Source organism: Microlunatus sp. GCM10028923 (assembly GCF_042666975.1).
Lineage (GTDB): Bacteria > Actinomycetota > Actinomycetes > Propionibacteriales > Propionibacteriaceae > Microlunatus.
This window is the reverse complement of the sequence record NZ_JBHTFF010000011.1, coordinates 1-55,876: the sequence shown is the minus strand read 5'-3', so window position 1 is coordinate 55,876 and position 55,876 is coordinate 1. Positions and strand designations below refer to the sequence as shown.

The 55,876-nt window shown below is 69.8% G+C and carries 50 protein-coding genes and 1 pseudogene (1 of these 51 cut by a window edge); 27 read left to right on the top strand and 24 right to left on the bottom strand.

The window, feature by feature from the left end:
- Positions 1-100 carry the 5' portion of a hypothetical protein gene (locus ACFQU4_RS24660; protein ID WP_377497062.1) on the bottom strand. It extends 305 nt beyond the left edge of the window, so the window shows 100 of its 405 coding nt (coding positions 1-100); it begins with the start codon at positions 98-100; its stop codon lies off the left edge, out of view.
- Positions 101-247: 147 nt separating this feature from the next.
- Here ACFQU4_RS24660 and ACFQU4_RS24655 point away from each other — a divergent pair, with 147 nt between their 5' ends.
- Positions 248-733 carry an HNH endonuclease gene (locus ACFQU4_RS24655; RefSeq protein ID WP_377497060.1) on the top strand — a complete coding sequence of 162 codons (486 nt, stop codon included), beginning with the start codon at positions 248-250 and terminating at the stop codon, positions 731-733.
- 3 nt (positions 734-736) lie between these two features.
- Here ACFQU4_RS24655 and murQ read toward each other — a convergent pair whose 3' ends face one another.
- Complete coding sequence (gene murQ / locus ACFQU4_RS24650; protein WP_377497058.1) at positions 737-1,678, bottom strand: N-acetylmuramic acid 6-phosphate etherase; 942 nt, start codon at positions 1,676-1,678, stop codon at positions 737-739.
- Between the two features lie 115 nt (positions 1,679-1,793).
- Between murQ and ACFQU4_RS24645 the strand changes: the two genes are divergently transcribed.
- Positions 1,794-3,032, top strand: coding sequence for an exo-beta-N-acetylmuramidase NamZ domain-containing protein (locus tag ACFQU4_RS24645; protein WP_377497056.1), 1,239 nt, complete (start codon positions 1,794-1,796; stop codon positions 3,030-3,032).
- A gap of 225 nt (positions 3,033-3,257) precedes the next feature.
- On the opposite strand, the gene ACFQU4_RS24640 is transcribed toward ACFQU4_RS24645, so the two are convergent.
- Complete coding sequence (locus ACFQU4_RS24640) at positions 3,258-6,998, bottom strand: glycoside hydrolase family 2 TIM barrel-domain containing protein (RefSeq protein WP_377497054.1); 3,741 nt, start codon at positions 6,996-6,998, stop codon at positions 3,258-3,260.
- Between the two features lie 134 nt (positions 6,999-7,132).
- Positions 7,133-7,939: a class I SAM-dependent DNA methyltransferase gene (locus tag ACFQU4_RS24635; protein WP_377497052.1), complete on the bottom strand. Its 807-nt coding sequence runs from the start codon at positions 7,937-7,939 to the stop codon at positions 7,133-7,135.
- A 76-nt stretch (positions 7,940-8,015) separates the two neighbouring features.
- Between ACFQU4_RS24635 and ACFQU4_RS24630 the strand changes: the two genes are divergently transcribed.
- The 3 genes from ACFQU4_RS24630 to ACFQU4_RS24620 all read left to right on the top strand — a co-directional run bounded on the left by ACFQU4_RS24630 (position 8,016) and on the right by ACFQU4_RS24620 (position 10,273).
- Positions 8,016-8,498 (top strand): GNAT family N-acetyltransferase, encoded by a 483-nt coding sequence (locus ACFQU4_RS24630; RefSeq protein WP_377497050.1) that lies wholly within the window; start codon positions 8,016-8,018, stop codon positions 8,496-8,498.
- Positions 8,499-8,600: 102 nt separating this feature from the next.
- A complete protein-coding gene (locus ACFQU4_RS24625; protein WP_377497048.1) occupies positions 8,601-9,575 on the top strand; it encodes a GNAT family N-acetyltransferase in 975 nt (324 codons plus the stop codon).
- Positions 9,572-10,273: a PIG-L deacetylase family protein gene (locus tag ACFQU4_RS24620; RefSeq protein ID WP_377497045.1), complete on the top strand. Its 702-nt coding sequence runs from the start codon at positions 9,572-9,574 to the stop codon at positions 10,271-10,273. Before ACFQU4_RS24625 ends, ACFQU4_RS24620 begins: the two co-directional genes overlap by 4 nt.
- Here ACFQU4_RS24620 and ACFQU4_RS24615 read toward each other — a convergent pair.
- Positions 10,270-11,181: a MurR/RpiR family transcriptional regulator gene (locus ACFQU4_RS24615; protein WP_377497043.1), complete on the bottom strand. Its 912-nt coding sequence runs from the start codon at positions 11,179-11,181 to the stop codon at positions 10,270-10,272. The genes ACFQU4_RS24620 and ACFQU4_RS24615 overlap by 4 nt on opposite strands.
- 231 nt (positions 11,182-11,412) lie before the next feature.
- On the opposite strand from ACFQU4_RS24615, the gene ACFQU4_RS24610 reads away from it, so the two are divergent.
- A complete protein-coding gene (locus ACFQU4_RS24610) occupies positions 11,413-12,192 on the top strand; it encodes a trans-aconitate 2-methyltransferase (protein ID WP_377497041.1) in 780 nt (259 codons plus the stop codon).
- Between the two features lie 3 nt (positions 12,193-12,195).
- Here ACFQU4_RS24610 and ACFQU4_RS24605 read toward each other — a convergent pair whose 3' ends face one another.
- Positions 12,196-15,138 (bottom strand): glycoside hydrolase domain-containing protein, encoded by a 2,943-nt coding sequence (locus ACFQU4_RS24605; RefSeq protein WP_377497039.1) that lies wholly within the window; start codon positions 15,136-15,138, stop codon positions 12,196-12,198.
- Between the two features lie 113 nt (positions 15,139-15,251).
- Between ACFQU4_RS24605 and ACFQU4_RS24600 the strand changes: the two genes are divergently transcribed.
- From ACFQU4_RS24600 to ACFQU4_RS24570, 7 genes are all read left to right on the top strand, one after another.
- Entirely contained in the window at positions 15,252-16,484 is a 1,233-nt protein-coding gene (locus ACFQU4_RS24600; protein WP_377497037.1) for an ROK family protein, read from the top strand.
- A 31-nt stretch (positions 16,485-16,515) separates the two neighbouring features.
- The gene (locus ACFQU4_RS24595) at positions 16,516-17,127 is read left to right on the top strand and encodes a GNAT family N-acetyltransferase (protein WP_377497034.1); all 612 of its coding nucleotides are present in this window, start codon (positions 16,516-16,518) and stop codon (positions 17,125-17,127) included.
- A complete protein-coding gene (locus ACFQU4_RS24590) occupies positions 17,124-17,420 on the top strand; it encodes a GNAT family N-acetyltransferase (RefSeq protein WP_377497032.1) in 297 nt (98 codons plus the stop codon). The genes ACFQU4_RS24595 and ACFQU4_RS24590 overlap by 4 nt, the downstream gene beginning before the upstream one ends.
- 80 nt (positions 17,421-17,500) lie before the next feature.
- Complete coding sequence (gene hisD, locus ACFQU4_RS24585; RefSeq protein ID WP_377497030.1) at positions 17,501-18,841, top strand: histidinol dehydrogenase; 1,341 nt, start codon at positions 17,501-17,503, stop codon at positions 18,839-18,841.
- Positions 18,838-19,572, top strand: a complete 735-nt coding sequence (locus ACFQU4_RS24580; protein ID WP_377497028.1) for an SDR family NAD(P)-dependent oxidoreductase — start codon at positions 18,838-18,840, stop codon at positions 19,570-19,572. The genes hisD and ACFQU4_RS24580 overlap by 4 nt, the downstream gene beginning before the upstream one ends.
- On the top strand, positions 19,569-20,495 hold the full coding sequence (locus tag ACFQU4_RS24575; RefSeq protein ID WP_377497026.1) for a 3-hydroxyacyl-CoA dehydrogenase family protein: 927 nt from the start codon (positions 19,569-19,571) through the stop codon (positions 20,493-20,495). The genes ACFQU4_RS24580 and ACFQU4_RS24575 overlap by 4 nt, the downstream gene beginning before the upstream one ends.
- Before the next feature lie 9 nt (positions 20,496-20,504).
- Complete coding sequence (locus ACFQU4_RS24570; protein ID WP_377497024.1) at positions 20,505-20,960, top strand: GNAT family N-acetyltransferase; 456 nt, start codon at positions 20,505-20,507, stop codon at positions 20,958-20,960.
- Between the two features lie 79 nt (positions 20,961-21,039).
- Here ACFQU4_RS24570 and ACFQU4_RS24565 read toward each other — a convergent pair whose 3' ends face one another.
- The 10 genes from ACFQU4_RS24565 to ACFQU4_RS24520 form a co-directional block, all read right to left on the bottom strand.
- Positions 21,040-21,957, bottom strand: a complete 918-nt coding sequence (locus tag ACFQU4_RS24565) for a carbohydrate ABC transporter permease (protein ID WP_377497021.1) — start codon at positions 21,955-21,957, stop codon at positions 21,040-21,042.
- On the bottom strand, positions 21,947-22,825 hold the full coding sequence (locus ACFQU4_RS24560; RefSeq protein WP_377497019.1) for a carbohydrate ABC transporter permease: 879 nt from the start codon (positions 22,823-22,825) through the stop codon (positions 21,947-21,949). The genes ACFQU4_RS24565 and ACFQU4_RS24560 overlap by 11 nt, the downstream gene beginning before the upstream one ends.
- A 2-nt stretch (positions 22,826-22,827) precedes the next feature.
- Positions 22,828-24,174 carry an ABC transporter substrate-binding protein gene (locus ACFQU4_RS24555; RefSeq protein WP_377497017.1) on the bottom strand — a complete coding sequence of 449 codons (1,347 nt, stop codon included), beginning with the start codon at positions 24,172-24,174 and terminating at the stop codon, positions 22,828-22,830.
- 121 nt (positions 24,175-24,295) lie between these two features.
- Positions 24,296-25,285: a dihydrodipicolinate synthase family protein gene (locus tag ACFQU4_RS24550; RefSeq protein WP_377497014.1), complete on the bottom strand. Its 990-nt coding sequence runs from the start codon at positions 25,283-25,285 to the stop codon at positions 24,296-24,298.
- Position 25,286: 1 nt separating this feature from the next.
- On the bottom strand, positions 25,287-26,036 hold the full coding sequence (locus ACFQU4_RS24545) for an amidohydrolase family protein (RefSeq protein WP_377497012.1): 750 nt from the start codon (positions 26,034-26,036) through the stop codon (positions 25,287-25,289).
- On the bottom strand, positions 26,033-26,923 hold the full coding sequence (locus ACFQU4_RS24540; RefSeq protein WP_377497010.1) for an amidohydrolase family protein: 891 nt from the start codon (positions 26,921-26,923) through the stop codon (positions 26,033-26,035). The genes ACFQU4_RS24545 and ACFQU4_RS24540 overlap by 4 nt, the downstream gene beginning before the upstream one ends.
- Positions 26,920-27,687 (bottom strand): amidohydrolase family protein, encoded by a 768-nt coding sequence (locus ACFQU4_RS24535; RefSeq protein WP_377497008.1) that lies wholly within the window; start codon positions 27,685-27,687, stop codon positions 26,920-26,922. The genes ACFQU4_RS24540 and ACFQU4_RS24535 overlap by 4 nt, the downstream gene beginning before the upstream one ends.
- Positions 27,684-28,457: a creatininase family protein gene (locus ACFQU4_RS24530; RefSeq protein WP_377497006.1), complete on the bottom strand. Its 774-nt coding sequence runs from the start codon at positions 28,455-28,457 to the stop codon at positions 27,684-27,686. Before ACFQU4_RS24530 ends, ACFQU4_RS24535 begins: the two co-directional genes overlap by 4 nt.
- Positions 28,454-29,548, bottom strand: coding sequence for a Gfo/Idh/MocA family protein (locus ACFQU4_RS24525; protein ID WP_377497004.1), 1,095 nt, complete (start codon positions 29,546-29,548; stop codon positions 28,454-28,456). Before ACFQU4_RS24525 ends, ACFQU4_RS24530 begins: the two co-directional genes overlap by 4 nt.
- A gap of 106 nt (positions 29,549-29,654) precedes the next feature.
- Complete coding sequence (locus ACFQU4_RS24520) at positions 29,655-30,455, bottom strand: IclR family transcriptional regulator (protein ID WP_377497002.1); 801 nt, start codon at positions 30,453-30,455, stop codon at positions 29,655-29,657.
- A 108-nt stretch (positions 30,456-30,563) separates the two neighbouring features.
- Here ACFQU4_RS24520 and ACFQU4_RS24515 point away from each other — a divergent pair, with 108 nt between their 5' ends.
- Together ACFQU4_RS24515 and ACFQU4_RS24510 are read left to right on the top strand one after the other, a co-directional pair.
- Entirely contained in the window at positions 30,564-31,037 is a 474-nt protein-coding gene (locus tag ACFQU4_RS24515; RefSeq protein ID WP_377497000.1) for a RidA family protein, read from the top strand.
- Positions 31,038-31,175: 138 nt separating this feature from the next.
- Entirely contained in the window at positions 31,176-33,941 is a 2,766-nt protein-coding gene (locus ACFQU4_RS24510) for an NEW3 domain-containing protein (protein WP_377496998.1), read from the top strand.
- A 74-nt stretch (positions 33,942-34,015) separates the two neighbouring features.
- Here ACFQU4_RS24510 and ACFQU4_RS24505 read toward each other — a convergent pair whose 3' ends face one another.
- Positions 34,016-35,140, bottom strand: a complete 1,125-nt coding sequence (locus ACFQU4_RS24505) for a mandelate racemase/muconate lactonizing enzyme family protein (protein ID WP_377496996.1) — start codon at positions 35,138-35,140, stop codon at positions 34,016-34,018.
- Positions 35,137-35,979 (bottom strand): hypothetical protein, encoded by an 843-nt coding sequence (locus tag ACFQU4_RS24500; RefSeq protein WP_377496994.1) that lies wholly within the window; start codon positions 35,977-35,979, stop codon positions 35,137-35,139. Before ACFQU4_RS24500 ends, ACFQU4_RS24505 begins: the two co-directional genes overlap by 4 nt.
- A gap of 135 nt (positions 35,980-36,114) precedes the next feature.
- Here ACFQU4_RS24500 and ACFQU4_RS24495 point away from each other — a divergent pair, with 135 nt between their 5' ends.
- From ACFQU4_RS24495 to ACFQU4_RS24455, 9 genes are all read left to right on the top strand, one after another.
- Positions 36,115-37,560, top strand: coding sequence for a hypothetical protein (locus ACFQU4_RS24495; RefSeq protein ID WP_377496992.1), 1,446 nt, complete (start codon positions 36,115-36,117; stop codon positions 37,558-37,560).
- A 214-nt stretch (positions 37,561-37,774) separates the two neighbouring features.
- On the top strand, positions 37,775-39,769 hold the full coding sequence (locus ACFQU4_RS24490) for an ABC transporter substrate-binding protein (protein ID WP_377496989.1): 1,995 nt from the start codon (positions 37,775-37,777) through the stop codon (positions 39,767-39,769).
- Positions 39,770-39,771: 2 nt separating this feature from the next.
- Positions 39,772-40,764: an ABC transporter permease gene (locus ACFQU4_RS24485; protein WP_377496987.1), complete on the top strand. Its 993-nt coding sequence runs from the start codon at positions 39,772-39,774 to the stop codon at positions 40,762-40,764.
- Positions 40,761-41,906, top strand: a complete 1,146-nt coding sequence (locus ACFQU4_RS24480) for an ABC transporter permease (RefSeq protein WP_377496984.1) — start codon at positions 40,761-40,763, stop codon at positions 41,904-41,906. The genes ACFQU4_RS24485 and ACFQU4_RS24480 overlap by 4 nt, the downstream gene beginning before the upstream one ends.
- A gap of 9 nt (positions 41,907-41,915) precedes the next feature.
- Complete coding sequence (locus ACFQU4_RS24475; protein ID WP_377496982.1) at positions 41,916-43,139, top strand: ABC transporter ATP-binding protein; 1,224 nt, start codon at positions 41,916-41,918, stop codon at positions 43,137-43,139.
- Complete coding sequence (locus ACFQU4_RS24470; RefSeq protein WP_377496980.1) at positions 43,136-44,188, top strand: ABC transporter ATP-binding protein; 1,053 nt, start codon at positions 43,136-43,138, stop codon at positions 44,186-44,188. Before ACFQU4_RS24475 ends, ACFQU4_RS24470 begins: the two co-directional genes overlap by 4 nt.
- Positions 44,189-44,222: 34 nt before the next feature.
- Positions 44,223-46,187 (top strand): penicillin-binding transpeptidase domain-containing protein, encoded by a 1,965-nt coding sequence (locus ACFQU4_RS24465; protein WP_377496976.1) that lies wholly within the window; start codon positions 44,223-44,225, stop codon positions 46,185-46,187.
- On the top strand, positions 46,184-47,128 hold the full coding sequence (locus tag ACFQU4_RS24460; protein ID WP_377496973.1) for a sugar kinase: 945 nt from the start codon (positions 46,184-46,186) through the stop codon (positions 47,126-47,128). Before ACFQU4_RS24465 ends, ACFQU4_RS24460 begins: the two co-directional genes overlap by 4 nt.
- Positions 47,129-47,137: 9 nt before the next feature.
- Complete coding sequence (locus ACFQU4_RS24455) at positions 47,138-47,767, top strand: bifunctional 4-hydroxy-2-oxoglutarate aldolase/2-dehydro-3-deoxy-phosphogluconate aldolase (RefSeq protein WP_377496971.1); 630 nt, start codon at positions 47,138-47,140, stop codon at positions 47,765-47,767.
- 639 nt (positions 47,768-48,406) lie between these two features.
- Here ACFQU4_RS24455 and ACFQU4_RS24450 read toward each other — a convergent pair.
- Positions 48,407-49,639 (bottom strand): citrate synthase, encoded by a 1,233-nt coding sequence (locus ACFQU4_RS24450; RefSeq protein ID WP_377496969.1) that lies wholly within the window; start codon positions 49,637-49,639, stop codon positions 48,407-48,409.
- A gap of 90 nt (positions 49,640-49,729) precedes the next feature.
- Here ACFQU4_RS24450 and ACFQU4_RS24445 point away from each other — a divergent pair, with 90 nt between their 5' ends.
- The gene (locus ACFQU4_RS24445; protein ID WP_377496967.1) at positions 49,730-50,905 is read left to right on the top strand and encodes a citrate synthase; all 1,176 of its coding nucleotides are present in this window, start codon (positions 49,730-49,732) and stop codon (positions 50,903-50,905) included.
- A gap of 42 nt (positions 50,906-50,947) precedes the next feature.
- Entirely contained in the window at positions 50,948-51,721 is a 774-nt protein-coding gene (locus tag ACFQU4_RS24440) for an enoyl-CoA hydratase-related protein (protein WP_377496965.1), read from the top strand.
- On the opposite strand, the gene ACFQU4_RS24435 is transcribed toward ACFQU4_RS24440, so the two are convergent.
- The 5 genes from ACFQU4_RS24435 to ACFQU4_RS24415 form a co-directional block, all read right to left on the bottom strand.
- The gene (locus ACFQU4_RS24435) at positions 51,708-52,184 is read right to left on the bottom strand and encodes a hypothetical protein (protein ID WP_377496963.1); all 477 of its coding nucleotides are present in this window, start codon (positions 52,182-52,184) and stop codon (positions 51,708-51,710) included. The genes ACFQU4_RS24440 and ACFQU4_RS24435 overlap by 14 nt on opposite strands.
- 78 nt (positions 52,185-52,262) lie before the next feature.
- Positions 52,263-53,024, bottom strand: coding sequence for a 3-hydroxyacyl-CoA dehydrogenase (locus tag ACFQU4_RS24430; RefSeq protein WP_377496961.1), 762 nt, complete (start codon positions 53,022-53,024; stop codon positions 52,263-52,265).
- Positions 53,025-53,038: 14 nt separating this feature from the next.
- On the bottom strand, positions 53,039-54,232 hold the full coding sequence (locus ACFQU4_RS24425) for a thiolase family protein (RefSeq protein WP_377496959.1): 1,194 nt from the start codon (positions 54,230-54,232) through the stop codon (positions 53,039-53,041).
- Positions 54,233-54,290: 58 nt separating this feature from the next.
- Positions 54,291-55,238: a permease prefix domain 1-containing protein gene (locus tag ACFQU4_RS24420; RefSeq protein ID WP_377496957.1), complete on the bottom strand. Its 948-nt coding sequence runs from the start codon at positions 55,236-55,238 to the stop codon at positions 54,291-54,293.
- A gap of 1 nt (position 55,239) precedes the next feature.
- Positions 55,240-55,575, bottom strand: coding sequence for a PadR family transcriptional regulator (locus ACFQU4_RS24415; protein WP_377496955.1), 336 nt, complete (start codon positions 55,573-55,575; stop codon positions 55,240-55,242).
- Positions 55,576-55,737: 162 nt separating this feature from the next.
- Here ACFQU4_RS24415 and ACFQU4_RS24410 point away from each other — a divergent pair.
- Positions 55,738-55,876, top strand: a pseudogene (locus ACFQU4_RS24410) (superoxide dismutase); the annotation flags it as partial.

Here is a 55,876-nt window from a genome sequence, read left to right as displayed (position 1 = left end):
GCAGCTGGGCCTTCCGCTGTTCGACGTCAAGGGTGATCGGAAGGTCCGGCCCGGACTCCTCGTCATCGGATCGTCCGAACAGCCGCTTGAGGAAATTCACGCTTCATTATGACCAGAAGCGCCGAGCCGCCGACCCGAGGTTGGGAGTCGTCGGCAATAATCTCCATGGAATAAGCCGATGACAAGGTTTCGATCCATCGGGCACCCTGGTTGGTCGGAACGGCTAGTTCGACTGAGGAGGTGCAGCATGTCGGTCATCGCGACAGCGGCCGGGCCCTTTCGTGCTGCCCCCGGAGTCCTGGTCCTGAACACCGACAACACCGCCCTGCACACGGTGACCCTGAAGCACGCGATCCGGATGCTGGTCCGTGAGGTCGCGGTGGTCGAGCAGGCCCACGAGGACCGCCGGATCGGACCGTACCCGTGGCCGCTGGTGCTGCGGTTGATCCGCTACGTCAAGACCACGTTCCTGTACGCCCGCAGTCCGCTGTGGTCCAAGCGCGGCGTGCTGCGCCGGGATCGGCACACCTGTGCCTACTGCGGCCGCAAGGCGTCAACGGTCGACCACCTGATGCCGCAGTCCCGCGGCGGCCGGAACACCTGGCTGAACACGGTCGCGGCCTGCCAGGACTGCAACGCCCGCAAGGGAAACCGGACCCCGGCCGAGGCCGGGATGCTGCTCTCCTGGAAGCCCCGGGTGCCCGGCTGGCGCGAGCACGCGAACGCCTGCTGAGCTTCAGGAGAGGGCCGGATGGCGCGAGCTGGGCAGCCCGATGGCGACGCCCAGCCGCCCGCCGGCCTCGTCCACCAGCTTCCGGGCCTGGTCGGCGTCGACGCTGCGGCTGATCATCACCGCGGCCGTCTTGACCTCCTGGTCGGCCGCGTCCAGGGCCTGCTCGGCCGGACCGGCCTCCACCTGGGCGATCGTGCTGACCAGCCGGATCGCGCGCTGTCGCAGCTTCGCGTTGGTGGCCTGCATGTCGACCATCAGATTGCCGTACGTGCGGCCGGTGCGGACCATCAGCGCGGTGCTGATCATGTTCAGCACCAGCTTCTGCACCGAGCCGGCGTTGAGCCGGGTGGAGCCGGCGACGACCTCGGGGCCGGCCGGCGCCTCGATCGGGTGATCGGCGTGCTTCGACAACTCGGCCGGGCTGTTGCAGGACAGCGAGACGGTGACCGCGCCCGCGATCTTCGCCGCGTCCAGCGCCCCGCGGACGTACGGGGTCCGGCCGCTGGCCGCGATGCCGACCACGGTGTCCTGCGGAGTCAGGTCGAGCGCCAGGACATCGGCGGCGCCGGCCGCCGGATCGTCCTCGGCACCCTCGACCGAGTCGACCAGGGCGGTCCGGCCGCCGGCGATCACGCCGACCACCCGGCCCGGGTCGGTGTGGAACGTCGGCGGGCACTCCGAGGCGTCCAGCACCCCGAGCCGGCCGGACGTGCCGGCCCCGATGTAGATCAGCCGGCCGCCGGCCGCGAAGCCCGGTTCGGCGGCGGTGATCGCCGCGTCGATCTGATCACCGGCGGCGGCGACGGCCTTCGGCACCGACCAGGCCGCCTCGGTCATCGTTTCCACGATCTCGGCCACACTCATCTCGTCCAGGCGACCGAACCGTCGGTCGTACGCCTCGGTCCCGAGACCCTCGAGACGTGGCCTGTCCGGAGGTGGCGTCATCTCTCTCCTCGTTGGTCCTGCCCAGCCCAAAACGCTTGGTGCGGTATTTACCCGCACCGTCGACCTTGGGTAATTTCTCTACCTATAGCCCGCATCGTAACCGGAAAGGTCACCGATGGCCGACATATCCCGCAAGCAGCCCCGACCCGGTCCCGCAGACCCGTCCGGTCCGTCCGTCACCAGCGGCGCGGACCGGCTGATCCTAGACCCGGGGCTGTTGGGCGGTGACGGCCCGGTCGGCCTGATCACGAACTTCACCGGGGTGCGTCGCGACCTGCGCCCGATCGCCGGCGGGCTGCTCGAGGCGGGGATCGAACTGACCTCGCTGTTCGGGCCCGAGCACGGACTGCTCGGCACGGCGCAGGCCGGTTTCGTCGAGGACGGTGATCATGATCCGGTGACCGGGCTGCCCTTGTACGACACGTACCGGACGACCCCGGAGCAGCAAGATCAACTCATCGAGAAGTCGGGCGTGTCGACGCTGCTGTTCGACCTGCAGGACATCGGGGTGCGTTACTACACGTACATCTGGACGATGTTCGATCTGATGCAGGCGGCCGGCCGGACCGGGCGCCGGTTCGTCGTACTGGACCGGCCGAATCCGCTGACCGGACTGGTCTCCGCCGGGCCGCTGCTGGAGCCGGGCCAGGAGAGCTTCATCGGACGGGTGCCGATCCCGCAGCGGCACGGGCTGACCGTCGGCGAGCTGGCCGACCAGCTCAACCGGACCGCCGTCGCGGACCGGCTCGGGCTGCCGATCGACCTCGACGTGATCACCGTCGACGGTTGGCGCCGCGAGCTCTGGTACGACGAGACCGGGCTGTCCTGGGTGCCGCCGTCACCGAACATCCCGACCCTGGACACGGCCGTCTGTTACGTCGGTACGGGCTTGTTCGAGGGCACCAACCTGACCGAGGGCCGCGGCACCACCCGGCCGTTCGAGACCCTCGGCGCACCGTTCTGTGATCATCGGCTGGCGGACGCGGTGACTGAACGCGGACTGCCCGGCGTCCTGGTCCGGGCCACCTCGTTCGTGCCCACGTTCCACAAGTTCGTCGACCAGACCTGCCACGGCATCGCCCTGCACGTGACCGACCGGTCGGCCTTCGACCCGATCCGGACCAGCCTGGTGATCATGGAAGTCGCCGGCGAGCTCTATCCCGAGTTCGGCCCGCGCGAGAACGGCGGCACCGGCGTCGACATCCCCGGCGCCAAGGGCTTCGCCCTGGACAAGCTCTGGGGCGCCCCCACCCTCCGCGAGTCGATCGCCGAACGCGCACCCCTGGAACCCCTGCTCCCGCCCGCCGGCCACCCGTCCACCTGGATCACCACCCCCGACCTCCTCCGCTACTGACTCGCCCCGGCCCCGGCCCCGGCCCCCGGCCCCGGCCCCGGCGCACCCCAAACCCGCCGACCGGGCACAAAAGCAGGCGTTCTGTCGGCGTGTCGCTGCGGTCGTGCCCTGTCGGCGGGCGGGCGGAGGCGAGGCACAGAATTTGCACTCTGCCGATGTGGATTTCCGCCGTGACTGACCGGCGGAATTTCACTCCGGTATTGCGGACACCACCCCCCTGTCCGATCAGGGGGTGAGGAGCAAGGCGGCAAAGCTCCAGTACACGCCTGGCGCCGAGGCGAAGGTCAGGTCGACGGTCCGCCCGTTGGCGCCGCCGTCGACCGGAACGTCGACCCAGACGGCACGACCGGGCAGCACATCCTCGGTGCGCACCGTGCTCGCCCCGCCGGTGATCATGTACGACCGCGCCTCGAACTCGGGGTCGCCGACCAGCAGCCGGACGTGATGATCACCGGCCGGCACCGCGAGCCGCAACGTGGCCGGCGCGTCACCCGCCACGAAGTCGCGCTGCAGCGGATCAGCCGCGCGACGATCGCGACACTGCGGCGGCGTCCCGACCCAGCCGAAGCCCGCCGCCTCCGACCAGGTCGAGGCCGGGCTCAGCTCCCGATACGACGTCAGTACGGTCCCGCCCGCGCACCCGGCGTCCAGGGCCAACGGAATCGTCGCCCCGTCCGGCACGCCCGACAGCACTCCCGAGGCCGTACCCCGGACCTGCTCCCCCGCCGCCGACACCCGGGCCGTCGCCGTGATCACCTGAGCAGCGGCCGGGGCCGTGACCGCAACGGTCGCGGTCGCGGAACCGAAGGCCGGGACGGTCGCGGTCGCCGATTCCGCCGTCCAGCCGTCCGGGACATCGAGGGCCACGGCCACCGTGATCGGATGGTCGGAACCGTTGGCCAGTCCGACGGTCACCTCCCCCGGCGTCCCCGACCGGAACGGCGACGCCGCGGCGGTCACCGAGGTCGGTGTGATCGCCCCGGAGGTCGCGACCGCGAAGTCCGACACCACGCCGCCGAAGCCTTCCGCCGCGCCGGCCGACGCGGCCAACCCGAAGGATGCGCCGGACAGCGATCGAGCCGGTACGGCGAAACCGAACCAGCGTTGGCCGTCGACGGAATAGAGCGGGGTGTACTGACCCTGGTGGCGGACCAGGCGGACCTTGATCCGGTCGCCGTCGATCGGGCGGCTGTCGTCGACCTGCAGCGTGCCGGCGGACTCGTGCACCAGCCGGACCACGCGCCGGCCGTCGACCTGAGCGATGCCGATCTTGAGGTAGTGATCGTCATCGCGATAGGCGTACAGCGACAACTGCTGGCCGTCCGCGGTCGTCGCGGCCGACAACTCGGCCGTTGCCGTGGCGTCGATCGACGGTGAGGTCGTCCGGGTCAGCAGGTTGGCCGCGCCGGGCCTACTGCCCTCCTCGGTACCCGGCATCCCGGTCAGCCGGAGACTGCCACCGTCCACCCGCAACGCCGAGTCGTCGGGCCTGGCGACGGTCCAGCCGGCATCCAGCGCGGTGCCGTCGAAGGCGTCGGAGGAGGGATGGCCGGCGGCGTCGGTGGCGATCACGTCGAGTTGCCGGGGCATGGCCTCGGTTTCGGAGTCGATCACTGCCCGGACCAGGCCGGGTTCGACGTCGCCGCTGACCGGCAGCGTCCCGGTGAGGGTGAGCTCGATCGTCGTCGTCGCGCCGGGTGCAAGATCGAATTCCCGACTCGTGACGCTCGCGGTGTAACCCGCGGGCGGCGTGATGCGCACCGTTCCCCGGGCGCCGCGACCGCTGACGTCGGTGACCGTGATCCGCTCCGGCAGCGACGCCGCGACCCCGGGTTCGGCCTGCGGCCGGCTGACCTCGATCCGCACCGGCGAGAACAGTACTTTCCAACCCAGCTTGGGTTTCCGGTCGTAGCTGATCAGTCCCTTGGCGTGGAACGGGGAGACCGGATCGGGGTTCCCGCCGGCCCAGTCGTCGCGGCACCAGAACTCGGTCGAGGTCCAGTACATCCGGCCCATCAGGTGCGGTTCCTGCTCCAGCAGCCGGTTGTGTTCGTCGATCACGTACGCCTGGTAGTGCTCGGTGCCCTTGCCGGTTCCGGGACGGTCCTTGACCGCTTCGACCCCGTACTCCGACAGCAGGATCGGCTTGTCACCGGCCGCCCGGCGCAGGCCGTTGATCATGGTCAGCACGCTGGTGATGCTGGGGTCACCGCGACCGGCATAGAAGTTCTGGGCGACGAAGTCGACCAGGTCCAGCGTCTTGTCGGTACCGGTGCCGTTCGCCGTCGAGCCGTACATGGTGACCTGGGTGTAGAGCCGGTCTGGGTCAAGCTGTCGACCCTTATTGATCATGGTCGAGATGTAGTCCCGGGCGCCCTCCTGGTCGGTCCGGGTCTCGTTGCCGACCGAGTACGCGATCAGACTCGGATGACTGCGGTCCCGGTTGATCATCTTCGTCAGTTGACTCGCCGCGTACTGCTGCACCTCGTCGGAGGCCAGCTCCGCACCGGTGGCCCCGGTGACGTTGACCTCCTCCAGCACCAGCAGGCCGTAGCGATCGGCCGCGTCGAGCTCGGCCGGCGTCGTCGCGTAGTGGGCGGGACGGTAGATCCGCATCCCCTTGTCCCGCAGTTGTTTGAGCTCCCGGTCCGCCAGTCCGCCGGGCTGCGTCCGACCGAGTCCCGGGTAGTCGGCATGCCGGTTGAAGCCTTGCAGGTCGCGTACCGGTTCACCGTTCAGCAGGAAGTCCGATCCGGCGATGCTCACGGTCCGGAAGCCGGTCTGCTCGGTGTGCCGCGGAGCCGGACCGGCGGGGTCGAGAGCGACCGTGTAGAGGGCCGGGTGATCGAGATCCCACAACTGCGGGCGATCCACGGTCAGGGTGATCGGGTCCGGCTGGCCATCGGCCGGGACCTTGATCGTGATCGTCTTCCGATCGCCGACCGGACGACCGGCCGGGTCGGTGACGGTGACGACAGCGCTGAGCTGCTGAGCCGTGCCGGTGGTGTTGACGGTCGCCGGCCTGATCGTCAGGGTCCCATCGGCCGCACCCTCGGCCCGGAGCTCCGTGACCGCCACCGGTCGGGTCTGTTCCAGGTAGACCTCCTGGAGCAGGCCGCCCCAGTTCCAATAGAAGTTGTGCACCCTCCCGTGGACGCCCATCTGATCCCGGCGGTGATCGACGATGACCGCGACGGTGTTGGTGCCCCGGCGGACCGCGGCGGTCGCATCGACCCGGGTCGGCAGGTAACCGCCGCGAGACGTACCGACCTGTTCACCATTGACGAAGTAGCGGCAGCTCCAGTAGCAGGACTCGAAGCGAAGCGCGGTCCGGAGATCGGTGGTCGAGTCGATCGTGACGTCCCGGCGATAGACGGCGACCATGCCGCGAGAGGTGTTCCACTCCGACACCACCGCGCCCAGCGAGTCCGGAACGACGATCGAACGCCAACGGCCGGCGGTGTAGCCGGGCTGGACGGCCTTCGGAGCATCGCCGGTCAGCGCGTCGCCGGGAAGATCATCCGCCGCGGCGACGCCCCAGCCGCCGTTCAGCGACTGGGTGCCGCTGGGCAGCGCCGCTCGCTCGGTGTGCACCTCCTTGGTCGCGACCAGGACACCGTCAGGGGTGTCCGCCTCGGCCCGCAACACATGATCACCGGGCTCGAACCACCCGGCGTCGGTGGCGGTCGACCAGTCCGGCTCACGCTGCGTCTGCTGCGCGTACTGATCGGTGAGTTCGCTGACCCGGATGTCGTCGACGAAGTAGCGCACCGCGGTGGTGCCCGCCGGCGCGGAGACCGCCAGGTCGACCGTGCCGCTGAGCTGACCGGACTGGGGTGCCGTGATCCGCAACGCTCCCGGTTCCGCCATCGCCTCCTGCGTCGCGGGCACGACCAGGAATCCGGCCGTCAGGACGACGGCGAAGACGGCCACCACGAAGGCGCGAGTCGATCGACGGATCACCATTGAGTCCTCCAAGTGAGCGCTTCTGCTACGTGGCAGAGTGCTCAAACCTCAACACACGCCAACCGAGGCGTCAAGGTGCACGCACCCGGGATTCCACCCGCCAGAACGCCGGCTTTCGTGCCCGGTCAGCGCGGCTACGAGGTGGCGGGCTTCTCCCAGACGGAGATGTGCCTGGTGCTGTCGGCGGTGAAGTCGGCACGGTTCCAGTCGGACCAGCGGTGCTTCAGGCGCAGGCCGGCGATCCGGGCCATCAGGTCCATCTCGGCCGGCCAGGCGTACCGGAACGGGATCCGGTAGAACCGACCCTTGCCGTCCGGCGTCACGGTGACGTGGTTCGAGCTGAACTCCTGGGTGACCACGTCGTACTGGTCGAAGCCGACGTAGCCGCCGCCGTCCGTACCCGGGGCGACGGTGAACGGGACCGTGTCCTGGCCCGGCGGCAGCCGGCGCAGATCCGGCACCCCGACCTCGATCAGGAACACACCGCCCGGCCGCAGGTGCGCGCCGGCATTGCGGAACACGTCGACCTGACCGTCCTGGGTCGTCACATTGCTGATCGTGTTGAAGACCAGGTACGCCAGCGCGAAGTCACCGGGCACGCGGGTCGAGGTCATGTCGCCGATCGTCACCGCGACCCGGTCGCCGCCCGGCTTGTCCGCGACCCGGTCGGCCATCGCCCGGCTCAGCTCGATCCCACTGACTGCGACACCCCGAGAGGCCAGCGGCGCGGCGATCCGGCCGGTGCCGGCGGCGAACTCCAGGGCCGGCCCTCCGGCCGCCAGGTCCTCCAGCAGATCGACCGCCGGGGTGATCGCCGCCGGATCGTTCGCACCGCCCGGGCTGTCGTAGTTCGTCGCCACACTCTCCGGGAACCAGCCGTCGGCCGCATCGTCGCCCGGCCGGAGGATCGCCGCCAGGCCGTCGTCCGCCACATCAGTCATGATCACGACGCTAGTGATCAACCCGGCGGCCCGCCACCCGATTTGGCCCGCCGCTCCCGTGTGAGAGCATCCGTCGATGAGCACCGTGAACGTCCGGCCGATGACGGACGACGAGTATCCGCAGTGGCTCCAGGCGCTGTCGGAACGGTTCGCCCGCGAGCAGGTCGAGGCCGGCACCTGGGCCCCGGAGGGTGCCTTCGAGGCCGCCCTGGCGAAGAACCAGAAGTTCCTGCCGCAGGGCCGGGCCACACCGGGAATGTTGATCTTGGTCGCGACCGACGGGGCCGGATCGCCGGTCGGCCGGGCCTGGGTCGGTCTTGATCATCCGGCCGGCAAGGCCGACTGCGCCTTCCTGTACGACATCGAGATCGAACCCGCCCAGCGCGGCCGCGGGTTCGGCCGGGCCCTGCTCGAGGCGGTCGAACAGGCCACCCGGGAGGCCGGCGCGCCCGCGCTCGAGCTGAACGTCTTCGCTCCCAACCGGACCGCCGTCGCGCTCTACGGTTCGGCGGGCTACGCGGTGACCACCCAGCAGATGCGCAAGGACCTGCCCGGCTGACATGTTGAGAACCCACACACTGAGATACCCGCCGGAGATTTATTGACCCGGCTCGGCTAGGCTCGGTTGACTGGTCACGTTCACGCGACAAGAAAGTTGATCATGAACGACACTGCCACCCCTTCCGGGGCAGCGATCCGCGGCTTCCGGACCGGCGACGGGCCACGGTTGACCGAGGCCTGGACCAAGGCCGCGCCCGGCGACCCGATCGGCTACCGGCGCTTCCGGGACCTGGTCCTGCTGGACCGTAACTTCGACGCCGACGGCCTCCGGGTGGCGGAGCTCGACGGGGTCCCGGTGGGCGCCGCCTATGCTGTCCGCCGGCTGATCCCGGAGTCCGGCGGCGACCTCCAGCCGGAGACCGGTTGGATCGGCTTCTTCTTCGTCGACCCGGCGGCCCAGCGGCGCGGCATCGGCCGGGAGTTGATCACCAGCGCGCTGGACTGGCTGCGGTCCCAGGGCTGCCGTACCGTCTTCTTCTCCCCCACCACGCCGAACTACTTCCTGCCCGGCCTGGACGCCGATCGCTACCCGGCGGCCGACGCGCTGCTGCGCAGCCAGGGGTTCCAGACCCATTACCAGGCCGTCGCGATGGACCTGAGCCTGAACGACTACGCAATGCCGCCCGAGGTCAGTGATCAACTCGACCGGCTCACCGCCGACGGCTACCGGTTCGGCACCCCGGACTCGGACGAGCTGCCCGCCTTGATCAAGATCGCCGGTGAGGAGTTCAACGCGGACTGGGCCCGGGCGATCCGCGAGGCGGTCGTCGCCGGGCTGCCGCTGGACCGGATCGTGGCCGTGTTCGACCCGGCCGGCGAGCCGCTCGGCTGGGCGATGCACGCCGCGTACGAGCAGGTGCCGGAGCGCTTCGGCCCGTTCGGCGTGCTGCCGACCAGGCGCGGCCTCGGCCTGGGCAAGATGCTGCTGCACCTCACCCTGGAACGGATGCGGGCCGCCGGCTGCCACAGCGCCTGGTTCCTCTGGACCGGACTCCAGTCGGCGGCCGGCCAGCTCTACCTGAAGTCCGGTTTCACCGTCACCCGTACGTTCACGATCATGAAGGCGGCCCTGTGAGCGAGCAGACCCCGCGGACGGTGCTCGCGGTCGGCGGCCACATCGGCGACATGGACCTGACCGCCGGCCCGACCCTGGCCCGGGTGACCGGCGAGGGCGGCCGGGCGATCATCGTCGCGCTGACGTACGGCGAGCGCGGCCACCCCCGGCTGACTCCCGAGGAGTACCAGGTCCAGAAGATCGCCGAGGGCCAGGCGTTCGCCGCCGCGATCGGCGCCGAGTTCCACGTTTTCGACTACAGCGACGGCTTCCTGCCCGACAACGACGAGGTCGCCGAGCAGCTGGCCACCCTGATCCGGCAGACCAAGCCGGACACCCTGATCGCGCACTGGAAGCACAGCATCCACCGTGATCATGAACACGCCTCGGCGATCGCGGAGCGGGCCCGGTTCCTGGCCTCACTGCCCGGTGATCACGAACTGCCCCGGCACGGGATCAGGCAGTTCCTCTACGCCGAGAACTGGGAGGACGCCGAGGGCTTCGTCCCGAACGTCTCGGTGCCGATCCCGGACCAGGCCTTCGACCGCTGGCTCGCCGCGATCTCGGGGCAGGCATTCGCCCGCGGCGAGACGTACGGCTTCCGCTACATCGACTACTACACGGCGCTGATGACCGTGCGCGGCTGTCTGGCCGGCCACCCGCGCGCCGCCGGCTTCCATCGCCCGCAGACCGGCGCGCAGGTGCTCACCGACTTCTAGTGTCGCTTGCCCGACGTGTGCCGCGACCGGACCACGGCGTAGGTGCTCTCCAGCGCCTCGATGGCCGTGTCGTAATAGCGCTGGGCCACGCCGGCGAACAGGCAGTCCACCAGGGCCAGCTGCGCGATCCGGCTGGACATCGCACCGGACCGGAAGGTCGTCTCGCGGGCAGCGGTGATCAACAAGTGATCGGCGACCTCGCCGATCGGTGAGCCGCGGAAGTTCGTGATCGCGACGGTCGTCGCGCCGCGGCGCCGGGCCACCCCAAGCATGTCGATCGTGTCCACGGTGGTTCCCGTGTGCGAGATCCCGACGGCCACGTCGCCCGGGTTGAGCACCGCGGCCGAGGAGAGGGCCTGGTGCGGATCCGGCCAGATGAAGGAGATCAGGCCGATCCGGTGCAACTTCTGGTGCAGGTCGCCACCGACCAGCGCGCTCGCGCCGGCACCGTAGATGTCGATTCGGCCGGCGTTCGCGACGGCATCCACCGCGGACTCCAACTCGGTCAGGTCGAGCGCCGTCGCGGTCTCCTCGATCGCCCGCGCATCGGCATGGGTGATCTTGCGGACCACATCGGCCAGCGAGTCGGTGGCGCTGATCTTGCCCGTGATCGGGCCGTCGCCGTTCTGTCCGGACTCCTCCCACTGGGCGGCCCGGGCCAGGGCGATCCGCAGTTCCGGATAACCGGCCAACCCGAGCGCCCGACAGAACCGCAGCACCGTCGTCTCGGAGGTTTCGCATTGTCGGGCGACCGCCGTGATCGAGCTCTCCGAGACCGCGGCCGGATCGGCCAGGACGGCCTGGGCGACCCGTTGCTCGGCCGGCCGCAGATTCGGCAGGATGCCTCGCACCCGGATCAGGATCGAACCGGGTCGCGGCGTCTCCGCCGTGCCATTCGTCGTCGGCATGTATTCCTCTTCACTCAGGTCGACAGCATGGGAGTATCCCCCACTGAATCCCCCGCGTGCTCGGCGAACCCTCGTCCCTGGTGCTGCGAGCCTACCGAGCCCGGCACCCGCGCGCAGGGAACCCACCGAAGGACATTCGATGACGTCGAAATCCACCGCATCCCCGCCCTCGTCGGCGCCCTCGTCGACCTGATATCTTGATGTCAAGATATCTCGTCCCGAGGAGCCCCGATGCCGGTCTGGAACCCTTCCGTCTATCTGCAGTTCGCCGACCAGCGGTCCCGGCCGTTCTTCGACCTGGTCGGGCAGGTCGGCGCCGACAACCCGCGGACCGTGGTCGACCTCGGGTGCGGGCCGGGTCAGCTGACCGCGTCGCTGGCGGAGCGCTGGCCGTCGGCGACCGTGACCGGGGTCGACTCGTCGCCGGAGATGATCGAGCAGGCGCAGGCGTACGCGAGCGAACGGGTGTCCTTCGCCGTCGGTGATCTTCGTGACTGGCAGCCGGACGGGACGGTCGACGTGATCGTCAGCAACGCCACCCTGCAATGGATCCCGGAGCATCGCACCCTGCTGCCGATCTTGATCGACCGGCTCACCGACGACGGCTGGCTCGCCTTCCAGGTGCCGGGCAACTTCGATCAGCCGAGCCACGTCCTGCTGTACGAGCTCGCCCGTGACCCGCGCTTCGCCCGCTGGACCGAGGGCACCGAGTTGCGCACGGTGATCGGGGCCGCCGACTACCTCGCCGAGCTGGCCGGCCCCGGCCGCGAGGTCGACGCCTGGGAGACGACGTACCTGCACGTGCTGGAGGGGCCCGATCCGGTGTTCCGCTGGATCTCCGGCACCGGCGCCCGGCCGGTCCTGCAGTCGCTGCCGGAACCGCTGCGGGCCGAGTTCGTCGCCGAATACCAGGCCCTGCTGCGTGAGGCGTACCCGGCGCAGGAGCACGGCACCGTGCTCCCGTTCCGCCGGGTCTTCGTCGTGGTCCGCCGCACCCGATCGGCAGGGTGACTGCTACTCGACAGGCAGTTCGCCCTGTTCGTCCAGCTGATACAGCTCGAGTTCGTACACGGCGTACATGGTCCAGCGCTCCCAGTTCGCGGAGTTGATCTTGAGCCGCAGCTTCCGGACCCCGGTCAATTCGGGCAGGTCGCCGCTGGCGTACTCCATCACGCCGTCGTCATCGTCTCGCCGCCACCGGAACGGAACCCGCTCCGCGACCGTGGTCCAGCTGCCGTCCGCGGCGCCGACCTGCACGTCGACGTCGGTCAGGCCCTGGGCCAGGCCGCCCCGGGTCGCGAGGACGATCGTGTTCAGGGTCTGCGGCGCATCCCAGCTGAGCGCGATCTCGTGCGGCAACGGGTTCGCCTGCAGGTAGGCCTGATCGGCGGCGAACATCGAACCGTAGTCTCCGTCCACCGCACGCTGCGGACCGTACGTCACACCGCCCTCCCCGGAACGCGCCGCCGAGGCGGTGATCGCGGAGAATCCCCTGGCCAGGTTGACCTCCGGCGTGTTCACGGCTCCCTTCAGCAGGCGGATCCGGTACGTCTTGGTCGTCTTGCCGTCGCTCGCCGTGGACGTGATCACCAGGTCACTCTTCCCGGTGGGCACCGTTGCCGACACCGTCGCCCCACTGGCCGCCGGGCGGCCGTTCACGGTCAGGCTGCCACCCGGATCGGCCAGCGTCGGGGTCACGGAGATGATCTTGGTGTCGGCCGGCACCAGCACCCGGTAGTCACCGATCCGGCCGTCGAAGTCGATCTTCGGCACACCGGTCACGTCGAGCGTCGACAGGGTCGGATCGGACGGCTCCTGGCCCGGTGCGAACTGGACCCGGATCGCATCGAGACGCAGGGCTTTGCCGTCCAGGTTGACGATCCGCACCGTGTGCTTCCCGGCCGGCAGGTCCCGCACCCGGAACACGGTCACATGGTCCTGCCGGATCGCCTCGTACAACTCGACGAGCTGCGGCGCTCCGCCGTCCACCGAAACGCCGATCCGGCCGGCGGTCGGGCTCTTCTCCACCACGACATCGGCGCCGGTGCCCTCGAAGGTGTGGGTCGCGGCGGCCTGCGCGGCCGTCGTCGTCCGGACCTCGCCGAGATAGGCGTACTGCCGCTGCTCGGTCCCCCAGCTGCCCGAGTACTCGATGCCGTCGCCGTCGTCGACCAAGATCGTGCGCGGCACCTCCTGGTCGAGGTACGGGCTGGTCGGCTCCGGGATCGGGCCGACCTCCTCCCCGGACACCGCCCGGACCAGGTAGTCGTGCAGCGTGCTCAGATAGGACGGGTCGAGCGTGTAGCGCCGCGGATCGTCCGGGCTGAGCGCGACGTCGACGAGCTGCCGGGCCAGCTCCGGCCTGGTCTTCGTCAGCTGGGCCAGCAGTTCGTAGTCCTCGATGCCGTCGCGTTGTGCCTCCAGCCGGACGGTGCTCTTGAACGTCCGCCGTTCCCGGTCGGGGTAGACGATGTAGGAGTCGCCGCTCCACGGCCCGACGTACCAGGCGTTCCAGGCCCAGTGCAGGTGTCCTTGCACGCCCTGCCGCTGCAGGTTCCAGTAGAGCAGCCGCCCGGTCAGCGTCGGCTGGGTCCAGAAGCGATTCAGCCACGGCGGCGTGTTGACCTCGCAGGTGTAGACCCAGAGATCACGACCCGCGGCCTGCTCGGCCTGGTAGTCCGCCTTGTGTTCCTCGAAGGTCGGCGTCATCGGTGCCCAGGTGTCCACGTACGGTTTCGACCGGTCGTCCAGCAGCGTGCTCTCCGGGTCGGCGTCCATGATCCGCAGTTCGCCGCCGTTGTCCGCGTTGAGCTGCTTGATCTCGCGCGCGACGTAGGTCCACCAGTTGCGGCTGTCGTCGGTGATCGGCTCGTCCAGGATGTGCTGATACCAGGTGACGCCGCCGGCCTCGGTCCAGCCCTTCGCGGCCAGGTGCTCGGACAGGGCGGTCAGGTAGTTGCGCAGGAACCGGTCCGTCACCGGCAGTTCGTCCGGCAGCTTGGTGTTCCAGTCGGCCGTCGGCTTCTCGTTCGCCGGCATCTTGTTCAGCAGGTGGATCAGGTGCTGGTTCGCGAACGAGGTGAAGCCCCGGTCCTTGAACGTCTGGACGTAACGGTCGAACAGCGACCAGTCAAGATCATCGGGAATGCCGCTGGTGAACTCGGACAGGTCGGTGCCGGTCGCCTGCAGCAGCAGGTCGGTCCGTACCCAGGTCATGTTGGTGCGGTACTCGGCCATCCGGGCGGCGAACTCGTCCATCAGCGCGAACCAGTCGTCGCTGTAGGTCTCGACGCCGTAGTAGTACTTCCCGACGTCGTACGGCTCGCTTCCCTCGCCCTGCCACTTCAGGCCGTCCCAGGTGAAACCGTTCGTCATCGCCCAGTGGTAGTTGACGAAACTCGCATCCTCGAGCTCGGGCACCGTGGCGCTGCCGACGTCGACCCGGATCGGCACGATCCGCTGGCCGAGCGAGGTGTTGATCATGGCCTTTCCGTGGTACGCGCCGGGACGCGTTCCGGTGGGCACGTGGCTGGTGATCAAGATCGGCTGGGTCTCGTTCGCCTGCACCCGGACCGAGGTCTCGTTGGAGATCGGGTCGGGCACCGCCGACTTCGGGTAGAGCTGGTTGCCCACCCGGTCCGGGAAGAACGGGTTCGGTTGTACGGTCGAGGTGTCCTCGTACGCCACGAACCGGTAGCGCAACTGGTCACTCTTGATCATGCCGCCGCCGCGGCCGGCCGACAGGTCGGAGAAGGTCACGCCCGAGATCGTCAGCGCGGTGTTCGAGCGGAGCACGACCTGCGCGCTCTCGTACTCGTTGCGGGCCGAGGTGATCGTGATCTTGGTGTCGGCACCGTCGGGCAGCGTGCTGGTGCGATAGACCGTACGGGACGAGTCCTCGACCCAGGCCTGCAGAGTGGGAGTGGCCGCGGCCGTCATCGGAACAGCAGCGAGCATCAGACCGATGCTGAGGACCAGGGAGAAAACTCGTCGGCTTAGCACCATTTCAGAGTGGGACGGGGCATAGTATTAAGTCAAGGGTTCTAGGAAAAAATGAGCGAGGAAGCGGAATGATCGAGAACGGGTCGGCCACCCCGGCGTTGCTGCGGCGCCTCAACGCGGCGCGCGTGCTCGACGCGCTGCGCAGCGAGTCGGCCCTGACCGTGGTCGAACTGCTCCAGCGGTCCGGCCTGTCCCGGGCCACCCTGGACGCCGTTCTGGACGACCTGTCCCGGGTCGGTCTGATCGGGCCGGCCCAGGACCCCACCGGAGTCGCCCGTGGTCGGGGCCGGCCGCAGCGCCGGCTCCGGTTCCGCGGCGAGTCCGGGCACGTGCTGGGGATCGACATCGGGGCCCACCGACTGGAGGCCGTCGTCGCCGATCTGGCCGGGACGGTCGTCGCCCAGCGAACGGCCAGCCTCACTCCGGAGCTGTCCCGGGCTCGTCGGATCCGTACGGCCCGGAAGCTCGCGGCCGACGCCCTGGGCGAAGCCGGTGCGACCGTTCCGCGCGCCGTGGGCATCGGCTCGCCGGGCATCGTGGACCCCGCGACCGGCACGGTCCGGTACTGCAACGCGATGACGCAGTGGTCGAAGTTCGCCCTGGCCGACACGCTCGCGAACGCGCTCGGCGCCCCCGCCGTCGTGGAGAACGACGCCAACCTCGCGGCGATCGGCGAGCACTGGCACGGCGTCGCCCAGGATCACGCCGATGTCGTGTACCTGATGGCGGGCGACCGGGTCGGCAGCGGGATCCTGATCGGCGGCGAACTGGTCCGCGGGACCAGTGGAGGAACGGGCGAGATGGCGTTCCTCGGCCTGCTCCGACACGGCGATCCGGACGAGCCGCTGGAACAGCTGGTGACGGAGATCGTCGATGCGGCGATCGACGAACTGATCGCACAGAAGGCCGTGCGGACCGACGCGGTCCGGGTGCTGATGCGCGATCTCGAACCGCTGCACGGGGTGCAGGTGCCCGACCTGGAACGCTGGCTCGGTGCCGTGCAGGCCGGGCGAAGCGGCGCCCGCCGCGAGTTTCGGACCGCACTGGTCCGGTACTGCCGGGTCGGCCTGGTGGTGGCGACCTTGATCAGCCCCGAGCTGCTGGTGATCGGCGGCCGGGCGGCCGAGGCGGCCGACGTCGTCGTGCCGACCCTGCGCACGGTGCTCGACCGGCTGGTCGGACCCGGGGTCCGGCCGCCGCGCGTGGTCGCGTCGGAACTCGGTTCCTGGGGCGTCGCCCTGGGCGCCGTCCGGATCGCACTGGACCGGGCCGAGCGAACGCTGCTGGACGCCCTCGACTGAACAGCGCGGCAGACGGGACAGAATGGGCACCATGAGCTCTGCCGTCGCCACGTCCACCTGGTTCGATCCGGTCCCGTTGACCGGCCGATTGCTCCGCCTGGAACGGCTCACCGAGGCCGACGCCGACGACTACGCTGCGGCGCTCGGCGACCCGGACACCGCGGCCGAGGTGGTGGCGCACATGTCCTTCCTGCCGCCCACCTCGAGGGCGGACATCGTGAAGATCATCGCCGCCGCGACCGCCGACCCGGAACGGATCGCGTACGCGCAGCGGCTGCAGGACACCGGCGAGTTCGTCGGTACGACGTCGTTCTACGAGATCACCCCGAACACCCGTGCCCTCGCGATCGGGCACACCTGGATCGGCCGCCGGCACTGGCGCACCGGGGTCAACACCGACTCGAAGTTGATCATGCTCGGCCGCGCGTTCGAGGGCCTCGGCGCCGAGCGCGTGGTCTGGCACACCGACATCCGCAACACCCGGTCCCAGGCCGCCATCGAGCGGCTCGGCGCGACCCGGGAGGGCGTGTTGCGGCACCATCGGATCCGGCCCGACGGAAGCTGGCGCGACACCGTGCAGTACTCCATGCTCAGTTCCGAGTGGCCGGCTGCACGGCAACGACTCGAGGAGGCAGGCCGATGACCCAGATCGATCCTGATCAGCTCTCGTTCCACCGGGACGAGCGGAGGTCCCGCTACGAGGCACGGCTCGGCGAGACGGGTGTCGGAGTGGTCGAGTACTCGCTCCGGGACCAGACCATGATCATCGTGCACACGGGGACGAAGCCGGAATTCCGCGGCAACGGCATCGCGGCGCGGATCAGCGCGTACGTCCTCGACGACGCCCGCCGGCTCGGCCTGCGGGTGGTCCCCGAATGTCCCTTCACCGCCCAGTTCATCGCCGACCATCCGGAGTACGCCGACCTGGTCGCCTGACCGCACCGCGGCCGGACCGGAAGGCTGGCCGTCGCCGGTGTATACGTATACAATCCTCACCAGCGAAGGGAGATCCATCCATGACCACGACCCAGTCCACCGAGTTCCCGGTCGCGTCGACCCTGCTCAAGGCACCGGCCGCCGGACAACAGCCGCGCAGCGCCGACCCGGAGGTCCGGCGGACCGTCGAAGCGGTGATCAACGACATCGCCAAGCGCGGTGACGCCGCCGTCGCCGACTACTCGGCGAAGTTCGACTCCTGGTCGCCGGAGAGCTTCCGGCTCAGCGCGGAGGAGGTCGAACGCATCGTCGCGCGGGTGCCGGACCAGGTGATCGAGGACATCGAGTTCGCGCAGGCCCAGGTCCGCCGGTTCGCCACCCGACAGCGCGAATCGCTGACCGACTTCGAGATCGAGACGCTGCCCGGAGTCCACCTGGGCCAGAAGAACGTGCCGATCCGGGCCGCCGCCGCCTACGTACCCGGGGGCCGCTATCCCCTGCTCGCCTCGGCGCACATGACGATCGTCACCGCCAAGGTCGCCGGCGTCGAGCGGGTGGTCGCAGCGACCCCACCGATCAAGGGCGAGATCCCGGACGCGACGATCGCCGCGATGCACCTGGCCGGCGCGGACGAGATCCTGTTGCTGGGTGGGGTCCAGGCCGTGGCCGCCCTGGCCGTCGGCACCGAGACCATCGCCCCGGTGGACCTGATCGCCGGGCCGGGCAACGCCTACGTCGCCGAGGCGAAGCGGCAGCTCTTCGGCCGGGTCGGGATCGATCTGCTGGCCGGGCCGACCGAGATCTTGATCATCGCCGACGAGCAGGCGGATCCGTACCTGGTCGCGGTGGACCTGCTCAGCCAGGCCGAGCACGGCCCGGACTCCCCCGCGATCCTGATCACCACGTCCGAGGAGCTCGCCCGGTCGGTGCTGGAGCACATCGACCGGATCCTGCCCGGAATGCCGACCAAGGACTTCGCCGAGCCGGCCTGGCGTGATCATGGTGCGATCCACGTGGTCGCCGATCTGGCCGACGCCTGGCGGCTCGGTGATCACTACGCCGCCGAGCATGTCGAGGTGCTGACCGCGGAGCCGCGGCAGGCGCTCACCGAGCTGCACCACTACGGTGCCCTGTTCCTCGGCGAGGGGACCTGCGTCAGCTACGGTGACAAGGTGATCGGGACCAACCACGTCCTGCCCACCCGCGGCGCGGCCCGCTACACGGGCGGTCTCTGGGTCGGCAAGTACCTGCGTACGGTGACGTACCAGGAGGTCACCGACCCGACGTCCTCTGCGCTGCTCGGCGAGGTCTGTGGCCGGGCGTCCCGGGTGGAGCGGTTCGAGGGCCATGCCCGCTCCGGCGACGTCCGCGCGGCGAAGTTCGGGTCGTCCGACTACGGCTGGGATCCCGCTCGTCCATGATCGACTTCTCGCTGACCGGCCGGACCGCCCTGGTCACCGGGGCCAGCCGCGGTCTCGGCCTGGCCATCGCCGACGGCCTGGCCGAACTCGGCGCGACGGTGTTCGGGACGTCCCGGTCGGACGCGGAGTCGGACCGGATCGCGGAGCGGTACGGCACCCGGCCGTGCCCGCTCGATGTCTCCCGGCCGGAGACCTTCGCCGCGTTCGCCGACGGATTGCCGGACGTCGATCTCTTGATCAACAACGCGGGCACGATCGTCCCGGCCGCGGCTGTGGACGTCCGGGTCGAGGACTACGACACGGTGATGGACGTCAACCTGCGCGGCACGTTCTTCCTCACTCAGGCGTTCGGCCGGCGCTGGATCGCGGCCGGGACCGAGGCGAGCGTGGTCAACGTCGGGTCCCAGACCGGCACCGTCGCGATCGAGGAACGTTCCGTGTACGGGGCGTCCAAGGCCGCGTTGGACAACCTGACCAAGAACCTGGCGCTCGAATGGGCACCGCACGGCATCCGGGTCAACGCCATCGCGCCGACCTGGATCCGGACCGAACTGGCCGAGCTCACGCTGTCCCGGGCCGAGCTGGCCGAGCGGCTGCTCGCCCGGATCCCGCTGGGCCGGTTCGGTGACCCGGTCGACGTCGTCGGAGCGGTCGCGTTCCTGGCCGGGCCGATGGCGAAGTTGATCACCGGCCACACGCTGATGATCGACGGAGGTTACACGATCCGATGAGCGAGCAACTGGCCGTGGTCGGCGGCGGTTACATGGGCGGCGGCATCGCCCAGACCCTCGCCCTGGCAGGGTTCCGGGTCGCCCTGGCCGATGTCGACGCCGCCACCACGCGCGACCTGCGGGAGAAGTTGATCACCGGTCTCCGGCGGTACGCCGAGCAGGGACTGGTCGACCGGGACGCGGCGCTGCGGGCGCCCGACCTGCTGACCGCCGCCGGGTCGATCGAGGAGGCCGTCGCTGCGGCGGTCTATGTCAGCGAGGCCGTACCGGAGGATCTTCGGATCAAGCGCACCGCGCTGGCCGCCGTCGACGCCGCGGCGCCCGAACGGTCCGTGATCGCCACCAACACCTCGTCGCTGCCGCTGGACGCGCTGGCCGAGGCGGTCGGTCGTCCCCTGATCGCGGCGCACTGGTTCAATCCGGCCCCGTTCCTGCCGCTGGTCGAGCTGGCCGGTGAGGACGAGGAGGCGCTGGCCCTGGCCGAGCGGCTGCTGGCCCGGGCCGGCAAGGTCACCGTACGGGTGCCGGCGGTGCCGGGCTTCCTGGCCAACCGGCTCCAGTTCGCCCTGTTCCGGGAGGCGGCCATGATCGTCGAGGAGGGCCTCGCGACGCCGGAGCAGGTGGACCTCGTGGTGAGCAACTCGTTCGGCTACCGGCTGCCCTTCTTCGGCCCGTTCCAGGTCGCCGACATCGCCGGTCTCGACGTCTACGCGGCCTCGTACGCGACCCTCGTCGAACGGTACGGCGACCGCTTCTCCGTCCCGCCGTCGCTGGCCGAACGAGTCGCCGCCGGTGACCTCGGGCTGAAGACGTCCGGCGGCTACCGGCAGACGCCGGCCGACCGCCGGGAACCGCTGCAGGACTACCGTGATCATGCCTTCAGCGCCCTGGCCGCCTTGCGCAGGAAGGTCTCCGAGGCGTAGACCGACCTCATGGACGTCACGCTCCGGCCCCGCCAGGACACCGACCTCGTCGACCTTCTGCGCATCTGGCGAGCCGCCGTCGAGGCGACCCATCTCTTCCTCACCCACGCCGACATCGACGGCTTCTCCGGGCTCGTGGCCGACTATCTTCCGCGCATGAATGATCTTCGGGTGGCCGTGGACGCCGCCAACGGCCCGCTCGGCTTCATCGCCCAGGTCGACGGCAAGATCGAGATGCTTTTCGTCGACCCGGCTGCGCACGGGCGTGGCATCGGAACTCTGCTGCTGGAGGATGTCGGCCGCGACTTCGCCACCCTGCGCCTGGACGTCAATGAGCAGAACCCGACCGCTCGCCGCTTCTACGCGGCCAAGGGCTTCGTCCAGGTCGGCCGGTCACCGCTCGACCACCAGGGCCTCCCGTTCCCCCTGCTTCACCTGGAACGCCGCAAACCCCTGAGCCCCTGAACCGCCCGGACCATGATCGACCGGGCACAAGTGCAGCGACACGCCGTCAGAACGCCTGCTTTTGTGCCCGGTCAGCGGGTTATTTGAGGGAGCCGGCGGTGAGGCCTCGGGTGATGTGCTTCTGCAGGAAGGCGAAGACGACCAGGACGGGGAGGACGGTGATCATCATGCCGGCGAACAGGGTGACCCATTGGCTCCCGTACGTCGCGGCCTGGTTCAACTGCCAGAGGCCGACCGGGAGGGTCATCCGGTCCGGCGTGGTGATGAAGACCAGGGCGTAGAAGAACTCGTTCCAGTTGTTCAGGAAGCTGATGATCGTGATCGAGGCCATGCCGGGGCCGAGCAGCGGGACGATCACGCGCAGGAAGGCGCTGGCGGGGCCGGCACCGTCCACGGCGGCGGCCTCCTCCAGTTCCCGCGGCAGGGTCTTCATGAAGCCGACCATGACGTACACGTTGAACGGCAGGTTGTACGTGGCGTAGACCAGGATCAGGCCGAGCTGGCTGTCCAGCAGGCCGAGGTCCTGCAGGGTCAGGTAGAGCGGGATGAAGGTCACCATCCACGGCACCATCAGGCCCGAGACGATCACGGCGAGCACGATCGACGAGCCGCGGAACCGGACCCGGGCCAGCGGGTAGGCGGCGAGCACGGCGAATCCGACGCCGATCGCGGTGGCGCAGACCGACACCAGCACACTGTTGCCGAAGTAGGTCGCCACGCCGGCGGTCTGCCAGGCCTCCAGGTAGTTGCCGAAGGACCAGGTGTCGGTGATCGCGAAGGGCGAGGTGCCGATGAAGTCGACGTTCGTCTTCAGCGAGGCGTTGATCACCCAGAGGTACGCGGCGATCGCGGACGCCCCGCCCGCGCCCATGATCAAATAGAGCACCAGGTGGAACAGCCGGAACGGCGGGTGCTCGCCCCGGCTCCGCCTCCGCCGGATCCTGCCGCCGGCCCGGGCCGTCCGGGCGGCGGGCGCGGCCATCGTGTCAGTACTCAAGATCGTCTCGCTTCAACAGCCGGTTCAGGCCCAGCGCGACCACCAGCAAGATCAACACCAGCACGATCCCCATCGCCGCCGCGTAGCCGTAGTCGGCCTGGTCGGTCGCCGTCCGGTACATCAGGGTGGCGGTGATCTCGGTCGACCCGAACGGCCCGCCGTCGGTCATGATGAAGACGAACGCGAAGGCCTGCAGGCTCTGCACGAACCAGAGCACGATCAGCACCCGGAACAGGTCGCTCATCATCGGCAGCATGATCCGCCAGAAGATCTGCCACTCCCCCGCCCCGTCGATCCGGGCGGCCTCGATCACCTCGCCGGGCAGCCGGGCGAAGCCGGCGGAGATCAGGATGATCCAGATCCCGATCCCGTGCCAGACCGCGGCGAACGCCACCGCCGGCAGCGCCGTCCGCGGATCGCCGAGCAGCACCGGGATCAGGTCGCCCAGCCCGATCGCCGCGAACGAGGGATTGATCAAGCCGAACGTCGGATGGAAGATGAACGTCCACATCAGCGCCACCACGGCCACCGAGAGCACCACCGGCGAGAAGATCAGGAACCGGAAGATCCGTTCGCCGTGCAACCGGTGGTGGAACGCCCAGGCGATCGCGATCGCCGGCGGGAACAGCATGCAGCCGCCGATCACCGCGAGCAGGATCGCGTTGCGCAGCGAGTTCAGGTAGTCACCGTCGCCGAACACGTTGACGTAGTTCTCGAACCCGACCAGCGTGGACCGGCCGGTTCGCGTGTACTCGCTCAGCGAGATCACGAACGTCCGGCCCAGCGGGAACAGGAAGAACGTCCCCAGCAGGACCAGCGCCGGCAGCAGGAACGGAATCGTGATCAACCGTTGGGACCGGGCAAACATGATCAGTTCTTGTGCTGCTTGCGCAGCAGCTGGTCCAGCCGGTCCAGGGTCTGCTGGGCGTCCTGCTCACCGAAGAACAACCGGGCGATCTCGGCGTAGTACGGCTCGTACACCTTGGTCCCGCTGAGCGAGAACTCGCGCGGCACCAGCGCCGACGCCTCGCTGATGATCTTGTCGATGCCGGTCACCCCGGTCGGGCTCGGCACGCCGACGACCGCGGACAGGTCGCCCAGCTTGGTGGCCCGCTCGGTCTGCACCTCGACGCTGGTCACCCGGCTGGCCCAGGTCAGCGCCATCCCGAGGTTCTTGCTCTCGGCGTTGATCGAGATCAGCTGCGCGGCCGCCATCAGCGCCTTCTGATCACCGGCACCGCCGTCGACCGCGGGGAACGGCAGCACGCCGACCTCGAAGCCCTTCGGGATGACGGCCTTCATCTCGCTGACCAGCCAGTTGCCCATCAAGATCATTCCGGCCTTGTTCTGGAAGAACAGCGCCTGGGCGGGCGTGAAGTCGGTGCCCTGGAAGCCCTTGATGAAGGCGTTCGCGTCGCGTAGTTCCTGGACGTGCTGCAGCCCGGCCAGGAAGCCCGGGTTCTCGGTGATGTGGCCCTCGCCGGTGACCAGCACCTTGTTGGCGGCCTCCCAGCCGACGGTGCGCAGCCACAGGTTGTCCGACCACATGCCCATGTACGGCTGGAAAAGCCCGGTCACGGCGATCGGGTCGACGCCGGCCGACTTCAGCGCCTCGACCGCGGCGATCAGCTCGGTCCAGGTGGTCGGCGGCGTGATCGACTTCTCGGTGAAGAGCTTCGCATTGTAGAAGAGCACCTGGGTGGACAGCTCGGTCGGGATGCCGAAGATGCCGCCGGTGTCCGGGTGCGTCATGAAGCCGCGGGCGGCGGGCGAGAAGTTCTCCAGCCAGGGCTTGCCCGTCGCCGGGTCGTTCTGTTCCAGGTACGACTTCAGGTCGAGCAGCATCCCGTCGTCGGCCCAGACCCGCTGCGCCGGATTCGTACCGTCGAACATGCCGTAGTCGACGTCCAACCCGTCGCCGCCGCGCCAGCGCTGCTCCAGCGCGGGCCGGGCCTCGGTGTTGGCGAACGTCAACGTGATCTTGGACCCGGAGACCTCGGATTCGATCTTCTTCGCCAGCTGCTCCAGGTACGTGAGCCCGGGCGTCCCCTTGGCCGTCAGCACACCGGCCTCGATCGGACCACCGGTCACCTCCGACCGCCAGTCCTCGGCCTTCGGCGCCTCGGACGGCGTGCCGCCCCCGCCCGAGTTGCACCCCGACAGCGCCATCCCCGCCGCTACGGCCCCCGCGCCGAACAAGAGTTCCCGCCGTCTCATGGTCTCCCCCTCTCGCCTATCTTCAGAATGTCGTAAACGTATCCAGAATATTGAGAACTGTACGCCCGGTGCTGATCGCCCGCAAGCATTTCGGGGCCCTGTTACGCAGCCGAAACGCCGATCACCGCAGGGCGGGCAGCAGGTCGCCGAACTCGCTCAGGAAGCGGTCGATCATGGCCAGTTCCTCACCGTCCAGATCGTGCCGCGGCGGCCGGCAGTACGGGCTCTGGATCAGCCCACGCCGGTACGAGATCATCTTCTCGGTCGCGATGATCCGTTCGGTGTCGAGCATCCAGTACGAGATGTACGGCAGCAGCCGCGCATGCAGCCGGTCACCGCCGGCAAGATCACCGTCGGCGAACCGGCGCCAGATCTCGCAGTAGACCTCGGTCAGCGAGCAGCCCGGCTGGGTGCCGACACAGCCGCGCCGGAACGCGTCCGGCAGCTGCACCCCGGCGTAGCCCTCGACGGCCGGGATCGGTGGATCGAGCCGGCCCAGTTCGGCGATGTACGGGCCGGGAGGCGACGACTCGACCTTGACCAGGGCCAGGTTCGGATGATCACGGACCAGGGCCGCCAGGCCCTGCGGGTCGAGGCTGGTGCCGGTCTCGGCCGGCGCGTACTGCAGCACCACGGCGGTGTCCGGCACCGCGGCCAGCACGGTCCGCAGATGCGCCTCGATCGCGGCGGCCGAAGGGGCCAGCAGGTGCGGCGGCAGCAGGTTGATCGCGTCGGCGCCGGCCTCGACGGACCACCGGGCCCGCTGCACGGCGAGCTTGGTGGCGTGATCTTGGACCGCGGCGATCACCGCAACCTCGGTCCCGGTGTCGACGGTGAGCTCGCGTACCTCGGTGATCAGGACCTCGGTGAGCAGCCGGCGTTCTTCCTCGGAGAGCTTGTAGAACTCGCCCGCGAAGCCCGGGAACATGACGCTGGTGACGCCGGTGCCGATGACGTACCGGACGACCCGCCGGAAGTCCTCGACGGCGACCTCTCCGTCGTCGGTGAACGGCACCTCGAGCACCGGCGAGACGCCGCGGATCAGCGCGGCGGCCTCGGCCGGAGTCCGTCCGGAGCCTGTCGAAGGACGCTGGGACGTGATCATGGTCATCTCAGGCCCGGTCCGTCCCGCGCTCGAGCAGCCTGGCCAGCGTGCCGCCGCTGACGGCGGCCTTCTCCTCGTCGCCGATCGGCCAGTCCCTGATCCGCTTCACCTCGCCGGCCGGCGTCGCGTACGGGAGATCGGTGCTGAAGATCACCCGGGACGCACCGATCTCGGGATCCCGGACGAACTCCGACAGCACCGTGTCCCACGGCGCGTAGCTGGTGTCGGCGTACAGGTTCGGCGCGTAGCGCAGCGCGGGCGCGGCGTCGATCCAGAAGTCGGTGGCACCGCTGCGGCCCATCAGGAAGTCGAGCTTCGGGAACCGGCGGGCCAGCAGCGCCAGCGGCAGCGGCAGGTGGCCGGGTGGAGTGCCGGTGCGCACGTAGACGAACCAGCCCGCCGATTCCGCGTACGAGAGCAGCGGGTCGACCAGCCCGTCCAGCAGGTCGAAACCCTGCAGGCTGGAGTCCACCGCGAGGGCCCGGGCGCCGGCGGCGCGGGCCCGGTCCAGCTCGGCCAGCGCCTCGTCGCCGGCCCACGGATTGGCCACGGCGTACGGGATCAGCCGGCCGTCCGAGGCCTCCGCCGCGGCGGCGGTGGCCTCGTTCCCGGCCCGGTTCGCGAAGGCGATCTGTGCCTCGCTCGGCGCGATCAAGGTCTGGTCGATGCCGTGCTGGTCCATGATCGACAACAGCTCGGCGACCTCGAGCGAGCACTCCCGCTGCTGCCCGATCCTGACATGTGCGTCGATGATCATTGCTTGCCCTTCCCGCGTGGGTCGGCCAGGCCGAGCGCCCCGAGCGCGTCGGCGTTGATGATGTTCTCGATCACCTCGTCGGGGACCCTCGGGAACTTGGTCCCCTCGACGATGTCGTTCGCGCGGCGCAGCCCGGCGATCGCCTCGGCGGTGGTGGCGATCGGGAAATCCGAACCCAGCAGGAGTTTCCCGGCGGCGCCCCACTCGGTGGCGAACAGCAGCGACTCGTACATCACCCAGGGCCGCAGGTAGATCGAGGAGACGTCGGCGTACACGTGTGGGTGCTTGCGGATCGTCACCACGGTCTCCCGGGCCCACGGATGGCCCATGTGCGCCATCACGATCCGCAGCTCCGGGAAGGCGATCGCGACCTCGTCGGTGACCAGCGGAAACGTATACCTCAGCGGGGCGTGCCGGATCGGTGAGGCGCCCTGGTGGAACAGGATCGGCAGGCCCTCCCGCTCGCAGTACGCGTAGAAGTCCAGCGCCGGCTTCCCGAGCGGCTCGAACTCCTGGTAGTTGGCGCCGAGCTTGACGCCGACCAGGCCGAGCTCGCGGGCCCGTTCGACCTCGTCCCAGACGTCCGGCTTGGTCGGGTTGACCGACATGAAGCCGATCGCCTTCTCCGGGTTCTGCTGGACGTAGGCGGCGGTCGCCGTGTTGGTGTCCTCGGGCCGGTAGGACAGCCCGGTCGAACTGAGCGGATCGTCGGCGGCGATGTTGAACACGATCGCCACGTCGGCCGGCTCGATCGCCGCATCGAAGTCGGCCCAGGTGTTGGAGGTCACCACGTCCCGGTCGGTACGCCAGGCACTGAACGACCGGAAGTCCTCCTCCGGCACCGCGTGGGTGTGGGTGGGCGTGTGGCAGTGGACGTCGACGATCATGCGGTTCCGAGCCTCTCCAGCAGTGCGGCGGGGTTGTCGATCAACATGGCCTGCTTCTGTTCCGCGGTGATCCCCCAGTGATCAATCTCGGTGACCCGGGCCTGGGCGTAGTCCTGACTGGCCTTGTCGGACAGACCGGCGTCGGTCCCGAACAGCACCTTGCCCGGTGCGCCGCGCCGGCAGATCTCCCGGGCCGCGTACGGCGGCGTACCGCAGATGCAGATGTAGAGGTTCTCCGTCTCGTTCGTGTACGCCAGCGACTCCCGCCACAGGTCGTGCAGCCCGGCATGGCCGAGCACCACCGGAACGGTCGGGTGCCGCCGGGCCAGCGCCGCGATCTGCCCGGCCGTCGAGTACGGCGGCGTACCGTCATGGCAGAGCAGGATGCCGGAGTGCTCCGCCACCACCTCCATGATCGGATCGAGCGAGGTCTCGTGCGGGCTGAAGCCCTGCAGCCACGGGTGCAGCTTGAGCCCGCGCAGCCCGAGCTCGGCGAAGCTCCGCTTCGTCTCCGCCAGCGCCTCCGGGCGGCGCGGGTTGTAGGAGCCGAAGCCGATCAGCCGGTCCGGGAACTCGGAGACGAAGGCCGCCAGCGCCTCGTTGGCCTGCGGCGTGGAGTTGAACAGTCCGTCGTGGCTGAGCACGACGGCCTTGTCGATGCCGGAGACGTCCATGAACTCGACGAACTCGGTCGCGCCGAAGGTGGCCCCGCCGAGCCACGTCGCCGTCTCCCAGGCCGGTGTGTGGGTGTGGAAGTCGATCAAGGGTTGGTCCCCTCCTGTGCCAGTTCCATGATCACGGACTCGGTCGCGGCGACCAGCTCGTCGAGCAGTTCGTGGCCGAGGGCGGCCGTCGCGCGTTCCGGGTGGTCGGTGTAGCCGTCGGTGGCCAGCCAGGCGGCCGTGGCGTGGATCGTCGCGCCGCCGGTGGACGAGCCGATCGCCGGCGGATCGGCCCGGATCGGGCGGTCCGGCACCAGCTCCGGCCGCACGGCCATGATCATCGCGGTCTCGAACTCGCCGGCGTGGCCGGGCACCGGACCGGTGCAGGACTCGCGGACCGACCAGCGGGACCGGTCCTGGCCGCCGGCGGCCCAGTAGTCCAGATGGCCTACCGTCAGCTCCGGCGCCGCGTTCGTCGCTGCCGCCGCGGCGGCGGCACAACCACCCACGTTGCCGCCGTGGCCGTTGACGATCAGCACCCGGCGGCCGCCGCAGGCCACGATCGAGGACAGGATCTCGGTCAGCATCGTGGTCAGCGTGGCCGGGCTGATCGACAGCGTGCCGCCGAACGGCAGGTGATGATCGGAGGCGCCGACCGGCAGCGTCGGCGTGATCAACAACTCGCAGGCCAGGTTCGTCGCGGCCCGCTCCGCGGCCCGGGCCGTGACCTCGCCGGCCAGCAGGTGGTCGGTCCCGGTCGGCAGGTACGGGCCGTGCTGCTCGGTGGCCCCGATCGGCAGCAGCACCAGCGCCTCGGGCAGCAGCCGGGTCAGCGTCTCCCGGTCGGTCTCGGCCCATTTCCGCACAGTCATCGGTGATCACTCCTCGTCGCGGCGGCTTCGCTGTCAGTACGTTCGCTGAGCTTGTCGAAGCGCGAAGCCCCTTGCCCTTCGACAGGCTCAGGGAACGATGTTGCCAGCCGCTGCAGCTCCTGGCTCGTGATCAGGGCCGCGATCCCGTCGTCGAGGCTCGGCTCGGCGCGCCCACCGGCCAGCAGGTCGGCGAACCGCGCGACCTGCAGGTCGAAGCAGCGGGTTGTCCGGTTCGGCGAGAAGGTGTACATCATCGGTTCCCGGCCGGCAAGCATGACGCCGAGATCGAACGTGCGGCCGTCCAGCCGCACCGTCCCGCCGTCGCCGATGAAGATCAACACGCAGCCGGGCAGGGTCGGCGTGTACCAGCCGAACTCGACCAGCACCGTCGCGTCCGGGTACGTCAGCCGCCCGCCGATCAGGTTCGGCGCGGCCAGGCCGGGCCGGGTGGTCACGGCCCAGGCGTCGTCGATCTCCCCCGGCCCGCCGAACAGGCTGGTCAGCCAGTCGAAGACGTGGGCGCCCTCGTGGATCACCGGCGAACCGTGCTTCAGGGTCTCGGTGATCAACCGGTCGTGGGCCGGGTCACCGTCGGCCCGCTCGTCGTAGATCGACGCCCGGACCAGCAGCGGCCGGCCCAGCGCGCCGTCCTTGATCAACTTGCGAAGCTTGTCCAGGGCCGGGTCGTGGCGATAGGTCAGCCCGACCTGGATCCGGGCCCGCTGGTCGGCGTCGAGCACCCGGTAGCGGTCCGCGTCCTCGATCGACGGTGCGACCGGCTTCTCAGCCAGCACGGCGATCCCGGACTGCGCGGCCCGTACCGCGAGGTCGGTGGTGACCCACGGCGGCGTCGCCAGCACCACCCCGTCGACGCCCGCGGCGATCACCTGATCAAGATCATCGAGGATCGCCACGTCGTCCCGGCCGGCCCGGGCCAGCTCGCTGCCGGTTGCCTCCCGGCGCTCCGGCGACGGGTCCGCCACGGCGACCAGCCGGAGCCGGTCGGAACGGAGCAACGCCGGAAGATGCGCACCTGCCCCGATCGCCCCGAGGCCGACCAAGGCCACTCGCGGGGCCGCTCGCTGAGCCATTCGCTCCGTCACCCGATGATCACCCCCGACGTCGAGGATTCGAAATAGCGAAGATACTTTCACCTCGCCGAACAAAGGCTAGTGCCGATCCGACGTCGATGCAAGATCAGCGCAGGGCGGCGTGATACCCGAGGCGGGTGGAGATGGTGGCGGCGATATGGGTCAGACCGTCGGTGGTGCGCTTGAGCAGGTCACCGACCAGGTCGCGCTTGAAGCCGGTGACACCGACCGCGCCGGCCGGGCCTCCCTCGGCATCGAAGAACGGCGCCGCGACGCAGGCGATATCGGCGCGCTCCTCCTCCACCTCGATGGCGTAGCCACGGGTCTTGATCTCGGCGAGCTGGTTCAGGAACGCCTTGCGGCCGGCCGGGAGCGCGCCGGGACCCTCGCCCTTGCTCATCTGGTTGAGCAGCGGGCTGAGCCGTTCCTCGTCCAGGAACGCGGCGATCGCCTTGCCGAGCGCGGTCAGGTTGTACGGCGCCATCTTGCCGGGATAGGTGTCGAACTGGATGAAGTCGGAGGTCGCGGCCTTGGCGACATAGACCACCGAGGCGCCGTTCAGGACCCCGATGTGCACCGGCATGTTGATCTCGACGGCCAGCGCGCGCATCTCGTCCTGAGACACGGTCGCAAGATCAACTTTGCGGACCAGCTGGGTGGCCAGCCCGTACAGGCCGAGGGTGGCGCGCCAGAAATGACTCCGGCCGACCACCTTGCGCGCGGCGTACCCGCGCTGCTCCAGCGTGTAGACGATGGAGGCACAGGTCGCCAGCGGAATCCTGGTCGCCTGGGCCAGCGCGGTCAGGGTCATCCCGTCATTGGCCGCGACCAGGGTCTCCAGCACGGTCAGCGTGCGCGCGACCGACTGCGACGGCGCCTTGGTCTCGGTCGTTGTGGTCCCTGCCATACCGGACAGAATAGAGGCACCCGGCTGGCGTACGCCCGATCATCTCTGCGAAACTTCGGAGACATCTTCGAAATCTCGCATGCTGACCGCACCGGAGGAGCTTTTCCCGTGACCGCCGCCGAACGCCACCAGTCCGCCGCACCCGAGCCGACCGCCCAGACCACCCCGCCGACGATCGCCCCGGCCCGGATCTACGGCAACCAGCTGATCACCTCGGGTCAGACCGCCCACATCGACGGCACGAACATCGCCGAGGGCATCGTCGGCGACGGCATCGATCTTGACACGGCCCGGCGGTGCGCCTGGCAGTGTGCCCGCAACGTGGTCGAGGCGGCGCGCGGCGAACTGGCCAAGTCCGGCCGCGATCTGGACGCGATCACCGGAGTCACCCGGGTCACGATCTTCGTGGCCAGCGCGCCGTCGTTCACCGACCAGCATCTGGTCGGGCACGCCGCGACGCAGTACTTCCTCGAGGTGTTCGGCCCGGAGATCGGGTTCCACACCCGGGCGGCACTCGGCCTGGCCGCACTGCCGACCAACAGCCCGGTCGAGATCGAGGCGATCTTCCAGCTCGCCGACTGACCGAACCAGCACGAGGCGCCGCATCCGATTCGGGTGCGGCGTTTCTGCTTTTCCTGGACACCCTCTAGACAAGCATGATCAACTCCGGCTTTGCTTTTCTGCAATACTAAAACATTTTTCGAAATGCTGGAGGATCCCATGAGAATGGTTCCGATCGCCTCCCTTTCGCTGATCGCGCTGCTGGCGCTCGCCGCGTCCATGCTGCCGTCGCCCGCCGACGCCGAGCCGCGCCAACCCGGGGAGCCGGCCAAGATCAACTCCGTCCACCGACCTCCCGGCGGGATGCTCGCCGCCCAGACCGGCGGCAACACCGTCGGCGACGTGATCAGGGAAGCCGAACCGCGCGCCGACGGCTATCGTCACATCGACACCCCGGCCACGATCCGTTCCCTGCAACGGGTCGGCGTGAACACGTACGTCTATCTGATCTGGAACTCCCCCGCCGACTGGCAGGACCTGATCGAGGAGTTCGCCCCCGCCGCGGCCGAGGCCAAGATCGATCTCTGGCTCTACCTGGTGCCGCCGTCGGAGTGCCAGGACGATCCGAAGCCCCATCTCAGTGGCCGGTGCTCGCGACCGTTCGAGAAGGACTACGTGCGCTGGGCCGAGGAGATCGCCAAGCTCTCGGTACGCCAGCCGAACGTGCTCGCCTGGGCCCTGGACGACTTCTTCAGCCAGCTGCCGCCGGAGCAGGTGGCCGAGATGCAGCGGGTCCAGAAGTCGATCAACCCGAACCTCGGCTTCTACACCACCGTCTACTACGACGAGGCGGTCAACCCGGAGTTCTACGAGCGGTACGAGGGCGTGATCGACGGGATCATCTACCCGTACACGGGAGCGAACAGCAACACCCAGGACGCCTCCCGGATCGGCCCGAATCTCGACCTGATCCTGGCCCAGACCGAGCAGCACGACCTGGGCGTGGTGCTGCTGGCCTACACCGGCCGCTACCTGTCGGCGATCGTGCCGCCGACCGACCGGTACATCCATGACGTGATCAAGGAGACCCAGCCCTATCTCGACTCGGGACGGCTGCACGGGATCACCCTGTACGGTCTGCCGATCGCGGGCGGGACGCAGATGTCGGACTACAACCGGGCCCGGACCGGCGCCGGTTGGCTCAGCCTGGCCCCCGAGGTCTTCGCCCGGACCCAGGCCGGCGACTACGCCCAGGCCGAGCAGAAGATCACCGTCGATCCGGACGCCGAGTCCTACGGCCTGGAGTTCTCCGACTTCGACACCCACTACGACCAGTACGGCACCGCCACGACCTATCACACCCGGCAGGTGCTGATCGACGGCGAGGTGGTCTGGGAATCCGACCGGCCGGGCTCCGGCGGCACCTGGCACCGCCGCTTCGTCGACCTCACGGAAGCCTTGCAGGGAAAGACATCCGCCCGGCTCACCCTCCGGCTGACCGACAAGACCGGCCTCAGCCTGTGGACCGGCGTCATGATCGACGACGTCACCGGCCACGGCCTCACGATCAAGAACGGCGGCTTCGAGACCCGCGGCGACTGGGAGGTGACGACCAACAACTCGGCCATCCTGCCGGGCCTGCACCACTTCTCCGACTTCGACCCGGAGAACGCGCTCCAGGCCGCGGCCGACGCCTTCCAGGTCCGGCCGTTCCAGCCGGACCGACGTCCCGGAGCTCCGGTGCTCGGCGACGCCATGTACGGCAGCGGCCGGCTCCGGCTCGCGGTCGAGCCGTTCACCCGGACCGCGGCGGGAACCTGTGTCAGCGCCAGCCAGCGGCTCGACGTCGATCCGGACTCGCCGCGGTACGAGATCGACTTCTTCGAGTTCAGCCCGCACGCGACCTACCCGGGCTTCCTGGGGGCGCACCAGCTGACCGTCACGGTGGACGGCGAGACCGTCTGGACCCGGGACGCCAACAGCGTGTATCCCTTCTGGGAGAACGGAAACGGGCTGCAGGGCCCGGTCGACGTGACCGAGTTCGTCCAGGGCAAGAAGAACGTCACGCTGAGCTTCCGGCTGTGCGGGCTGCAGCATTCCGACACCCGGCCTAACCCGCCGATCGACATCGGCTTCGACCGGCTCCGTACCGTCGGGCTGACGGGTGAGAACTTCGACTTCGAGGAGGAGGACGGCTGGACCTTCGAGTCCGACGCCGAGGGGCTGACCGGCAGCGTGCTCACGAAGGCTGCCCGGGCCGAGGCGCCGCCGGTGGCGGCCCGGGCCCAGAACCGAGTGGCCCGAGCCGGTGGCGAGGTGACGATCCCGGTCGCGGTCGGCAACGAGAGCGCGGAACAACTCACCGGAACGATCACGCTCGACCTACCCGACGGCTGGGACGGCGATGGTACGGCCACTCCCCTCGATCCGGTCCCGGCGGGCGGTTCGGCGTCGGTCGAGCTGCCTGTGACGGTGCCGGCCGGGGCCGCCGAGGGCAGCTACTGGGTCGTCGCCACGGCGAAGACCTCGGCCGGCACGGTCCGTACCGCGGCCCGGATCCAGGTGATCGGGACCAAGATCGAATTCACCCCCGGTACGGTCGCCGAGGGCCCGTGGCTGGACCAGGCCGGCGGCTCCCAGCTGGACGGCGAGATCTTCGACGGCCGGGGCCGGTTCGCCGACGGGGCGACCTCGTTCACGTACCGCGTCGATCTGCCGGCCGATGTCACCGGAGGCACGCTCACCCTGCACATCGGCAACCAGTACAAGGTCTCGGTCTCCGCGGACGGCCGGACCTGGCGCACCGTGCTGACCGAGGAACGTGAGATCCGGGACCTGTCCAACCTCGGCGATCGCACCCTCGACCTGGCCGATCTGGACGCGAAGGGCGGGACACCGCTGTTCGTCAAGGTCGAGGACAGCTTCCCGACCGACGGCTGGGGTGGCTGGCTGGGCCGGTTCACCCTGACCATGATCACCGAGTAGGCCGCAACGATCCCTGAGCTTGTCGAAGGGCAGCCACACCAAGGCCCTTCGACAAGCTCAGGGCGCGAAAGCCTTCAGCGGAAGGCTTCCTCGAGATCTTCCGTAAGGGTCACTCCGAGCCCGGGTCCGTCGCCGAGACGGGCCCGGGCTCCGGTGGCGTCCAGGCCGCCGGCCAGGATGTCGCTGGAGTAGTAGTGCGCGCCGATGATGTCGGACGGGATCTCCTCCGACAGCCGGTCCAGCGCGCAGCCCACGTGCAGCTGGGCCGCGGCACCGAGGCCCAGTTCCCCGTTGGAGCCGATGATCACGTCGAGGCCGGCCGCGGCGGCGATCCGGCCGATCGCGACGGCCCGGCCGGGCCCACCGCTCTTGCCCACGTAGAGGCTGATCACGTCGGCCGCGTCGGCCGCCAGCACGGCCATCAGGTCGTCCAGCCCGAAGACGCTCTCGTCCGCGACGATCGGCAGTCCAAGATCACGCAGCGAGGCCATCCCGGGCAGGTCGCCGGGCTGCACGGGCTGCTCGAAGAACGCCGGCCCGTACGGCAGCAGCCGTTGCCCGGCCCGTCGGGCGGCGGTGCGGCTGTAGCCGCCGTTGGCGTCCAGCCCGATGAAGGTGTCCGGACCGACCAGCTCGCGCAGCTCCCACAGCCGCGCCACATCGGTGTCGACGTCCATCCCGATCTTGATCTTGTACGACCCGAAGCCGGCCGCCCGGGCGTGTTCGAGGCCGGTCCGCAGCCGGTCGCCGTTGCCGCTGAGCGAGCACTTGACCGCGATCTCGGTGCGCCGCGGGCCGCCGAGCGCGACCGCGAGCGGCACGTCCAGCGTGCGCGCGTACGCGTCCCAGAGGGCGATCGAGATCCCCGCCTTGGTGAACGGGTGCCCGGCCAGCACCGTGTCCATCGCGGCCTCCAGTTCGGCCACCGGCGTCAGCGGCTTGCCGATCAAGGCCGGCCGCAACACGGTGTCGATCACATGCTGGGCGGTAGTCGAGTCCTCGCCGCTCCAGGTCAGCGTCGCGCTCACCTCGCCGATCCCGGACACGCCGGCCGAGGTGATGATCTTGACCAGCAGGAAGTCGCTCCGGTCGTGGGTGCCGCGGGCGCCGCTGACCAGCAGCTCCGGCTTGACCCGGGGACTGATCGCCACGGTCTTGAGCTCGGCCACCGTGGCCTGCAGGGAACGGTTCACGCTCACTGATTCTCCTCCTCGCCGATCCAGCGGATGTCGATGGTCAGGTCCAGCACCTCGCCGGGACGGAGCAGGTCATCCATCCGTTCGGCCGGACTGGTCACCGGCTCCACGCAGATCCCGTCCGGGTGCACCGAGTAGACCGTGACATAGGGCGAGTCGTGCGCGATCTCCAGCGACCCGACGCCCGGCCAGGTCAGGGTGGTCGGCCCGCCGACCCGGAGGCAGTCGTTGAAGTCACGCTCCGCCGGGTCGACCGACTGCCAGAGCCCGGTCGGGGCCTCGTCGGGGTCGCGGTGCTGCCGCCGGACCGGTCCGGTCAGGCCGAGCTCGACCGGTGCCGAGCCGGCCAGTTCCCTGACGAACCAGGGGTGCCAGCCGATCGCCGCCGGCTGCTCCTGATCACCGGCCTCGACCCGGAGCACGACCCGGAGCCGGTCCTCGGCGAGCTCGGGCATGATCATCACCCGGCCGCCGAACGGCCAGCCCGCCGCCACCCCGTCCGGCCCGCCCAGGTCGCAGACCAGCCGATCGCCGTCGATCCGCCAGGGCAGCTTCCAGGTCAGCCCCAGCACGGCGTGCCGGCCATCGTCGGTGGCCAGCCAATGGGTGTCCCCGGCGAAGTCGAACGTCGCGTCCCGGATCAGGCTGGTCCACGGTGCCATCACGAAGGATCCCCAGAACCAGGAGCCGCGCGGCGGCTGCGGCTCGGCGGGTCCGACGATCACCTCGTGACCGTTGAGCACCAGGGAGGTGAGCCGTCCGGCCTCGGTGCTGAACCGGGCGGCGCTGCGGCCCGCCTCGAGCGCCAGGGTCTCGTCCTGTCCATGATCATCACTGCTCATCCGCGCGTCCCGTCCTCCGTCACGGCCGTTGCGATCCGCCAGACGGTAGGTTACCTTGATCAACGAGATATTGGTCTTATTTTCCGTAATTCGAAGATAGCCATCAGCGTTGGCTCGATCGGAGCACCGACAACCATGTCCCAAGATCAACTCCCCCGACGTTACCGCGCTCCCGGTTTCAAGGCCGGCCTGCCGCCGGGCGGCATCAAGTCCGCCCTCCCCGGCGGCAACACGGTGGGCGGCTGGATCCGCGAGGCCGAGCCGCGCAAGGACGGCTACCGGCACGTGGACACCCCGGCCATGATCGAACTCCTGCAGCGGATCGGCGCGAACCACTACTTCTTCGGCATCTGGGACTCGCCGACCGACTTCGACGACCTGCGGCTGGAGTTCGCGCCGGCCGCCCAGGCCGCCGGGATCCAGCTGCTCCCCTACATCGTGCCGCCGACGGAGACGTACAGCTGGGGCCGGGCCTCGCGGCCGTACGTGATGGACTACCTGGCCTGGGCGAAGGCGCTGGCCGAGCTGTCGCTGGAGTACCCGGTGCTCACCGGCTGGGCGATCGACGACTTCGACTGCGGCGACAACCCGGCCGTGTTCACCCCGGAGTACCTGGCCGAGATCCGGGAGACGCAGTTCGCGATCAACCCGGACCTGGGCTTCTTCACCTGCGCCTACTACGGGTCCGCCACCTCGGACGAGTTCATGATCAAGTACGGGCCGTACATCGACGGCATCATCTATCCGTACCTGGACGGGCCGAACATCAACACCATCGTGGCCGACCGGGTCCGGCAGGACATCACCGAGATCAACGAGGTCGCCCGCCGGCACGACGTCGGGTTGATCTTCCTCGTCTACACCGGCCGATTCCTGGACGGCGTCCTGGCCCCGACGGCCGAGTACGCCGGAGCCTGCGTCAGCCAGGCCGTCCAGGCCGCCGCCGAGGGCGAGACGTTCGGCGTCGTCTCGTACGGGCTCCAGGTCGACGGCGCACCGACGGTGGCCAACGAGCGGCGGTCCATGTACGGCGACGGTCGCGGCGCCCTGGTCGCCTCACACGCCGGCATCAAGGCCGGCGACTACGCGGAGCTGTCGACCAAGATCACCATCGACCCGGACAGCCCGCGCTACGAGCTCAGCTTCTGGCACTCCAGGGCCCTGCAACTGTGGCGGATCCCGCAGCGCGGCGACTTCCGGATCCTGGTCCTGGTCGACGGCGCCCAGGTCTGGGCGGCCGACGTGCACGACGCGACCTGGCAGCAGCTCTGGGTGCAGGGACTCGACCCGCAGGGCCAGTTCGACGTCACCTCGGCCATGATCGACAAGACCGAGGCGACCCTGAGCTTCCGGCTGACCGCCCTGCGCGACGTGTCCGGGCGCAGCGTCGATGTCGGAGTTGATCACCTGGAGACGATCGGCTTCACCATGGCCGATCCCGGCTTCGAGGACGCCTCCGCGTGGCAGGTCAGTTCGTCCGGCGGGCCCATCGTGGGCCTGGTCGACGTGTTCGTACCGGATCGCCCGGAGCAGATCATCGAGGCCGTCGCCACCGCGTACCGGCAGCAACCGCAGGACTGAACGGGTTCCGGCCGGGCGCTCAGGGAACGTTCGGGTTACAACGATCCAGGAGTGCCCGGCAACCCTTGACGGGCCGTTCACGGCGGATTTAGATTCAGAGAACCATCGAGACATCGAAGTTATATCCGATATTTGGAAGATAGTGGTTCGGGGGGCACTGGGGCTCCAGCGGTCACGGCGCCGCCCACCCGACGTATCCGAGTGAGGTAGAGCCATGACATCGCCCCTGAACCACACACTCGACCGCCGCAACTTTCCCCGCCGTGACCTGCTCCGCGCAGGTACGGCAGCGGCAGCGGTCACCGCATTGGCCGGCTGCTCGGCGCTGGACATCGCGCCGGACACCGGCGGGCAGGCCACCGGACCGGCCCTGGACACCACGCAGAAGCAGTCGCCGATGTTGCAGAAGCTGGTCGACAGCGGCAAGCTCCCCGATCTTGCCGAGCGACTGCCGGAGACTCCGCTGCAGATCCCGATGCAGCAGGAGCTCGGCCAGTACGGCGGCACCATGCGCCGCGGCCAGGTCGACACCGGCGGCACCGGCGGCCAGTACATGGTGTTCTCAGGCCTCGCCGAGTGGAGCCCGACCACCCCGGGCAAGCCGCAACCGGGCCTCGCCGAGAAGTGGGAGATCAGCCCGGACGGCCGGGTGTATACGTTCACACTCCGCAAGGGCCTGAACTGGTCCGACGGCGAACCATTCACCACGGCCGACCTGATGCACGTGTACGAGAAGGTGATGCTGAACAAGGAGCTCAGCCCGGTCTTCCCCGGCTGGCTCACCGTCGCCAAGAAGCCGGCCGTGTTCGCCGCGCCCGACGACATCACCCTGACCGTGACGTTCGCGGCACCGCATTCGCTGTTCCTGAAGTTCCTCTGCTTCATCCCGTTCGGCGGCTGGCTGATCCAGCCCAAGCACTACCTGTCCCAGTTCCACAAGGAACTGGTGAGCAAAGATGATCTTGCCGCGGAGATCAAGAAGAACTCCGCGCCGACCTGGATGGACCTCTACAACAACAAGAACAACACGAACCTGAATCCCGATCGCCCGGTGCTCGGGCCGTGGCGGCTGACGAAGGCGATCAACGCCACCAACACCACCGGCAAGCTGGAGCGGAACCCCTATTACTGGAAGGTCGACGAGGCCGGCCGGCAGCTGCCCTACCTCGACTCCGCCTCGTTCCAGGTCCTGTCCTCCGACGCGATCGGGTTGCGGGCCGCGAACGGCGAGCTGGACATCGCGCTCTGGGACCTGCCGGAGACCTCGCTGCCGGTGTTGATCAAGAACCAGGACGCCAAGCCGTTCAAGGTGCTGCGCTGGCAGACCGACGCCAACACGTCGATCCTGCTGAACCAGAGCCACAAGGACCCGGTGATCGCCGAGCTGTTCCAGAAGCTCGACTTCCGGGCCGGGTTCAGCCACGCGATCAACCGGACCGAGCTCAACGACGCGCTGCTGGCCGGGCAGGGCAAGCCGGTGCACCCGTGCGGCCAGGTCGGTGACGAGTACTTCACCGAGGGCATGGGCCAGCGGTTCATCGAGTTCGATCTCGACGAGGCCAACAAGCGGCTGGACGCGGCCGGGCTGACCAAGCGGGACGACAAGAACATGCGGCTGCGCCCGGACGGCAAGCCGATGCGGTTCACCATGCAGACCTTCCCCGTCGGCGTCGGCCTGAACCAGATGACCGTGCTGGAGTACGCCAAGCGGCACCTCGCCGCGGCCGGCATCGACACGGTGATCAAGACGATCAGCCAGGACCTCTGGTACACCGAGATCCCGCAGGGCAACTTCGACATCATCTGCTACCCGTTCCCCGGCTACCAATGGGACATCGACCCGCTCTGGTACGTGCCGAACTCCAACCTCACCTACTGGGCGCCGCGGTTCGGCACCTGGAGCTACGACCCGAAGAACAAGTTCGCCGCCGAGCCGCCGGAAACGATCAAGAGCCTGCTCGACCTGTACGACCAGCTGAAGGTCGCCCCGAATGACGAGGAACGGATCCGGTTCGGGAAGGAGATCACCAAGTTGCACGACGAGAACGTGTGGATCATCGGCACCATGCCGCTGCCGTACACCCCGATGGTGGTCGCGGACGACCTGAAGAACGTCCGGCCCGAAGCGGTGGCGAGCTTCCGGCAACACTATGAGGGAGCGACGGACCTGGCGCAGATCTTCTACGCCGAACCCGCCAAGCACGCCTGACGATGATCAAGTACGTCGTCCGGCGGATCCTGTTGATGATCCCCACCGTGTTCGCCGTGTCCCTGGTGTCGTTCCTGGTGATCCAGCTGCCGCCGGGCGACTACCTGACCACGGTGCTGGTCAACCTGCAGCGGGCCGGCCAGGTGGTGCAGCCCGAGCAGCTGATCGCGCTGCGGCAGCGGTACGCCCTGGACCAGCCGATCATCGTGCAGTACTGGACCTGGATCACCAACATCATCTTCCGCGGCGACTTCGGCCAGTCGTTCAGCTATTCCCGGCCGGTCTCCGAGCTGCTGGCCGAACGGATGCCGCTCACCCTCGGGCTGGGCATCACCGCGTTCCTGATCGGCTGGGTGATCGCGCTGGCGGCCGGGATCTACTCGGCGGCCCGCAAGTACGGCGTGGTCGACTACATCATCACCGTGCTGGCCTTCCTCGGCGTCGCGGTGCCGGGCTTCCTGATCGCCCTGGTCTGCATGTACGTGCAGTTCCAGGTGTTCGGCTGGAGCGTCGGCGGCATGTTCTCCGCCGAGTACGCCCAGGCGAACTGGAACCTGGGCAAGCTGCTCGACCTGCTCAGCCACCTCTGGCTGCCGGCGGCGGTGCTGGTCACCGGCGGCGTCGGCGGCACAATCCGGGTGCTCCGGGCCAACCTGCTCGACGAACTCGGCAAGCCGTACGTCGTCGCCGCCCGCGGCCGCGGCCTGGACGAACGCAGCCTGCTGCTGCGCTATCCGGTCCGGGTCGCACTGAACCCGTTCATCGCCACGATCGGCTGGGCCATCCCGGCGATCTTCGACGGAGAGGTGCTGGTGTCCACCGTGTTCGGGCTGGAGACGACCGGACCGCTGCTCCTGCGGGCCCTGCAGAGCCAGGACATGTACCTGGCCGGCAGCGTGCTGTTCATCGTCTGCGTGCTCACCGTGATCGGCACCTTGATCAGCGACCTGCTGCTGGCCGCGGTCGATCCCCGGGTCCGGGCCGGTCTCGCATGATCAACGACACCTTGGAGGAAACGCGCCCGGAGCCCGTCGAAGGGCCCGCATCCGCACCCGACAAGCGATCCGTCGCGACAGCCTCGCAGCGGCAGCTGATCTGGTGGCGGTTCTCCCGGCACAAGCTCGCGGTGATCAGCCTGTTCGTGCTGTTGATCTTCTATCTGGTCGGCGCGACCTGTGAGTTCGTCGCGCCGCGGGCCCAGGACACCGCGCTGCCGCAGGCCACCTACTCGCCGCCGCAGTGGGTGAAGGTCTCCCCCACCGCGCCGCACCTGTACGTCAACGGCGTGGTCGGCGTGCCCAACGTGGACACGCTGAAGCGGGACTACCGGATCGACGAGAGCGTACGGATCCCGGTCGGCTTCTTCGTCAAGGGCGATCAGTACAAGCTGTTCGGGCTGATCCCCGGCGACGTCCACCTGTTCGGATCGACGGAACCCGGCGCACCGGTGTTCCTGCTCGGCTCCGACCAGCAGGGCCGGGATCTGTTGTCCCGGTTGATCTACGGGGCCCGGATCTCGCTGTCGGTCGGCCTGATCGGCGTCGTGCTCAGCCTGACCCTCGGGCTGCTGCTGGGCGGGCTGTCCGGCTACTTCGGCGGCCGGATCGACAGCGCGATCCAGCGGATCATCGAGTTCTTCATCTCGATCCCGACGCTGCCGCTGTGGCTCGGCCTGGCCGCCGCCGTGCCACCGGGCTGGGACTCGCTGAGTACGTACTTCGCGATCACGTTGATCCTGTCCCTGATGGGCTGGACCGGGATGGCCCGGGTGATCCGCAGCCGGTTGCTGCAGATCCGGCACGAGGACTTCGTGCTGGCGGCGGAACTGGACGGGGCCCGGCCGCTGCGGGTGATCGGCAAGCACATGCTGCCGGCCTTCACCAGTCACATCATCGCCTCGCTGTCGCTGTCCGTACCCGGGATGATCTTGGGCGAGACCTCGCTCTCGTTCCTCGGGCTCGGGCTGCAGCCGCCCGTGGTCAGCTGGGGTGTCACGCTGGGCGACGCGCAGTCGATCCGGGTGCTGGCGGAGGCGCCCTGGATGCTGTTCGCCGGGCTCGCCGTGGTGATCACCGTGATGGCCTTCAACTTCGTCGGCGACGGGCTCCGTGACGCCGCCGACCCGTACGGAACCTAGGAGCGAGTGATGGCTGAGCAAGATCAACCGCTGCTCCGGGTCCGCGGGCTGAAGACGCAGTTCGCCGTCCGGGAGGGCACCGTACGGGCCGTCGACGGCGTCGACCTGACCATCCGGCCCGGCGAGACCCTCTGTGTGGTGGGCGAATCCGGTTGCGGCAAGAGCATCACCGGCCGGTCGATCATGCAGCTCGTCGACGAGCCGGGCCGGATCACCGCCGGCGAGATCTGGTTCCGCAACCGCCCCGGCGTGAAGCTCGGCCCGGAGCCCGGCAGCGGCCTCCGCCGCGCCTGGCGCCGCAACGACCGAAAGCCCGAACGCTCCCTGAGCTTGTCGAAGGGCAAGGGCGATGAACCCCAAGGCCCTTCGACAGGCTCAGGGCACGAAGGGCACGACGGCATGATCGATCTTGCTCCGCTGCCGACCGGCGGCCCGGCGATGCGCGCCATCCGCGGCAAGGAGATCTCGATGATCTTCCAGGAGCCGATGGCCTCGCTCAGCCCGGTGCACACGATCGGCCGGCAGCTGACCGAGATGATCATGCTGCACGAGCGGGTCTCCGCCGCCGACGCCCGGGACCGGGCCATCGACGCGCTGCGCCGGGTCGGCCTGCCCAGCCCGGAGAAGCGGTTCGACGCGTACTCCTTCGAGCTGTCCGGCGGGATGCGGCAGCGGGCCATGATCGCGATGGCGATCGTCTGCGAGCCGCAGCTGTTGATCGCCGACGAGCCGACCACCGCGCTGGACGTGACCACCCAGCGGCAGATCCTGGAGCTGCTGCGCCGGATGCAGGACGAGCTCGGCATGGCGATGATGTTCATCACCCACGACCTCGGCGTGGTTGCAGAGATCGCCGACCGGGTCGCGGTGATGTACCTCGGCATGGTGGTCGAGGAGTGCGACGTCCGGCAGCTGTTCGCCTCGCCGCGGCACCCGTACACCCGGGCCCTGCTGGCGTCCATCCCCGACCTCGAGGCGACCGGACGGCAACGGCTCAGCACCATCCGCGGCACCGTGCCGCACCCGCTGAACCGCCCGGACGGCTGCCCGTTCGTCACCCGGTGCGATCACGCGATCGACGACTGCTCGGCCGGACTGCCGCCCATGATCGACGGCGCCGCCGGAGCGCGACCGCGCGGCGTCCGGTGCGTCCACTACCCCGACGCCGCGGCCGTCGACGACGGGATCGGCCGCGACCTCGATCCGGCCGCGCACGCGGAGGTGGCCTCATGATCACGAAGAACCCGCCGCTGCTCGAGCTCCGGGACGTGTCGATGGAGTTCCCGATCGCCCGCGGCTGGTTCGGCACCAAGGGCCGGATGACCGTCCGGGCCGTCCGCAACGTGTCGCTCAGCATCGGCCAGGGCGAGACGATCGGCCTGGTCGGCGAGTCCGGCAGCGGCAAGACCACCCTCGGCCGCTGCATCCTGCGCGCACACCGGCCGACCGGCGGATCGATCGTCTACCGCACCGAGGACGGCGACGAGGTCGACCTGGTCACCGCGAGCCCGGAACAGCTGCGCAAGCACCGCCGGGACATCCGGATGATCTTCCAGGACCCGAACTCCTCGCTGAACCCGCGGCTCACCGTGGCCCAGATCATCGGCGAGCCGTTGATCACCAACAAGCTCGCCCGCGGCGCCGAACTCAAGGACCGGGTGCTGGAGACGATGCGGCTGGTCGGGCTGCGGCCGGACCAGGCCGAGCGCTACCCGCACGCCTTCTCCGGCGGCGAACGGCAACGGGTCGGGATCGCCCGCGCCTTGATCACCAACCCGCGGCTGGTGGTCTGCGACGAGGCCGTGACCGCGCTCGACGTGTCGATCCGCAGCCAGGTGCTGAACCTGCTCCAGGAGCTGCAGGAGCGGCTCGGGCTGACGTACCTCTTCATCTCGCACGACCTGGCGGTGATCAAGCACCTGTGCGACCGGGTGGCCGTGATGTACGTCGGCGAACTGGTCGAGCAGGCGCCCTCGGAGGAGCTGTTCGCCCGGCCGCGGCACCCGTACACGGAGGCCTTGTTGTCGTCGCTGCCGGTGCCGGACCCGGACCGGCGGCGGGACGAGCGGCCACCGATCAGCGGCGAGATCCCGGACCCGGCCGAGCAGATCCCCGGCTGCGTCTTCCACCCCCGCTGCCCGCACGCCCAGGACCGCTGCGCCCACGACGTGCCCGGCGAACACCACACCGGCCCCGACACCGTCTCCCGCTGCCACTTCGCCGAGGACCTCCAGCTGCTCGGCATCGGCGGCCGGGGAGCTGCCCGTTTCCACGTCCCGTGAGAACCGGGCTTGTGCCGGATGTAAGGATGGGCCGGTGCCGGACCGAAGCTTCGCCCGACTCCGCCTCCTGATCGCCGGAGGACTCGCCTTCGCCTTGGCCGCCTGCACTGCCGGCGGAGGAGGTACGGAACCGCCGCCGCCCGGGGACGATCCGGCGCGGGCGGCCGCCGAACTCGCCGCCGGGCTGCAGTCCGGCGACCTGACCAAGGTCGAGTTCTCCCGGCTGGACGGCGCGACCGTCGACCAGCAGTTCGACGCCCTGGTGGCCGGGCTGCCCGGGACGAAGCGGAGCGTCAAGGTCGGCGAGATCCAGACGAACGGGGACGAGGCGACCGCCGCACTCTCCTACACCTGGGCGTTCCCGGGCGTGAAGGACCGCTGGGTCTACGACGCGACGGCGCGGCTGGTCGTCGAGAACGGCCGCTGGCGGACCACCTGGGCGCCGGATGTCGTGCAGCCCAACCTGGACGGGACCAACCGGCTGACCGGCCGGCGGCTGGACCCGGTCCGTGGCGAGCTGATCGGCGCCGACGGCGAAACGATCATGAACCTGCGGCCGGTGATCCGGATCGGCATCGACAAGCAGAAGGCCGGCAAGGACGCGGCGAAGTCGGCCGAGCGGCTGGCGAAGCTGGTCAAGATCGACTCCGCGGCCTACGTCAAGGAGGTCGAGCAGGCCGGCAAGCAGGCGTTCGTCGAGGCGATCGTGCTCCGCGAGGAGGACAAGGAACGGCCGAGCAACGACTCCGTCCTCAAGATCACCGGCGCCCGGGCGATCAGCGCCGACCGGGTGCTCGGACCCAGCCGTACCTTCGCGCGCGCCCTGGTCGGCACGGTCGGCGAGGCCACCAAGGAGATCGTCGACAAGTCCGAGGGCCAGGTCGTCGCCGGCGACCAGGTCGGGATCTCCGGCCTGCAGCGGCGGTACGACGAGCAGCTGCGCGGGCTGCCCGGCATCGAGGTCAAGCTGATCCCGGCCGCGACGCAGCCGAGCGGTTCGCCCAGCCCGAGCGCCTCCCCCACCTCGTACCCGACCGGGCCGGAGACCACGAAGCCGATCTTCTCCGCGAAGCCGGTCCGCGGCGTCGACCTGACGATCACCCTCGACGTGGCCCTGCAGCAACTGGCCGAGAAGACGCTCAGCGACGTCAAGCCCGATGCCGCGATCGCCGTGCTGCGCAAGTCCGACGGCGCGCTGCTGGCCGCGGCCACCGGACCGAGCTCGGAGGGCGAACCGATCCCGAACTTCGGGCAGTATCCGCCCGGCTCGACGTTCAAGGTGATCACCGCGCTGGCCCTGCTGCGGTCCGGGCTCAAGCCGGACAGCATGATCGAATGCCCGGCGACGATCACCGTCGACGGCCGCCGCTTCACCAACTACAGCGACTATCCGAGCGGTTCGATCGGCCGGATCCCGCTGTCCGAGGCGTTCGCCCAGTCCTGCAACACCGCCTTCATCGGCCAGTTGTCCAAGATCAAGGACTCCGGGCTGGCCGAGGCGGCCGCCTCGCTCGGGTTCGGTGTCGATCACGACTCCGGCTTCCCGTCCTTCTACGGCAAGCTCGGCGAGCCGAAGCTGGAGACCGAGCGGGCGGCGACCCTGATCGGCCAGGGCCAGGTGCTCGCGTCCCCGATGGCGATGGCCGCGGTCGCCGCGTCGGTGTCGGGCGGCGGCACGCGGCTGCCGTACCTGATCAAGGACCAGGTGCCGGAGCAGAAGGGCAAGGCGCTGACCAAGGCCGAGGCATCCCAGCTCCGGGCGCTGATGCGCGGCGTGGTGACGTCGGGGCCGGGCCGGTTCCTGAACGACCTGGACGGGCCGGACGTGATCGCCAAGACCGGCACCGCCGAGTACGGTTCGGACACGCCGCTGAAGACGCACGCCTGGATGATCGCGGCCCAGGGCGACCTGGCCGTCGCCGTGTTCGTCGCGGACGGGAAGTCCGGGTCGTCGGTCGCCGGTCCGTTGCTGGAGGAATTCCTGAAGGGAGTGGGATGACCGTCTCCGAGGTCGTCACGTTCGGCGAACCGATGGCGCTGCTGCTGGCCGAGCGGGACCTGCCGCTCGATGCCGCCACCGGCTTCGCCTGGTCGATCGCCGGCGCCGAGAGCAACCTGGCCATCGGCCTGGCCCGGCTCGGCCACTCCGTGGCGTACGCGGGGCGGGTCGGCGACGACGTGTTCGGTGCCCGAATCCGGCGCGAGCTGCGGGCCGAGGGGATCGACGTCACCGGGCTGATCACCGATCCCGAGCTGCCGACCGGGCTGCTGATCCGGGACTCCCCCGTCGACCGGCCGATCACCGTGCACTACCGCCGGTCCGGCAGTGCCTCGACCGGGTACGGCGTCGATGATCTTCCAGGCACGGCGATCCGGTCGGCCCGGCTGCTGCACCTGACCGGGATCACCGCCGCGCTGTCCGAATCGTCCTTCCAGGCCTGCAAGACCGCGATGATCATGGCCCGCGAGGCCGGCGTGGCGGTCAGCTTCGACCCCAACCTCCGGCTCCGGCTGGCCGGGCCGGACGAGTGGGCCCGGATCGTCGACGAGCTCGCCCGGCACGCCGACCTGATCTTCGTCGGCGCCGACGAGGCGACCATGATCACCGGCGGCGCGCCGACCGAGAAGTGGTTCTTCGAACGCGGCGCCGGCACCGTCGTGATCAAGGACGGCGGCAACGGCGCGGTCGAGCACACCCCCGACAGCAGCACCGCGGTCGGCGTGCGGCGGGTGCCGCTGGTCGACCCGGTCGGCGCCGGCGACGCATTCAACACCGGCTGGCTGTCGGCCTGGCTGCGCGGGCTGCCAGTGGACCGCCGACTGGCCGAGGGTGCCGCTGTGGCATCGTTGGTGGTCGCCACTCACGGCGACGCGACCGGACTGCCGGACGCGGCCACCCGGGACCGGGTGCTCGCCGAAGGCGCCGACATCGACCGATAGGAGTTGATCATGACCTCCGGCTCGGCAGCCGTCCGCGCGGCGGTGATCGACAGTGCCGTGATCGGCATCGTCCGGACCAGCGACGCCGACGACGCGATCGTCAAGGCCCGCCAGATCTGGGACGCCGGCGTCGGCGTCGTCGAGGTCGCCCTGACCACCCCCGGCGGACTGCGCGCCATCGAGACGCTGTCCGCCGAGGCCGGCGACGGCCGGATCATGGGCGCCGGCACCGTGCTGGACGCGGCCACCGCCCGCGCCGCCGTGCTCGCCGGAGCCCAGCTGCTCGTCACGCCGACCCTGGCGCCGGAGGTGATCGAGGTCGGCCTCCGCTACGACGTGCTGACCGCGATCGGCTGCGCCACCCCGACCGAGATGCTGCAGGCCAAGACCCTCGGCGCGGATCTGATCAAGGTCTTCCCGGCCAGCCGCTGGTCCCCCGGTTCCCTCAAGGACGTGCTGGCCGCGCTGCCCCAACTGGACTGCGTGCCGACCGGCGGCATCGCCCCGGACACCGCCGCCGACTGGATCGCGGCCGGAGCGGTCGCCGTCGGCCTCGGCTCCGCCCTGACCAAGGGCCCGGACCCGGCCGCCTCCGTCGCCGAGCTGCTCGCCGCGATCCGTACCGTCCGGAACTCCTGAGCCACCGTCCCCTGAGCCCGTCGAAGGGCAGATCCACCACACCGTGCCCTGAGCCTGTTGAAGCCAGGCCCACCCACACCGTGCCCTGAGCCTGTCGAAGGGCCAGACCCAATCCGCATCGTGCTCTGAGCCCGCCGAAACGCCAGACCCAATCCGCATCGTGCTCTGAGCCCGCCGAAACGCCAGACCCAATCCGCATCGTGCTCTGAGCCCGCCGAAACGCCAGACCCAATCCGCATCGTGCTCTGAGCCCGTCGAAGGGCCAAGCCCGATCTGCAGCGCACCCCAGCCCGTCGATGGGCCAGGCCCGATCCCGCCCTTCCCCTCGCTCAGCCCCATCCACCGACTGGGCACCTCCGCAGCGACACGCCGCCGAATCGGCTGCTTTTGTGCCCGGTCGGCGGACTTTGGTTGGGGTCAGGGCCGATGTAGTCGAAGGCCAGGCCCGATCCGCATCGCGCCCCGAGCCCGTCGAAGGGCAGACCTACCCGCACCGTGCCTGAGCCCGTCGAAGGGCAGACCCATCCGCATCGTGCCCTTCCGCCCAACTCACCCCATCCACCGACTGGGCACCTCCGCAGCGACACGCCGCAGAAACGGCTGCTTTTGTGCCCGGTCGGCGGGCTTTGGTTGGGGCGGTCAGGGGCCGATGTAGCGGCCGGTCGGGCGGAGGCGGAGCGGCGGGCGTTGGTACTCGTCCAGGGCGTGCGCGATCCAGCCGCCGATCCGGGCGCAGGCGAAGATCACCTCGCCGGCCTCGGCCGCCATTCCGAAGGCCAGCACCAGCGTGGCGAGCGCGAAGTCGACGTTGGGTGACTGGCCGGTGCGGCGGGTCACCTCGTCCGCGACCGAGCCGGCCAGTTCCAGGGTCCTCGCGGTCCCGGGCACGCCGGCCAGCCGGTCCAGCAGCACCGTGGCCCGCGCGTCCTGACCGGCGTACAGGCGATGTCCGAACCCGGGGATGCCGGTCCGTCCGCGCAGCGTCTCGGCCAGCGCCCGGTCGACCGAGGTGCCGGCCTGGATCGCCGCCAGCAGCCGGTGGGCGTCGACGCTCGCGGTGCCGTGCAGCGCCGAGTCCAGGGCGGCCAGACCGGCCGACACCACGCCGTACGGATCCGCGCGGGCCGACGCCGCAGCCCGGGCGGCCAGCGTCGACACCGCAAGATCATGGTCGAACAACGCGACCAGGGCCGCGTTCAGGGCGGCCACCCGGGGACCGGTCGGCCGCCGCGCCGTGAGCTTCGGCCAGAGCTCCGCCGCCAGCCTGCGCCGGGGACGAGGCTCGGCGGCGCCGGAGCGCTCGGCCTGGTCGGGCAGGACCGCGATGAGGCCGGCCAGCAACGCACCGGCAGCTCTGATCACCCGGCCCGGTGACAACTCGCTGCGGAGCGGATCGGCCTGACCGAACACCCGGGCCGCGACCATGATCAGATCGATCGGCCGGGTTTCCGCCGGCATCGCGGCCAGCACCGTCCGGGCGGTCGCGACCGCCGCCTCGTCGGCCCGGAACAGCCCGGCACCGGGCGAGGCGGCTTCGGCCTGCCAGAGCCGGCTCGCCACCTCCTCGTACGGCAGCTCGGTCAGCCCGGCGATGTCCTGGCCGCGCAGGTAGAGCCGGCCGTCCTCGATCAGCGCGAGATCGGTGTCCAAGATCATCAGCGGAGTCCCGGCCGGGCTGGCCCGGCGGATCGCGGCCGGGTCGCGGCGCCGTTCGGTGGCCAGCCGCTCCACCTCCAGCGGGTCGAAGGTCGAGCCGTCGCTGTCCCGGTGCCGGGTGATCCGGCCGCGGGAGACGTACGCGTACAAGGTCTCCAGCCGGATCCCCAGCCGGGCCGCCGCCTCGGCGCTGGTCAGCCGCGGAAGTTCGGTCACCGCTCGCACCCCTCAGGTTGATTTGATCAACGTTGACTGAGTCAGCAATCAAGTTGACAGTGAGCATAGTCAAGACGAAGGGGAACCGACATGCCGCGCATGATCATCGACCGGATGGACGACACACCGATCGACGTCCCGCCCGGGCTGACCAATGTCGTCGTCACCGAGACCGCGCTCGGCGAGGTGCGCGGCAGGGAGGGCTTCTACCACTACCGGCAGTACTCCGCGGTCGACCTGGCCCGGGAGGCCAGCCTCGAGGAGGTCTGGCACCTGCTGCTGCTCGGCCGGTTGCCGAACGCCGCCGACCTGGCCGGCTTCGCCGAACGCACGGCCGCCGCCCGCGAGCTCCCGGCGCCGGTCGCCGCACTGCTGCCGCCGGCCGTCGCCTCCGGCGCCGACCCGATGGCGGTGCTGCGCACCCTGCTCAGCGGGTACGGTGCCGCGGCCGGACTCGCGCCGCTCTACGACCAGTCCGCCGACGAACGCCTCGACGCGGCGCTCCGGGTCGGCGCCGCGACACCCGGCCTGATCGCCGCCGCGCACCGGTTGCGGCAGGGGCTGGAGCCGGTCCCGCCGCGGCCCGAGCTCGGCTTCGCCGCCGACTACCTGTACCGGCTGACCGGCGTCGAGCCGACGCCGGACCAGGTGGCCGGCCTGAGTGCGTACCTGATCGCCGCGATCGACCACGGCTTCAACGCTTCGACCTTCACCGCCCGGGTGATCGCCTCCACCGGTGCCGACCTGGCCGCCTGTGTCACGGGCGCGGTCGGTGCGTTGTCCGGCCCACTGCACGGCGGCGCGCCGGGCCGGGTGCTGGCCGCGCTGGACGAGATCGGCACCCCGGACCGGATCGAGCCCTGGGTCCGGGACAAGATCAACTCCGGCGGCCGGATCATGGGCTTCGGCCATCCCGTCTACCGCACCGAGGATCCGCGGTCGGCGATGCTGAAGGAGCTCGTCCGCGGGTACGGCACGCCGCGGGCCGCCTTCGCCCTCGAGACGGAACAGACGGTGATCGACCTGCTCGCCGAGCTGAAGCCGGGCCGCGCGCTGAACACCAACATCGAGTTCTATGCCGCCGTGGTGATGGAGCACTGCGGCATCCCGGCCGAACTGTTCACGCCGACCTTCGCCGTCGCCCGGGTGATCGGCTGGACCGCCCACATCCTCGAGCAGGCACAGGATCCCAAGATCATCCGGCCGTCGTCGCGGTACGTCGGGGCTACCCCGCCGGAGCCCGTACCGCCGCTGTCCGGGCGCTGATCCGTGGCAGGATCGGCGGATACCCCTGACGAGGAGCCGCCGATGACTGCCGAACCGCCCGTCCTGGTCGCCACCGCCGGCCAGGTCACCGCGATCACCCTGAACCGGCCGGACCGGCTGAACGCGCTGACCCAGGAATCGACCCGGCTGCTCGCCGACGCCCTCGAGGCGGCCGCGGCCGACGAAGCCGTCCGGGTCATCACGATCACCGGCGCCGGCCGCGGCTTCTGCGCCGGGGCCGACCTGGCGGGCGGCATCGAGGGTGCGGGCGGCGACCTGATCGACGTGCTGAACCGGATCGCGACCGCCATCTGCTCGGCGCCGAAGCCGGTCGTCGCGCTGCTGAACGGGCCCGCGGTCGGCGCCGGGGCGTCCCTGGTGCTGGCCTGCGACCTGGTCGTGGCGCAGCAGGACGCGTACCTGAAGCCGGGGTTCGAGGCGATCGGGCTGATGCCGGACGGCGGCGGCACCGCCTTCTGGACCGCGGCCCTCGGCCGGGCCGCCGCGCTGCGGGTGCTGCTGCTCGGCGATCCGGTACCGGCCGCCGAGGCGCAGCGGCTCGGTCTGGTGGACCAGGTGCACGGCCCGGAGGAGTTCGCCGCGGCCTGCGCCAGGACGGTGGAACGGCTGGCCGGCGGGCCGACCAGGGCCTACGCGGCGACGAAGGCGGCGGTCAACGCCGTCGCGCTGCCCGGACTGGCCGACACGCTGGCCTTCGAGCGGGCCCGCCAGGTCGAACTGCTCGGTGGCGCCGACTTCGCCGAGGGCCTGGCCGCGTTCGCGGAGAAGCGGCCGCCGCGGTTCACCGGTCGCTGACGATTCGGGCGTGCGCGGTGCCCGGCAGCCGGAGGAACGACGCCGCGGTCAGCGAGACGACCGCGACCAGCCCGGCCGCCGAGATCGCCAGGTGCAGCCAGTTCCCCTGACCCAGCAGCAGGGCGCCCAGGGCCAGCGTCAGCGCCAGCACCAGGCAGACCGCCACGAGCAGCACCGGCCGCTGGATCCGGCGGCCCGCGGGAAGGATTGCCAGTACGGCGATCGCGACCGGGACCAGTCCGAACGCCGCGTTGCCGAGCTGGGCGAGGGTGGGGTCGGAGATGCCGGCGTACGCCTCCGGCGAGACCGTCGAGCCGACCATGCCGATCCGGCCCTGGCCGGCCAGATAGACCTTCTCGATCACGTACAGCAGCCAGTGACCGGCCGTCGCCAGCCCGGCGACCCGGACCAGCCGGCGGACTCTCGTCGCCGTGGCGTCGGCGCGGACCTCAGACGTCGTCATGACCGCAAGCCTTCCGTTCACCGGCCGGACGGGGATCCGATGGCCGGGTGATCCGGCCTCCCCGGCGCGGGTGACCGGTCAGTGCGGCGCCATCCGGATCGCGCCGTCGAGGCGGATCACCTCGCCGTTGATCATGGGGTTGGCGACGATGTGGGCGGCCAGCGCGCCGTATTCGGACGGGTCGCCGAGCCGGGACGGGTGCGGCACCTGAGCCGCGAGCGAGGCCCGTACCTCCTCGGTCATGCTGGCCATCATCGGGGTGTCGAAGATGCCCGGTGCGATCGTGACGACCCGGATCAGCAGCGGCGCGAGGTCGCGCGCGATCGGCAGCGTCATGGCGGCCACGCCGCCCTTCGACGCGGAGTACGCCGCCTGGCCGACCTGGCCGTCAAAGGCCGCGACCGAGGCGGTGTTGATGATCACGCCGCGCTCCTCGCCGAGCGGCTCGGTGGCCGCGATCCGCTCCGCGGCCAACCGGGTGACATTGAAGGTGCCGATCAGGTTGACGTTGATCGCCCGCTGGAACTCCTCCAGCGGGAACGGTCCGCGCTTGCCCACAGTCCTTGCAGCGTTGACGATTCCGGCGCAGTTGACCAGCACCCGAAGATCACCGACTGTTCCGGCCAGGTCGAGCGCGGCCGACACCGAGTCGGGATCGGTCACGTCGCCCGCCGCGAACCGTGCCTCCTCGCCGAGCTCACCGGCGACCCGTTCGCCGGGCGACGACGGCAGGTCGAAGATCACGATCTTGGCGCCCGCCGCCTGCAGGGCTCGCGCCGTCGCGAGACCGAGCCCGGACGCGCCACCCGTCACCAGCGCCACCTGACCGGCAAGGTTCATGATCGTTTCCTCTCTCAGAGCCGCTCGATGATCATGGCGTTCGCCATGCCGCCACCCTCGCACATCGTCTGCAGACCGTACCGGCCGCCAGTTGCCTCGAGGTGGTTGACCAGGGTGGCCAGCAGCTTGGTGCCGGACGCGCCCAGCGGGTGCCCGAGGGCGATCGCGCCGCCGCACGGGTTGAGGCGCTCCGGGTCGGCGTCCAGGTCGGCGGCCCAGGCCAGCGGCACCGGCGCGAACGCCTCGTTGACCTCGTACGCGTCGATCCGGTCCAGTGACAGCCCGGTCTTCTCGAGGATCCGGCGGGTGGCCGGGATCGGGCCGGTCAGCATCATGATCGGGTCGTCGCCGACCACGGCGAATCCGGCGAACCGGGCCCGCGGCCGCAGGCCGAGCTCGGTCGCCCGGCGCTCGGACATGATCAACGCCGCCGAAGCGCCGTCGGTCAGTGGCGACGAGTTGCCGGGCGTGATCAGCCAGGGCAGCCCGCCGAACCTGGCGTCGGTGGCCTCGTCGTAGAAGGACGGCTTCAGGCCGGCCAGTCCCTCGGCCGTGGTGGCCGGCCGGATCGTCTCGTCCGCCGTGTGGGCGTGCTCGGGGCCGTCCTCCGCGGTGATCAGCACCGGGACCAGCTCGTGGTCGAACCGGCCTGTCGCCGCGGCGGCCGCGGCCCGCCGGTGCGATTCGGCGGCATAGCCGTCGACCGCGTCCCGGTCGAAGCCCCACCGGGCCGCGATCAACTCGGCCGAGATGCCCTGCGGCACCAGACCGGGCGCGAACCGCTCGGCGACCTTGGGCCCGAACGGATCGCGGCCGCCGACCGGCGAGCCCATCGGCACCCGGCTCATCGACTCCACGCCGCAGGCGATCACGATGTCGTACCCGCCGGCGATCACGCCCTGGGCGGCGAAGTGGGCCGCCTGCTGGCTGGAGCCGCACTGGCGGTCGATGGTGACCCCGGGCACGGTGATCGGGAAGCCCGCCGCGAGCGCGGCGTTGCGGGCCAGGTTGAACGTCTGCTCGCCCGCCTGGGACACGCAGCCGGCGATCACGTCGTCGACCTGGGCCGGGTCGAGCCCGTTCCGTTCGACGAGCTTGGCCAGCACTCCGGCCAGTAGATCCACCGGATGTACTCCGGACAGCGCCCCGCCGGGTTTGCCTCGCCCGGAGCCGGTCCGGATCACGTCGACGATCACCGCGTCATGCATACGATCCCTCCCACCGATTGTCCCCGTCACAGTAACCCGTCCCGTCGTCGCGGGAGGGTCAGCCGCGTCGCTGGCGTACCGTCTTGATCACACCGTCGGCGATGTCCCAGACGGCGACGAGCACGAAGCCGGCGGTGACCACTCCGGTGACGACCTGGCGCAGCCCGGCCGGGTCGCCCGCCGCGACGGCGTCGAAGAAGGCGTTGTTGAACAGGACACCGGTCGAGGCCAGGAACAGGCCGAGCGCCGCGGCGGCGATGGCCAGGACCGCGTTGATCACGGCCAGCATCGGAGTCCACCACCGATTGCGGTACAGCGCGATCGCGAAGATCGTCTCGGCGGCCAGGATCGCCAGCAGGACACCGATCCAGGCCGGCCACAACGCCGGGTTCAGCACCGGCACTCCCAGCCCGTCGACCTGCACGAACCCGACGAAGCGATCCCAGAGGACCGCCCCGACCATGACCACCAGGAAGATCAGCGTGGCCACCAGGTCGGTCCGGGCGACGGCACCTTCGGGCCGGACGTCCGGCAACTGTTCCACGGTCCACGGAGCCGACGGCGAGCGAACCCCGGAGCGTTCCAAGATCACGAAGATCAGGGTCGTCCAGAACGCCACGTGGACGCCGACCGTCAGCATCGAGGTCACCGTCGCCCCGATGATCTCGCCGCCGGTCGCTCCGGTCGCAGCCCGAGCGATGATGCCGACCACGGCGACGGGCAGCACGACCCAGAGCAGCAGCTTGAGCAGCCGCAGCCAGTCCGGGTACAGCTCGGGACCGATCAGGTAGTTCCGGCGCTCGGCGTAGCCGGCGGCGAGCCGGTCCGGATCGCCCATCGCCGTCAGGACGGCGTGCTCGGCCGTCGCGGGATCTTCCCCGTTCTCGGTCCGCGCCTCGATCGCGTCGGCGATCGAGGCCTGCAACTCGGCCCGCAGGTCGGCACGGTTGCCTTCAGGTACGGTGCGCGTCGCCGCGACGAGGTAACGCTCGGTGTAGCTGGCCATGTCAGTGCTCCTGGGTCAAGGATTCGATGGCGGACGTGAGGGACCGCCAGTCGGCGATGAGGGCCTCGGCCAGGCTGCTGCCGGCCGGGCTGGTGCGGTAGAACTTGCGCGGGCGCGCCTCATCGGTGTTCCACTCGCTCGCGAGATAGCCCTGCTTCTCCAGCCGCCGGAGCAGTGGATAGAGGGTGTTGGCATCGACCGCGAAGCCGTGCCGGCCGAGGTCCTCGAGCAGGCCGTAGCCGTACCCGGGTCGGCGCAGCAGCTGCAGACTCGCCAGCACGACCGTGCCGCGACGCAACTCCTGCAGGTGCATCGTCAACGCTTCGTCTTCGCTCATACCCACACAATACTGTGTGACACACACTAAGACAAGACGCACATCAACGGACGTCGCGCACTTCTGTGTCGGACCCCGGTCGGGCACGGGTCCTTGACCTCAAGCGGAGTTCAGGTTGCAGAGTGGAGTTCGTACTTCGACGATCACGAAAGGACCCCTGCAGTGCCTGCCTACGAGCTTCCTGATCTTCCCTATGACTACGCCGCGCTGGAACCCCACATCTCCGGCACGATCATGGAACTCCACCACGACAAACACCACGCCACCTACGTCAAGGGCGTCAACACCGCCCTCGACCAAC

What these genes read in the sequence shown, in the direction of transcription:
- ACFQU4_RS24415 (WP_377496955.1), bottom strand. Translation starts at nt 55,575, where the DNA reads ATGAGCGAAGACGAAGCGTTGACGATGCACCTGCAGGAGTTGCGTCGC.
- murQ (WP_377497058.1), bottom strand. Translation starts at nt 1,678, where the DNA reads ATGACGCCACCTCCGGACAGGCCACGTCTCGAGGGTCTCGGGACCGAG.
- ACFQU4_RS24655 (WP_377497060.1), top strand. Translation starts at nt 248, where the DNA reads ATGTCGGTCATCGCGACAGCGGCCGGGCCCTTTCGTGCTGCCCCCGGA.
- ACFQU4_RS24420 (WP_377496957.1), bottom strand. Translation starts at nt 55,238, where the DNA reads ATGGCCAGCTACACCGAGCGTTACCTCGTCGCGGCGACGCGCACCGTA.
- ACFQU4_RS24475 (WP_377496982.1), top strand. Translation starts at nt 41,916, where the DNA reads ATGGCTGAGCAAGATCAACCGCTGCTCCGGGTCCGCGGGCTGAAGACG.
- ACFQU4_RS24460 (WP_377496973.1), top strand. Translation starts at nt 46,184, where the DNA reads ATGACCGTCTCCGAGGTCGTCACGTTCGGCGAACCGATGGCGCTGCTG.
- ACFQU4_RS24625 (WP_377497048.1), top strand. Translation starts at nt 8,601, where the DNA reads ATGAACGACACTGCCACCCCTTCCGGGGCAGCGATCCGCGGCTTCCGG.
- ACFQU4_RS24645 (WP_377497056.1), top strand. Translation starts at nt 1,794, where the DNA reads ATGGCCGACATATCCCGCAAGCAGCCCCGACCCGGTCCCGCAGACCCG.
- ACFQU4_RS24495 (WP_377496992.1), top strand. Translation starts at nt 36,115, where the DNA reads ATGTCCCAAGATCAACTCCCCCGACGTTACCGCGCTCCCGGTTTCAAG.
- ACFQU4_RS24595 (WP_377497034.1), top strand. Translation starts at nt 16,516, where the DNA reads ATGAGCTCTGCCGTCGCCACGTCCACCTGGTTCGATCCGGTCCCGTTG.
- ACFQU4_RS24550 (WP_377497014.1), bottom strand. Translation starts at nt 25,285, where the DNA reads ATGACCATGATCACGTCCCAGCGTCCTTCGACAGGCTCCGGACGGACT.
- ACFQU4_RS24630 (WP_377497050.1), top strand. Translation starts at nt 8,016, where the DNA reads ATGAGCACCGTGAACGTCCGGCCGATGACGGACGACGAGTATCCGCAG.
- ACFQU4_RS24510 (WP_377496998.1), top strand. Translation starts at nt 31,176, where the DNA reads ATGAGAATGGTTCCGATCGCCTCCCTTTCGCTGATCGCGCTGCTGGCG.
- ACFQU4_RS24485 (WP_377496987.1), top strand. Translation starts at nt 39,772, where the DNA reads ATGATCAAGTACGTCGTCCGGCGGATCCTGTTGATGATCCCCACCGTG.
- ACFQU4_RS24640 (WP_377497054.1), bottom strand. Translation starts at nt 6,998, where the DNA reads ATGGTGATCCGTCGATCGACTCGCGCCTTCGTGGTGGCCGTCTTCGCC.
- ACFQU4_RS24575 (WP_377497026.1), top strand. Translation starts at nt 19,569, where the DNA reads ATGAGCGAGCAACTGGCCGTGGTCGGCGGCGGTTACATGGGCGGCGGC.
- ACFQU4_RS24500 (WP_377496994.1), bottom strand. Translation starts at nt 35,979, where the DNA reads ATGAGCAGTGATGATCATGGACAGGACGAGACCCTGGCGCTCGAGGCG.
- ACFQU4_RS24605 (WP_377497039.1), bottom strand. Translation starts at nt 15,138, where the DNA reads ATGCTCGCTGCTGTTCCGATGACGGCCGCGGCCACTCCCACTCTGCAG.
- ACFQU4_RS24635 (WP_377497052.1), bottom strand. Translation starts at nt 7,939, where the DNA reads ATGACTGATGTGGCGGACGACGGCCTGGCGGCGATCCTCCGGCCGGGC.
- ACFQU4_RS24600 (WP_377497037.1), top strand. Translation starts at nt 15,252, where the DNA reads ATGATCGAGAACGGGTCGGCCACCCCGGCGTTGCTGCGGCGCCTCAAC.
- ACFQU4_RS24520 (WP_377497002.1), bottom strand. Translation starts at nt 30,455, where the DNA reads ATGGCAGGGACCACAACGACCGAGACCAAGGCGCCGTCGCAGTCGGTC.
- ACFQU4_RS24470 (WP_377496980.1), top strand. Translation starts at nt 43,136, where the DNA reads ATGATCACGAAGAACCCGCCGCTGCTCGAGCTCCGGGACGTGTCGATG.
- ACFQU4_RS24530 (WP_377497006.1), bottom strand. Translation starts at nt 28,457, where the DNA reads ATGACTGTGCGGAAATGGGCCGAGACCGACCGGGAGACGCTGACCCGG.
- ACFQU4_RS24425 (WP_377496959.1), bottom strand. Translation starts at nt 54,232, where the DNA reads ATGCATGACGCGGTGATCGTCGACGTGATCCGGACCGGCTCCGGGCGA.
- ACFQU4_RS24490 (WP_377496989.1), top strand. Translation starts at nt 37,775, where the DNA reads ATGACATCGCCCCTGAACCACACACTCGACCGCCGCAACTTTCCCCGC.
- ACFQU4_RS24440 (WP_377496965.1), top strand. Translation starts at nt 50,948, where the DNA reads ATGACTGCCGAACCGCCCGTCCTGGTCGCCACCGCCGGCCAGGTCACC.
- ACFQU4_RS24445 (WP_377496967.1), top strand. Translation starts at nt 49,730, where the DNA reads ATGCCGCGCATGATCATCGACCGGATGGACGACACACCGATCGACGTC.
- ACFQU4_RS24590 (WP_377497032.1), top strand. Translation starts at nt 17,124, where the DNA reads ATGACCCAGATCGATCCTGATCAGCTCTCGTTCCACCGGGACGAGCGG.
- ACFQU4_RS24525 (WP_377497004.1), bottom strand. Translation starts at nt 29,548, where the DNA reads ATGGCTCAGCGAGCGGCCCCGCGAGTGGCCTTGGTCGGCCTCGGGGCG.
- ACFQU4_RS24555 (WP_377497017.1), bottom strand. Translation starts at nt 24,174, where the DNA reads ATGAGACGGCGGGAACTCTTGTTCGGCGCGGGGGCCGTAGCGGCGGGG.
- ACFQU4_RS24435 (WP_377496963.1), bottom strand. Translation starts at nt 52,184, where the DNA reads ATGACGACGTCTGAGGTCCGCGCCGACGCCACGGCGACGAGAGTCCGC.
- ACFQU4_RS24560 (WP_377497019.1), bottom strand. Translation starts at nt 22,825, where the DNA reads ATGTTTGCCCGGTCCCAACGGTTGATCACGATTCCGTTCCTGCTGCCG.
- ACFQU4_RS24540 (WP_377497010.1), bottom strand. Translation starts at nt 26,923, where the DNA reads ATGATCGTCGACGTCCACTGCCACACGCCCACCCACACCCACGCGGTG.
- ACFQU4_RS24480 (WP_377496984.1), top strand. Translation starts at nt 40,761, where the DNA reads ATGATCAACGACACCTTGGAGGAAACGCGCCCGGAGCCCGTCGAAGGG.
- ACFQU4_RS24570 (WP_377497024.1), top strand. Translation starts at nt 20,505, where the DNA reads ATGGACGTCACGCTCCGGCCCCGCCAGGACACCGACCTCGTCGACCTT.
- ACFQU4_RS24580 (WP_377497028.1), top strand. Translation starts at nt 18,838, where the DNA reads ATGATCGACTTCTCGCTGACCGGCCGGACCGCCCTGGTCACCGGGGCC.
- ACFQU4_RS24430 (WP_377496961.1), bottom strand. Translation starts at nt 53,024, where the DNA reads ATGAACCTTGCCGGTCAGGTGGCGCTGGTGACGGGTGGCGCGTCCGGG.
- hisD (WP_377497030.1), top strand. Translation starts at nt 17,501, where the DNA reads ATGACCACGACCCAGTCCACCGAGTTCCCGGTCGCGTCGACCCTGCTC.
- ACFQU4_RS24545 (WP_377497012.1), bottom strand. Translation starts at nt 26,036, where the DNA reads ATGATCATCGACGCACATGTCAGGATCGGGCAGCAGCGGGAGTGCTCG.
- ACFQU4_RS24455 (WP_377496971.1), top strand. Translation starts at nt 47,138, where the DNA reads ATGACCTCCGGCTCGGCAGCCGTCCGCGCGGCGGTGATCGACAGTGCC.
- ACFQU4_RS24610 (WP_377497041.1), top strand. Translation starts at nt 11,413, where the DNA reads ATGCCGGTCTGGAACCCTTCCGTCTATCTGCAGTTCGCCGACCAGCGG.
- ACFQU4_RS24615 (WP_377497043.1), bottom strand. Translation starts at nt 11,181, where the DNA reads ATGCCGACGACGAATGGCACGGCGGAGACGCCGCGACCCGGTTCGATC.